Here is a 57,274-nt window from a genome sequence, read left to right as displayed (position 1 = left end):
CCTCGCCGGGAAGAACATCATCTGCAGCTGGCTCACGAGCAGGTTCGTGGCGAAGATGCAGAAGACGCTGAGCACCACGGAGGCGTTGACCGCGTTGGCCACACCGGTCGGGCCTCCCTTGGCCTCGAGGCCCCGCAGACTCGCGATGATCACCACGGTCGCCGCGAACAGCAGGGACTTGAGCACCGAGAACGCGAGATCGGTCGGGGTGGCGAAGGCGCCGAACGACTGCCAGAAGCTACCGGGCACGACGTCGTTGACGTTGGCCGAGATCAACAGGCCCGCAGCGGCACCGGCCGCGATGATGATGATGCACAGCATCGGTGCTATGAGGATCATCGCGATGAAGCGGGGCACGACGAGACGCTGAACCGGGTCGATACCCATCACGCGGATCGCCTCGATCTCCTCGCGGATGGAGCGGGCACCCAGGTCCGACGCGATGGCCGAGGCCGCGGCGCCACTCATCAGCAGGCCTGCCGCCATCGGCGCGCCCTGCCCCACGACACCGAGACCACTCGCGGCGCCCGCGAGCGAGTTCGCACCGACCTGGTTCATGATGCCGCCGACCTGGACGGACACCTCGGCACCGATCGGCACCGCCATCAGCAGTGCCGGCAGGGCGGTCACCTTGAGCAACTTCCACATCTGCTCGACGACCTCCCCCACCGGCAGACGACCGGTGACGGTATCGGTCACGCAGTACCGGATCACGTTGCCGGCGAGGCGAGCGGACCGCCCGATCGTGGCGAGGCTCTGCGCCGGCCTGACCCGGAGGTACGCGCTCAGCCAGGCGAGTACCGCCCCGGCCCGCTGCCGGACACCGCTCTGCCTCCGCGGCTCCTCCGGCACGGTGGCCGGGGCGGGTGACGTCAACTGGATACTCATCGGGCCACCACCTCCAGGCGTTGCGTGGGCATGTCGTCCTCGAGGTCGTCACGGATTGCGCGCTGTGCTCGAACTGGAAGGGTGTGCAGAATCCGCCGAACCCGCATCCGCCGCCGGGCTACCGCGCGACGCTCCGGCATACCCGGAGTCGCCCTCATCTGCGGCACGATTCCGTCCAGTCCGTCGACGCCGCCCGCGTGGTGACCGGCATCGACCAGCGCCTGCTCGTGCGCCATCTGCGCCTCGTCCTTCTCCTCGGACATCCCGATCGGACCGATCATCGCTCCGCCCAGGAACTGCTTGACCACCGGCTCGTCCGACGTCAGCAGCACCTCACGGGGTCCGAACATCACCAGCTCACGCCGGAACAGCATTCCGATGTTGTCCGGCACCGTCCGGGCCAGGTTGATGTTGTGCGAGACGATGAGGATCGTCGCGTCGATCTCGGCGTTGATATCGATCAATGTCTGCGAGATATAGGTCGTACGAACGGGATCGAGGCCCGAGTCGGGCTCGTCCACCAGAATGATCTGCGGCTCGAGGACCAGTGCCCGCGCCAGCCCGGCGCGCTTGCGCATGCCGCCGGAGATCTCACCGGGAAGCTTGTCCTCCGCCCCGAGGAGACCGACGAGTTCGAGCTTCTCCATCACGATCTTCCGGACCTCGGACTCGGACTTGCGCGTGTGCTCCCGCAACGGGAATGCCACGTTGTCGTACAGGTTCATCGATCCGAACAGCGCGCCGTCCTGGAACAGCACCCCGAACAACTTGCGAATCTCGTACAGTTCCTTGGCCGAACACGTCATGATGTCCACGCCGTCGATCACGATGGATCCCTGCTCCGGTCGGAGCAGGCCGATCAGCGACTTGAGGAAGACCGACTTTCCCGTGCCCGATGGTCCGAGGAGCGCACTCACCTCACCAGCGGGCAACGTCATCGTCACGTCTCGCCAGATCTGCTGGGAGCCGAATGACTTGGTCAGACCCTCCACAGCAACTTCGATACCCACTCAAAAGCTCCTTCCCACCCCGTCAACCCTTGTGCACAACACATTCGATTCATGTGGACATACGTGCACGCCAGCAGAGCCTCGAGCGAAACGGTCCCTGTGACATGCACCAGCACGGTCACGGACGCCGTCTCACGGCCTCTCCGTCACCGTTCGTCCCCCCGAGGACGTTGTCGGGCAACACGAAGTCGCCCCGTTCATCACGCGCGGCGCACTGGGGCGCCGGCAGCCTCAGCCGATCGGTGAAGCCTGTCGACCGAGAGCGATGTCGACCATCTCCGAGCGATCGACGGCCTTGAGGCGAGGGCGTCCCACCTTCCGTCCGGCTTTCCGCTCGTGGGAATCCAGACGCTTCCAGCCGGCGAGGTCCAGCCTCTCGGGTTGCCGTTGCTCCACCAGGTCGGCGAACTGTTCGGAAGTTCCTTCCGGCACAGCCAGTTTGCCGGATGCGAAGTCAGCCACGATCTGCACCGCGGTGGCTTCCGAGCAGGCGCGATTCGATCCGATCACACCACTCGGCCCACGCTTGAGCCAGCCGGCCGTGTACACCCCACGCACCTGTCCGCCGGAGTCGGGATCGACGACGGCTCCGTTGCGGTTGGACAGCACCCCACGAGCGTGGTCGAAGGGCAATCCCTCGACGGGCCTGCCCATGAATCCCACGGACCTGATCACCAGATCGGCGGGAACGGTCTCGCTGCGGCCGGACGCCGAGATCCCGCCCTCGGCGGTTCGTTCGTTGACATCGATGCGGAGGCCCTCCGTACGGATGTCGCCGAGAATCCCGGTCGGTGATCCGAAGAACTGCAAGTGAATCCGGCGGTTGCCTGGAGTCGGCTGTGCCGCCGCGTAGCGGTTCAGGACGGACGCGCGGATCCGGGTGAGCTCGTCGTTCGCGTGAGCGGACTCGAACGAGTGCGAGGCCGTGACATCGACCCCGGCGAGGTTGCCCAGGCCCAGCAACTCGGGAGTGCTGAAGGCCGCGTGCTCGGGACCTCGCCGGCCCAGCACGACCACTTCCCGGATCCGGCTCGCCGCAAGGGCCTCGAGGGCGTGGGCGGCGATGTCCGTGCCGATCAGCCTGGCCACGTCACCGGCGAGCACCCGTGCGACGTCCAGGGCGACGTTGCCGTTGCCCACCACCACCGCGCGCTCCCCGGACAGATCGAAGGTGGCATCGGCATGATCGGGATGGCCGTTGTACCAGAGAACGAAGTCGCGCGCGGAGACGCTGCCGGGAAGGCCTTCCCCGGGAACACCGAGCGGGCGATCTCCGTTCGCACCCGATGCGTACACAACGGCGTGATGATGACGCAGCACCTCGTCATGCGTGACATGCACGCCCACTTCGGTGTTCAGGTGCACGGTGCATCCGCGCTTGCCGAGGGTACGGCCGAACAACGTCGCGATGCTCTTGGTGGCGGCGTGGTCGGGTGCGACTCCGTAGCGGACGAGCCCTCCGGGCGCGGGCAACCGTTCGAGGATGGTGATCTCGACGTCGAGTCCTCGGATCGTGTTCAGCGCGTCCACGACATAGCAGGCCGACGGGCCGCTTCCCACGACGGCGACCCGGAGTGGGCCGCTCGTCGCGGCCACGGTCACGGGTTCGACGACATCCGGTGCGGCCGACCCGGGCCGATCCGAGTAGTAGGCCGCGTTGATCGCGACGAAGGGTTCGAGTGCGGGCGTGACGTCCTCGGGCGGCACGATCGCGTCCACGGGGCACTCGTCCACGCATGCGCCGCAGTCGATGCACGCGTCCGGGTCGATGAACAGCATCTCTGTCCGGACGAATGCACGCTCGCGCGGGGACGGATGGATGCAGTCGACGGGACATACCGCGACGCAACTCGCGTCGTTGCAGCACGGTTGGGTGATCACGTGCGCCATGGTCGCTCCTGACGTTGTTGCCCGGATCTCGTATTCGCCGGCTGAACGCCGCGGGGAGAACTCGGTGTGCACTCGGAGAATCTGGTGGACATGCGTGTCTTTGCGGAGCCGTTCACGGCCCCGAACCTGCCCCGACAACAGGTTTACAAATAACAATCTGTGTCATACGTTACGGCATGTGATGCGGGACACGCAACAAGCACATCGCCGGGCGCGCGGGTCGGCCCGGCCGACCGTCACGCGCCCGGTTCCGGCCCCCGAGGTGCCGGATCTGCCACGATCCCGGGGAGCAGCAGCTTGGCCAGCATGCGTCGATGGTCGGGGTCACTCGCGGCACCGAAATCCATGCGCCCCACCAGGATCAGTTCGACGACGACGATCCACTCGGTGATCTCGCGGTTGGTCAGGCCGGGACGGATCTCGCCTCGCTCACGGGCGGCATCGAGTACCGGCGCCCACATTTCGTGTGTCAGTTGCGCCGCCAGTCCCGAGCTGCCGGTCAACGCGGTGTCCCAGCCCAGTTGTTCCGGGCCGACGATCAGGCGGATGAGCGGGTCCCTGCGCCCGCGGTCGACGAGTTGGGCGAGCCCCTCGACGAGTTGCTCGGCGAGGCCGTCGCAGCCGGCGAGGAAGGCGTGCGTCTCCGCGAACAGGCGCCGGGACCGGGCCGCGATGAGCGCCGAGACGAGGGCGTCACGGTCACGAAAGTACCGATAGAGGGCGGGGCGGGAGACGCCCGCCTCATTGGCGATGTCGTCCATCGTCGACTTGACCAAGCCGTACCGCTCGAATGCCGCCTCGGCGGCATCGAGAATCCGTGTGCGCGCTTCGTCCGCGTCCGTGCCGAGGACGCTCACCGCCCGTCGTCGTGCCATCTCCGTCACCTCCGGTCGAGACGAGTCGTCACCGAAACGGCGACCGGCCGGAGCCGGGGAGCGGCGACCGATTCCACGGTGCCCTCAACCGCACACCGCAGCCGGGCCGGCACTCGTGCGTGCCGGCTCGCGGACGATCGCGGGCAGCAGGAACCGGGTGAGCATGCGCCGATGCTCCGGATCCTCACTGTCACCGAAGTCATTACGCCCCATCAGGATCAGCTGCACCATCGTGATCCAGTCGCAGATCTCCTCGTCCGTCGTTCCGGGTCGGATCTCGCCCCGGTCGCGGGCCTCGTCGATGAGCGGTGACCACATCTCGGTGTTCAGCCGGGTCGCGAGACCCGACGTGCCGAGGAGGGCGGTGGCGGTGTCCATGTGTTCGGGGGTGACCAGCAACCGCATGATCGGGTCGCGCCGGCCACGGTCCACGAGGTGCACGATTCCGTCCACGACCTGCTCGCCGAACGTCGGCCGCTCGCGGAGAAACGCACGCGCCGTGTCGAACAGCCGGCGCGACCGCGCCTCCACGATGGCCGAGATCAGCGTGTCCCGGTCCCGGAAGTAGCGGTAGACCGTCGGCCTCGACACGCCCACCTCCTTGGCGACGTCGCCCATCGTGGCCTTGACGATTCCGTAGCGCTGGAAGACGGACTCGGCCGCGGTGAAGATCTGGGCACGCGCATCGTCCACGCTCTCACCCAGGACGCCGACGCGCCTGCGCGCCATTCGACCCTCCACTTCACCGGTTCGACACTGCCATGCGGCTCTGGAAAGGGTACCAGGGACAACTGCACCCTCGGCGCCGTAGGAGGCACGGGCGCAGCGTATCTCGGCCGCATCCACCCCATAGGAGTGTCCCGGCGTGGCCGCCCCCTTGCGGCCGCACCGGGACACCCGGGTGGCGTCCGGCCCCCTCTGCCGACCCCTACCCTGCGATGCTGGTCTTCTCCTGCCGGGCAGGCTCGCTCACACCGCCGGTGTGAACTGGATCGGAAGGCGCGCGCAGCCACGCACCTGGCTGCCGTGCAGGATCGGCGGATCCGCCTCCACGAGGCGGTAGTCCGGGATCCGCCGGTGCAGTTCCTCGAGAGCGATGGACAGTTCGATCCGCGCGAGGTGCGATCCGAGGCAGCGGTGCGCGCCCGAGCCGAACGAGAGGTGCCGATTCGGATGCCGTTCCAGCTGAAGGTCGTTCGGGTCATCGAACTCGCCCTCGTCCCGATTGGCGGAGCACAGCATCAGGATGAGCTGGTCACCCGCCTTGATCTGGACGCCGCCGAGTTCGACGTCGCGGGTGGCACACCGCCCCGGCACGACCGCCGCCTCGATTCGGAGGATCTCCTCGACCGCACTCGCGATCAGATCGTCGTTCTCGATCAGCTCCGCGCGCTGCTCCGGGTTGTTGTAGAGATGGATGACGGCCCAGGCGAGAGAGCCCTGCACCGTGTGCAGCCCGGCAATGAGGAGCAGGAAGAACATCCGGTTGAGTTCCTCGTCGGTCAGCAGCCGCTTGCCGTCCTCGAGCTCGACCTCGGTGTGGATCAGCGCCGAGGTGACGTCGTCACCCGGATTCTTCCGCCGCTCGTCGACGATCTTCTGGAAGTAGCCCAGCATCTCGAATCCGGCCATGGCCCGAGCCCGCTGCGACTCTTCTTCGGTTCCACCGGGTTTGCCGACGAGGATGGTGTCCGTTGCCGCGGTGAACATCGGGGCGTCCTCGACCGGCCAGTCCATCAGCGCCAGGAACACCCGGGTGGGCAGCTCGTGCGCGAACTCGCTGATGAACTCCGCTTCACCCTTCGCGGCGAAGCCGTCGATCAGCTCGTTGACCAGATCCCGGATCTGCTCGGTCAGCGCCTTCATCCGGTTGGGGGAGAACAGCGGCTGCAGGGCGAGTCGGTAGCCGGTGTGCTCCGGCGGGTCGAGCTCGATCGGAATGAACTTGCCCATGCCGCCCGGCCCGGTGACGAGGTTGTTCGGGTAGCTCGAGAAGGTCTCCGGATCGCGCAGGACCTCGTGAATCTCCCTGTAGTGCGTGACGATCCAGTGCCCACCGTGAGCGGTGGAGTACACGACCGGGCCCTTGCCGGCAAGCTCGGCGACGCGATCCTGGATCGTGTCGACCGGCGCGGTCAGGGCCGGGTCGTAGATGTCGAAGTCGACGACGAGATCGCTGGGCGCGTCGTCCAGAGTGGTGGTGGTCATGTCGTTCCTTCCTCGGAACTGGTTCTGATCAGACGGATTCGACGGTGAGGGCGCGTTCCGGACACACCTGCACGGCGGCCCGGGCGGCGTCGATCTCGGCGGCGGTTTCGAGCGGATCGCGCAGAATCACGGGATCACCCTGATCGTCGCAATCGAGCACCTCGGGATACCCGCCGTAACACAGGCCGTGACCGGCGCAGGCGGAGCGATCGACGTTCAGGCGTAATCCTGTCCCGCTTTCGCTGCTGTGGCCGGACGAGGCGGCGGTCGTTGCGGTCATGCGCCGTGGCCGTCTGTCGAGGGTTCCAGATCCTCCGGGAACCACATGCCGACGCGGGACAGTGTTCCGCCGTCGGTGGTCGGCAGCACGACACCCGACATGTAGGCAGAGTCGTCCGACACCATGAACAGGGCTGCTCGGGCGTTGTCGTCGAGTGACGGCGGACGGCCCAGCTTGAGCGGGATCGGCGAGACTCCCGGATCCCAGGGGCCGGCGACCTCCTCGTAGGACTTCCCGACGACCGGAGTGCCCTCCGGCGCGAGGAAGTTCGGCGACATGCCGTGGGTGGGCGCGATGGCATTGACGCGAATGCCGTACTTGCCCAGGTCCAGGCTCAGCCCGCGAACGAGCCCGTTCACGCCGGCTTTCGTCGCCGAATACATCGCGATGCTGTGGTAGGCCACCAGGGACGCGGCCGACGAGGTCGCGAGGATGACGCCGCCACCCTGCTTGCGCATCGTGGGAACGACGGCCTTCGCGGTGTAGAAGACACCGGAGAGGTTCACGCCGACCACATCCTGCCAGTCGGCGTCGGTGAGGTCCTCGAAGTCGACCTGCTCTCCTCCGGCCACGGACGGCACTCCGCCGCGAGAAACGATGCCGGCGTTGGCAAATGCGATGTCGACGGTACCGAACGCGTCGACTGTCGTCGCGACGGCGTCGGCGACCTGCTTCTCGCTCCGGACGTCCGCCGTGATCGCGATCGCGGTACCGCCCTGTTCCTCGACGAGCGCGACCGTGCCCTTGGCCCGTTCGGCATCGATGTCGACGACGGCGATCGTGGCGCCCTCGGAGGCGAACAGCTGCGAAGACCGCCGTCCGAGCCCGGACCCCGCGCCGGTGATGAGAGCGACCTTGCCGTTGAGTTTCATACGAGCTCCTTGTGTGAAAGGGAGTGCATGGTGAGCCACAGCGGTCGTTGCCGTGGAGAGATGTCGCCCGACCCGGGCGACCTGAAGACTCTGACCGGAGGTGTTCTTCTCGCGGCCTGTGACTGACGTTACAGCGAATGACAGCTGACGTCAATCGATTTTTGTCAGCAGCTCTCGTGGGGACGCCGGAGACAGCACTGAGCTCCCCGGGTGTGCACCGCATCCCGGGGAGCTCCTCGCGCTGTGTCCGTGCCCTGCGAATACGGCAGTGGGGCGGACCGTGACGGTCCGCCCCACTGCTGTCCGCGCCCTTCGCCGATTCAGGCGGTCGGCTCACCGACCTCGAGGGGCAGCGACTCGTCGGACACCCACTCGTTCATCGACCCGTCGTAGACGGCGACGTCCTCGCGGCCGAGCCGGGCGAGCTGGAAGGCGAGGAAGGTCGCGGCGATGCCGCCACCGCAGTAGGTGACCACCGACTTGTCCTCGTCGAGCGCACCCGCCTCGGCGAACTGCGGCCGGACCAGCTCCAGCCCGCCGACCCTGCCGTCCTCGGTGACCAGGTCGCCGAAGAAGACGTTGACGCTGTCCGGGATCCGGCCCGGACGCCCGTACCCGTAGGTGTCCACCTCGCCCCGGAACGTCTGCGGCTCCAGCGAGTTCACCAGTACGCCGGCCGGGTCCCCGATCCCGGCGAGGATGCTCTCCTTCGTCGCGAGCAGTTCGGGCCGGCGCTCACCGGAGAAGGATTCTGCCGGGTAGCTGTTACTCCCGCCCTGCTCGATCTCGTGCCCTGCGGCCTTCCAGGCACCGAGACCGCCGTCGAGGACCGATACCCGGTCGAAGCCCTCCAGCCGCAGGTTCCACCACAGCCGGGTCGCCCACAGGTTCCCGCCCTGGTCGTAGAGAACGACGTGGGTGTCCGGTCCGATGCCGAGGGCACCGGCCCGCTGCGCGAAGGTGTCGTGGTCGAGGCTGGTGAAGGCATACGGCGACTGCGTGTCGGCGAGGTCGCCGAACACGTCGGCGTGCGCGGCGCCGGGGATGTGCTCCGCCTCGTACGTCTCCCGCCCGGACGTGGTGAACGGTTCGCCCGCCTCGGTCTTCCCGTGCGAGATGCTGACGTCGTAGATCCGGATGTTCTGATCCGAACGGTGGGCGACCAGCCAGTCGGCGTCGACGAGCAGGGGGACGGTGGACATCGGGGTGCTCCAATCCTGCGCCACGGCAGCACCGGCCGTCGCGCGTCGAATATCTAGTTCCTTTAGGCCAGAGTATCGTCCCGACCGAGAACGGCACGGGTTCCGATCCCCGCGATCGGAACCCGTGCCGTGACGTCCGGGTGCGGCTACACCGGCAGAGTCTCGACGTCTCCGCCCGCCTCGAGCGATTCCGATCGCGTCCGCGAGAGTGCCGCCGCGACCAAGCCGAGGATCGCGATGCCGCAGAGCAGCAGGCTCAGCCAGGCGGTGGTGTCGTGGAAGGCCAGTGGCACCGCGACCACCGGCACGATGGCCGCGCCGAGGGCGTTACCGGTCTCCCGGCCGAGACCGAGTCCGCTGTAGGCGTGCCGGGTCTCGAACAGTTCGGTGACGTAGGCGCCCATCGGGCCGAAGATCGACGCGACCCCGATGCCGTTGCCCAGAGCGAGTACGAGCCAGAACACGGTTGCGGAGCCGTGGTTCGAGAGCAGCCAGAACGCGGGCCACGCGAAGACGGCGCTGTAGACGAAGCCGAAGATGATCACCGGCCGTCGGCCCATCCGATCCGAGAGGCCACCGAACAGCGGGATCAGCAGTGCGTTGGCGACCTGGGCAAGAATCAGGCCGATGAGGATGTCGGTCTTGCCCAGCCCAAGCTGGTTGGCGCCGAAAGTGCCCATGAACACGATGAAGAAGTAGCCGATGCCCGTCATGCCGATGGCCATCACCATCACGGCGAGCAGTGCCCGCGGCTGCTGGCGAATCACGTCGCGGACCGGAGTCCGAGCCGTGTCATCCGCGTTCTCGATTCGCCGGAACTCCGGTGTCTCCGGCAGCGACCGCCGCAGCCACAGCCCGTAGGCGAGGATCAAACCACTGAGCAGGAACGGAATCCGCCACCCCCAGTCGAGAAAGTCCTCCTTCGACAGCAGGGTCGACACCAGCAGCAGTGCACTGGTACCCAGGACGCCACCGAGCGCCGAACCCATACCCGGGAGTGAACCGAGCAGTCCCCGCTTGCGTTCCGGCGCGAACTCCACCGCAACCAGCGTCGCACCGCCGTACTCGGCGCTCGCGCCGATGCCCTGGAGGATCCGGAGGAACACCAGCAGGACGGGTGCGAGCCATCCGATCTGGGCGTATCCCGGCAGCACGCCGACAAGCATGGTGGCCGCGCCCATCAGCACAAGGGTCAGCACGAGAATTCGCTTGCGCCCGATACGGTCTCCGAGACTTCCGAGGACCACCCCGCCGATCGGGCGCACCAGGAAGCCGACCGCAAACGTGCCGACCGCCTGCAGGGTCCCCAGGAACGGGCTCGATCCGGAGAAGAACACGCTCGCGAAGACCACCGAGGCCGCAGAAGCGTAGAGGCTGAAATCGTAGTACTCGAGCAGGGTTCCGACGAAGGCGGCGCGGCTGGCCCGGCGCGAGTCCGCGGCGGAGCGCGCCCGGCTCGAGTCCGTGAGGTTTTCGGTGACTTCGGTTCTGGTCTCGGTCATGCACACCTCGATGTGTGTAAGGCCGGGCGATCACCCGGAATGTCCTGTGATGCGCAACACATTAACCAATAGTCATTAGATTTGTCTACGGAAGATTCTTGCGCTCGACTTGGCGCCAAATACGTGCAGCCACCAACTATTTCGATCGGCAGCTGAACTCCATTCGACATCCCAGCGAGCCCAGGCCGGACTCTCGCTCGTGACGCACGACGTGCGGGCCTGGTCGCAGGCCCGCTTGTTCGGGTCGAATCGGAACTCCGGCCGCGCAGGTGACGGCGGCATGATCGCGCCCGCAGCGGGGAGGCATGGTTCGAAGTTCCGTCACCAGCACGTGAATGCCGTTGCAGGTCTGCCGGTTCCACAATACTGCGTCCATCCGGAAGCAAACTGCGACGACAGCACGTCACCCGAGATGACCTGCTGTCGTCGCAATTTCAAGGCGTTCCGGCCGGTGCTGTCCGGGCTAGCCGGTCGCCACCTCACGCACTAGGGCAGGGTCGGTCGCCGGGGGCTGCAACACCCCGGACCGCACCAGCGCATCGATCTCGGCGTCGTCCAGGCCGAGCAGTTCGGCGCAGATCTGCCGGGTCTGCTCGCCGGCCAGCGGAGCCTGACGGGTGGGCGGGTCGGCGATCTCGCCGAACACGGCGACCCGGGCGGTGGCGGACAGGGGCGTCGGCAGCAGCTCGTGCTCGATCGCCGTGTACGTGGCGCGAGCGGTCAGCTGCGGGTCGGTGAGCAGTTGCGGCAGCCGCAGCATCGCCCCCGCGGGGACTCCCGCGGCCTGCAGCACCGCCGTCGCCTCCCGGGGGTCCCGGTCCCGAAGCCAGGCCGCGATGATGCCGTCCACCTCGCCGCGGTTCGCGATCCGCTGCGGGTTGGTGGCGAACCGCCTGTCCCCCACCAGGTCCGGACGATCGACCACACCGCACAGCGCCGCCCACTCGTCGTCGTCGCGGACGGTGACCACGCACCACTCGTCGTCACCGGCGCACGCGTACACGCCACTCGGCGCGGCGTACGGATCGACGTTGCCGGGCGCGGTGATCGTCCCGGGCCGGAGTCCCTCGGCAACCAGCTGGGTGCCGAGCTGCACCAACGCCGTGTCCGCCTGGGCCACCTCGAGGTTCGTTCCCCGTCCCGTCCGACGCCGGTCGATCAACGCGGCGAGCACCGCGATGGCGGTGACGTGCGCGGCGATGTGGTCGGGGTACACGGTCTGCCCGTCGCAGAGCAGTTCCTCGTCGTCCGGGTACCGCCACAACGCCGACACCCCGCACGAAGCGCGCACGAGCGGGCCGTAGCCGAGCCGGGTGCTCCACGGTCCGGTGCTGCCGAACGCACTCGACTCGGACACCACGATGCGGGGGTTGATCTCGGCGAGGGTCTCGTACGAGAGGCCCATCGACGCCAGGGTGCCGGGTTTGAAGTTGGCCAGCACCACGTCCGCATCGGCGACCAGTCGCCGGAAGAGGTCGACGCCCTCGGGGCTGCGCAGGTCGATCCCGAGACTGCGCTTGTTGCGGTGCCCCCAGGCGACGGACGCGGCCAGCGCCGCGCCGCGCTTGGACTGGCGCAGCCCGTCGGGGAAGTTCGCGTTCTCGATCTTGATGACGTCGGCGCCGTAGTCGGCGAACTGCCGGCTCAACTCGGCGCCGAACACGATCACCCCGAGGTCGAGGACGCGCAGCCCGGCCAGCGGCGCGGCCGACGGGTCACCCGTACCGGCAATGATGTCCCGCGCCGCGAAGGTCAGGTCGTTGTGCTCGCCGAGTTGCGGTGCCCGCGTTCGGATCCCGGCGCGATCTCCCCCGACCCGGACATAGCCCGACGGCACGCGGGCCCGGAGCCCGGGCGCGATCTCCGCGTCGACGAGGGAACCGGACGCCGCGAAGTGCTCGGTGGTGAGCACCTCGCTGAGGGTGTGCACACCACCGACCGGCACGCCGCGGCGCGCCCCCTCCGCCACCAACTCCGCCTGGGTGTATGCGGAGAACAGCTGCTCGATCAGGGGGTGCAGGGTGTCCGCGGCGACGAATCGCGCGGGGATGGTGTCGTACTTCGGATCCGCGAACTCCTCTGGCTCACCAAGCCATTCGAACATGCCCCGCCACTGCCGTTTGGCGAGCAGGCAGATCCGGACGTGACCGTCCTTGCACGGGAACACCGGATAGAAGTTGGCGGCGTTCGGCCTGCCCCGCGGGAAATCCTCGGACCGCGCCGCGGCCGCGGACCCCTGGGTGCCGAATCCGGGGTCGAATCCGTGCACGATCGCCTCGAACGCCGATACGTCGACGGTTTCGCCGCGCCCGGTACCCAATCGGCGGTGGTACGCGAGCAGTGCGGCCCAGGCGGCGTGCGCGCCGACGGTCTCCTCGACCAGTCCGCCGGGGGGCAGCAGCGGTTCCGCGCCCGGGGCACCGGAGCGGGACAGGACTCCGGACAGCCCGTAGAGCACCTGCTCGGTCGCCACCCAGTCCCGGTACGGTCCGGTCTGGCCGAATCCGCTGACCGACACCCACACCAGTCCCGGTACGAGGGAACGAATCTCGTTCGCGCCGACACCGCACTCGGACAGCCGGCCCGGGCGCTGCGACTCGATCAGGATGTCCGCGCTCGTGGCGAGTTCCCGCAGTCGCCCCCGGCCGGCGTCGGTGTCCAGGTCGAGCGTGATCCCGAGCTTGTTGGCATTGCGCAGCGCGAACGGAATGCTCACGCCGTCGACGACGGGTTCGGCGGCACGCGAACGTGATCCGCCGGGCATCTCGATCCGGATCACCTCGGCACCGAGGTCGGCGAGGTAGCGGCCACAGGATTCGCCGAGACCGTCGGTGAGGTCCAGCACCCGGACGCCGTCCAGCGGAAGGGTCATCGTTGGCTCCGTTCGATCGGTGATTGCCTGTGGTTCAGCGGCTGCCGAAGTAGACGGACTTCGCGCTGTAGTACGGGGCGAGGCCCTCCGGGCCCAGTTCGCGGCCGAGGCCCGACGCCTTGACGCCGCCGAACGGGGCCGCCAGGTCCAGCGCGTAGTGGTTCACACCGACGGTGCCGCTGTGGATCCGGTCCGCGATCGCCAGACCGTGCTCCTCGTCGGTGGTCCACACCGTGCCGCCGAGACCGTATTCGGAGTCGTTGGCGATCGCGATCGCCTCCTCCTCGTCGCCGTACGGGGTGACGGTCAGGACGGGGCCGAAGATCTCCTCCTGCGCGATCCGCGCCGCGTTGTCCACGCCTTCGAAGACGGTCGGCTCGACGTACCACCCGACGGACTGGTCGGCGGGCGTTCCGCCACCGGCGGTGATGCGGTACCCGTCCGCGCGGCCGGCCTCGATGTAGCCGAGCACCCGGTCGCGCTGGGCGGCACTGACCAGGGGGCCGATCTGGGTCGCCTTGTCCAGCGGGTCGCCGATCCGCAACGCCCGCACGGTCTCGGTGACCGCGTCGACGACCTCGGAGTACCGGCCGCGCGGCGCGAGGATGCGGGTGCTGGCGTGGCAGGTCTGCCCGTTGTTGACCAGCGAGACCTCGAGCAGGTTCGCGGTGAACACGTCGAGGTCGGCGTCGGCCGTGACGATCGCGGCCGACTTGCCGCCGAGTTCCAGGGTCACCGGACGCAGGAGCCGACCACAGACCTCGCCGATGGCCCGTCCCGCGGGAGTCGAACCGGTGAACGCGACCTTGTCGACGCCCGGGTGCTCGACCAGGTACGCGCTGACCTCCCGGCCGGCGGGCACGACGTTCAGCACGCCGGCGGGCAGCCCGGCCTCCACGGCGGCGTCGGCGAAGGCGAAGGCGTCGAGCGCCGTCTCGGGTGCCGGCTTGAGCACCACGGTGCAGCCGGCGGCGAGGGCGGGGGCGATCTTCATCGCCGCGAGCGACTGCGGGTAGTTCCACGGGGTGATCGCCGCGACCACGCCGACCGGATCCCGGCGGACCACCGTGCGTCCCCCGAACGCGCTGGGGCGCACGTCCTCGGGTTCCGCGCGGCGGATCAGGTCCGCGTAGTAGCCGACCATCAGGCCCGGGGCATAACCGTTGGCACCGATCGACAGCGAGATCGGCATGCCGTTCTCGCGGCTGCTCAACACGGCAGTCTGCTTCGCCCTGCTCTTGAGCGCCGCGGCGAACCGGTCGAGGTGGTCGGCGCGCTGCTCGGCCGTCAGGGCCCGCCACGGCGTCAACGCCCGGCGGGCGGCCGCCACCGCCGCGTCGACGTCCTTGTTGTCGGCCAGGGCGGTGGTGCCGAGCACCTTCTCGGTGGCGGCCTCGATCACGTCGTAGGTCGAGTTCGAGTGCGGTGCGGCCCACTCGCCGTCGATGAAGAACGTGCGCCGGTCCAGGGTGGTGTCCATTGAGGATCCTCCGGTAGTGCGGTCGCGCCCGGGTCGGGCAGTATCTCGGTCAGAGGGTGTCTTCGTGGCCGAACAGCGTCGAGCTGACCAGCGGCGCCATCGGTCCGCCGATGAACAGTGAGGTGCGTGCTCCGGCAACGGGATTGGTCGAGGTGCCGCGAATCTGCCGGACGGCCTCGACGGCCAGGCCCATGCCGTTGACGAACGAGTCGGCGATGTTGCCGCCGCTGGTGTTGACCGGCAGCTTGCCGATCCCCGCGGTGAGGTTGTCCACGGTGAGCACCTCGCCGGCGGCGGGACCGGTCGGGGCCAGCCCGTGGTCGATCAGCGCAGCCACGGCGGGCCCGCTGAAGTTCTCGTACACCTGCACCACGTCGACGTCGTCGGGGCCGAGACCCGCTGCGGTCCACAGCCTCTCCGCGACCCCGGGTCGGCCCGGGCGGCCGGCGAATCCCGCACTCGTGTACAGATCGTCGTTGTCGATGATCGACGAGTAGCCGCCGGGTGCGCCCTGCGCACCGGCCAGCACGTAGGCGGCGTCGGGCCGCATGTGCTTCGCGCGCTCGCCCGAGACCAGTACCAGCGCCACCGCGCCGTCGCTTTCCCGGGAGCAGTCGAACAGGTGGAACGGTTCGGTGATCATCCGGGACGCGTCGTAGGTCGCCTCGTCGAGCGGCCGGCCGTATCCGGCAGCGGTGGGGTTGTTCTGGGCGTGCCGGTACGCGGCCAGAACCAGCGCCCGCATCGCCTCGCGGGGCACGCCGTCGTGTTCGAGCAGCCGCTGGGTGCGCAGCGCGCACACCTGGGCGGGCGAGCCGACACCGTGCGCGAGATAGTGCGGTCCGTAGAAGTACTTGGCGTACCCGAGGCGTCCGGTGTCCTCCTGCGCCATCGAGCGGTAGACGACCACGCACTCGGCCTGGCCCGCCGCGATGGCGACGGCGGCGTTGTTGACGGCGGCGGCGACGGTGCCGCCTCCCCCGCCCCACATCATGTTGGACCAGCGCACGTCGTCGACGCCGAGTGCGCCGCCGATGGTCGCGCCGTCGTACCCGCCGCCCGCGTAGGAGACGAAGCCGTCGAGTTCGCGTGGGGAGATGCCGGCGTCGGCGCAGGCCGCGACAATCGCCTCGAGCGTCATCCGCAGCTCGCCGTGCGGCGCCTCACCACGCTTGTAGTGCAGCTCGGACACGCCGACGACAGCCGCGGCTCCGCGCATCACGATCGCGGTCGAGCCGCGTGTTGCTGCCCCGCTCATGCCTGTGCTCCTTCACGTCGACGCCACCGCAGCAACGGCCAGGTCGCACCCTCGTCCAGTTCGATGTGTCCGACCACCGGGTCGCCGATCCGGACGTCGGTGTCGTCGCCCGTGAGAATGCCCAGGACCCTGCGGTTTCCGGCGCCGGGAAGTTCAACCAGGACCGTGACGTAGGGAACCCGGTCCGCGAGCTCGGTGATGAACGGGTAGTGGCTGCGCGCCCAGCTGTAGACGGTGCCGACCGGCTCGACCGTCTCCCAGCCGGGGTCGAAGGTGTGGCAGCGCCCGCAGATCCACTGCGGACCCCAGATCCACTCGGCACAGTTGCCGCAGCGCTGCAGTCGCAGTTCGCCCTCGCGCAGTCCGTCCCAGTAGGGCAGGTCGAGTCCGTCCGCGGCCGGGCCCCAGGGGAATTCGACTGCGATGTCACCGCTCATGCCGGGGCTCCGGGAACCGCGAAGTTCTCCAGCGCCGCGGCCTTCCACTGCCCGTCACGCAGCTCCCAGATCGACCGCAGCCCGATCACGCCGTCAGGGGTGTCGTAGACGGTCTCACCGATCTGCCGGTCGCCCTCGAGGCGCACGTCCTTGATCTCGAAGGCGTTGACTGCGCCGCGCGGAACGGAGACTCCGTCGAAGACGGCGGGGATGTTCTCCTGCACCATGTCGGCGATGGCCGCCTTCATGTTCCCGGACACGACGTAGCCCACGTGGCGCTCGTACAGCGTCCGAAAGTCCTCTGCCGACATTCGATTCTCCTTGATCCACGGGCGCCGTCGGCGCCGGCTCGGCGCAGCGCGCCGGTATGCATTTACCTTATGCCTTTAGGTATTGGCGCGTCAACGGTGGCGGGCACATCCGAGACGCCGGCCGGGCTCAGGCGAACCCGAACCCACCGTCCTCGGCGACGACGACGCCCGCCCCCGCCTCCTCGTCGGCCAGCAGACGTTCCAGCGCCGCGGCGTCCGTCGTGGACGCGAGCGTGCGGCCCCCGTCCGGGGTGCGGGCCGCGAGGAAGCCGCGCTCCGGCGCACCCGACCGGTCGTGCAGCACCGCCCACGACTCGGCCGTCGCCGGGCCCTCGTACGTGGGATGCGCCTTCGTCGTCGGCTCGCGGTCCACCGCCGCCTGCACGTCCTCGCGGCGGAACCCGTCGGCGGGCGGTTCGGTCCGGTACACCCCGAAGGCGTGCTTGGTGAGATACCCGCTGTTCGCGGTCACCAGCCCGTAGCTGCCCGGCGACTCCCGCAGCCGGGTGGCCAGGGTGGCGATCGCGTGGGTGCTGTAGTTGTTCCACGGCCCGCCGGCGAAGGTGAGCCCACCGGTGAGGGTCAGGGGTCGCCCCGGATCATCCAGCGGCAGCCCCAGTTCCCGCGCCGCGACCTGGACCGCGGACGGGAAGCAGGAGTACACGTCGACGTGCGCGACGCCGTCCACCCCGATGCCGGCGAGTTCCAGCGCCCGGGCACCGGCGATGCGGATCGCCGGCGAGCGGTCCAGCGCGCCGCGCTCGGCAATGTCGTAGGTGTCGTGCGACTCGGTGCCGGACTGCGGGAACACCCAGTTCTCGCGCGGGATCCCGAGCCGGGTCGCGACCTCCACCGAGCAGAGCAGCAGTGCGGCGCCCTGCTCGACCATGTTGTTGGAGTTGAGCAGCTTGGTGTAGGGCGAGACGATCCACCGGTTGTCCGCGGACGGGGTGACGATCTCGGCCGCGGTGTACTCGCGCTGCGTCCAGGCGTGCGGGTTGGTCGCCGCGATCTTGCTGAACCCGGACCACAGGGCGCCGATCGCGTCGCGGTGCTCGGCCACGGACCGGCCGGCGGTGATGCGGAGCGCCTGCTCGAACAGCGGGTAGATGTAGGCCGGGCGGTCCAGGCCGGCCCGCATCTCGGTGGCCGACTGCATCGGTACCTCGTCGACGACCAGCGGCGCCTTCGGCACCGAATCGTCCTGCACCGTCCAGCCGGGACGAATCCCCTGACCGCGCAGCTTCATCCGGGTGCGCCACGACTCGGCGCCACCGATGAGCACGACATCCGACCGGCCGGCGGCGATGTCCTCGGCGGCGGCGTTGACGAGCACCTGCGGCGTGCTGCCGCCGCTGCCGGTGTAGGCGGTGTTCCGGGGCGCGGCACCGACCCGCTCCCCGACCAGCGCGCCGGGGTCGCGGTACTTCCACGACAGCAGGCCGACGATCCGGACGGAGTCGACGAGTTCGAGCAGTCGCGTACTGCCGGCCTCCTCGGCGGCCCGGCGGGCGGCGTCGGCGATCAGGTCCACCGGCTCGCGGCCGCCGTCCCGGTCGTTGATCTGACCACCACCGACGAGGACAGGGGTTCGCGGGTCCAGCCCCTGTGCAGCGGCACTATCGGATTGCATCGAGAATCCTCTCCCTATTCTCCGGCCGTGGCCATCCCCCGAGGATCAGGGTGGTCAGACAGGTCTTCTTCCAACGCCTCTCGATGTCCTCGCAGATCTTGTCCGCGGGACCGACGAGGGCGACGTCCTCGACCATCGCCGTCGGCACCGCCTGCGCGGCCAGATCCGCTCTGCCGCTGAGGTACAGCTCCTGGATCTCGGCGCACGCGTCACCCCAGCCCATCCGCACGAACACGTCGTTGTGGAAGTTCGCGTCCTTGGCGCCCATGCCGCCCGCGTACAGCGCCACGACCGGCTTTAGCCGAGAGGCCGCCCGCTCGACGTCGTCGTCCTCGACCAGCCAGCACACGTTGGCCACCTCGAAGTCGTCCGCGGTGCGGCGGGCGCCCTCGCGGGCGAAACCCTCGGCGAGGGCGGCGCGGTAGAAGTCGTCGGTCTTCGGCGAGAACCAGAGCGGCGTCCATCCGTCTGCGATCTCGGCGGCGAGGGCCACGTTCTTCGGTCCCTCCGCGCCCATGTAGACCGGGATCTCGCGGCGCAGCGGGTGCACGATCGACTTCAGCGGCTTCCCCAGGCCGGTGCCGCCCTGATACGGCAGCTGGTAGTGCCTGCCCTCGAAGGTCACCGGCTCGTCCCGGGCCCACACCGCCCGCATGATCGCGATGTACTCGCGGGTCCGCTCGAGCGGTCGCGGGTACGGCTGTCCGTACCACCCCTCGACCACCTGCGGACCGGACGCGCCGATGCCGAGAATCACGCGACCACCGCTGAGGTGGTCGAGGGTCTGCGCCGCCATCGCCAGCGCGGTGGGGGTGCGCGCCGACATCTGGCACACCGAGGTGCCGAGCGCGATCGTCGAGGTGCGGGCGCCCCACCAGGCGAGCGGGGTCAACGCGTCGGACCCGTACGACTCGGCCGTCCAGAAGCTGTCGACGCCGAGGGCCTCGGCCTCCGCAACGATCTGTTCCATCCGCCGCGGCGGTCCCGAGCCCCAGTACCCGGCCATGACTCCGACCTTCACTTCGGCACCAACCCTTCGTCTCGTCTGTTCAAAGCTGTTGTCCTGTCGGAGGTTCCAACAGAGCTGTCAGTGATTTCGGTAGACCGGGGGCCGCTTCTCGAGGAACGAGTACACAGCCTCGCGGTGGTCCTTGGTCATGGCGGCGAGGATCTGTGTCCTGTTCTCCAGGTCGATCGCGGCGCGCAGGCTCGGGACCTCGAGGTTGGACCACATCACCTCCTTGGTCATCCACACCCCGAACGGGCTGTTGCGCGCGATGTTCTCTGCGGTGTCGAGTGCCGAGTCGAGCAGCAGTTCCGCCGGTTGGACCGAGGACACGATGCCGACGCGCTCGCACTCGGCGGCGTCGACCGGGCGTCCGGTGAGGAGAATCTCCGCCGCCCTGGCGAATCCGATCATCCGGGGCAGCAACCAGCTGACGCCGATGTCGCAGCTGGACTGCCCGCGGTTGATGAACGAGGCGTGCAGTGCGGCGGTGTCGGCCATGATCCGGACGTCGGCCATCAGCGCCAACGCCATCCCGCCGCCCGCGGCGGCTCCGTTGATCGCGGCGACGACGGGCGGCCGGGCCCCACGGAATGCCTCGACCAGTGACGCGATGTGCTGCTGCACCCGCATCCCGGCCTGCGCCCGTCCCTCGCCCTCACTCGCGCCGGGCGGGGTGCCGTAGCCACGCAGGTCGATCCCCGCGCAGAAGGCCCGCCCGTTCCCGGTCAGCACGATCGCGCGGGTCTCCGAGTCGTGGCGGACGTCGGCCAGCACCGCGTGCAGCTCCTCGACGAGTTGGGCATTCATCGCGTTCAGCGCGTCCGCGCGGTTGAGGCGGATCAGCAGAACGCCCGGCCGCGGCCGCTCGGTCAGGATCAGTTCGGACATGCGGGGCCTTCCCCTCGTGCGGTTGCGACGGCCTCGACTTCGCGCTGTGACCGTCGACATATCAAGCTAATGGCTTTAGGTTAATACCTCAAGATGCATCGTTCGTAGACAGGGGAAGGACTCGACACAATGGCGGAACTGCACGGCAAGGTCGCGGTGGTGACGGGAGGCGCGAGCGGCATCGGCGCCGCGACCTGCGCCCTTCTGGCGGAGCGGGGCGCCCGGGTGGTGGTGACCGACATCGACGACGCGCGTGGCGCGGCGGTCGCGGCCGCCCTCGGCGAGCACGGCGTCTACCTGCACACCGACGTGACCCGCGAGGACGACATCGCGGCAGCGGTCCGAGCCGCGACCGAGCGCTTCGGCCGGCTGGACGCGATGGTGAACAACGCCGGCCGGGTCGGCGCGTGGACCTACCTCGAGGACACCACCGTCGACGAGTGGGATGCCTCGTTCGCGGTGCTCGCGCGCAGCGCCTTCCTTGGCACCAAGCACGCCGCCCTGGTGATGCGCGAGCAGGGCTTCGGCGCCGTCGTCAACGTGTCGTCCGTCGCCGGCGTGCGCACCGGCTTCGGCCCGCACCCCTACGGCGCCGCAAAGGCCGCCGTGCTGCAGATGACCCGCAGTGCTGCCAGGGAACTCGCCGAGTTCCATGTCCGCGTCAACGCCGTCACCCCCGGCGGCGTTGCCACCCGCATCGTCGGCCACGGCGCCGGCCTGGACGGCGACGCACTCGACGCCAGTGTCGCCGGTGTCCGCAAGGGGCTGGCATCGTTCCAGCCCATCCCCCGCGCGGGCGAGGGCGAGGACATCGCCGGTGCGATCGCCTACCTGGTCTCGGACGACGCGACGTTCGTGACCGGGCAGAACATCGTCGTCGACGGCGGACTCACCCTCGGCAAGGCGTGGCCGGGCAACTACCGGGCCGAGGCCGACGCCGCCAGGCGCTGACGCGCCTGTGAGTCCTTTCGGCCCGCCTGGGGGCGAAAGGACTCACAGGCGGCGGAGCTGCTTTCAGATGCCTACCGGGCCGCCGAGCCAGACGCCGACCTCTTCGCCCGACACGTGCCTGCCGTCCTCGCTCACGAGGAAGGACACGGTCGACGCGATCGACTCGGCGGGGATCTTCGGCCACTGCGCGGCCAGGGTTTCCACCGCGTTCTCGCCACCGGAGGCGATGATGTCGGTCTCCACGAAGCCGGGCATGACGGTGTTGACGGTGATGCCGCGACGCGCTACCTCGAGAGCCATCGAACGGGTCATGCCGACGAGCCCCGCCTTCGCGGCGGAGTACGCGCTCATGCCCGGCGACGGCCGCCGCCCTCCCGACGGGCTGCTGACGAACACGACACGTCCCCAACCGCTCTCGTACATCGCGGGCAACGCGGCGTGGGTGCAGTAGAAGGCGCCGCTGAGGTTGACACCGATCACCCGGTCCCAGTCCGCAGGGGACTGCTTGCGCGCCGCCCCGGCGATGTTCATCCCGGCGTTGTTCACCAACACGGTCGGCGCCGACCCCAGATCGGCCGTCGCGGCGGCGATCAAATGCTCGGCCTGGGCGGCGTCGGACACGTCCGCACGGATCGCGGCGGCCCGACCGCCCGCGGCGACGATCTTCTCCACCACGTCATGCGCGTCCGCCGCGCTGGACGAGTAGTTGACGGCCACCGCGAACCCGTCGGCGGCCAGGCGCCGAGAGATCGCGGCCCCGATCCCGCGGCCACCGCCGGTCACCACCGCCACCCGCTGCTGCTCCGACACCACCGTCACCGGACCTTCGGGTAGGTCTGCGGCACATCGGAATAGGTGTCCCGCAGGTCTCGCTTGGAGATCTTGCCGCTGGCCATCCGGGGCAGCCCGCTGTCGACGAACACCACGTATCGCGGGACCTTGAAGTCGGCGAGGTTCCGGTTGCAGTGCTCGACGACGTCCGCCTCGGTCAGCCCCTCCACCTTTTTGACGATCGCGGCCGGCGTCTCGCCGAACTTCTCGTCGGGCACGCTGATCACCGCGACCTCCTCGACGCCGGGCATGCGGTTGATCACCTGCTCGATCTCGGCCGGCGAGATGTTCAGTCCACCGGAGATGATCATGTCCTTGAGCCGGTCCACGAAGGTGAGATAGCCGTTTTCGTCGAGCTTTCCGAGGTCGCCGGTGTGCAGCCAGCCGTCGATCAATGCGGCGCGGGTGGCGTCCTCGTTGCGCCAGTACCCCGGCATCATGCCCGGGCCCCTCAGCAGGATCTGACCCACTTCACCCGGGGCGCAGTCGTTCCCGTCCGCGTCGACGACGCGGATCTTGGTGAAGATGCCGCCGAAACCGCACTTGTCGGGATGGGCGGCCGCCTCGTTCCGGGGCATCGCGGTGGCCGAGCCGCCGATCTCGGTCTGCCCGTAGATCTGCCGCAGCTGCACGCCCCGGGCCAGCCAGACCCCGACCAGCGCGGAGGGCACCCGGGCGCCGCCGACGTGGGCGGTGGTGAGGTGGCTCAGGTCCGCGCCCTCGAAACCCGGCACCCGGGAGATCTGCTCGAACAGGATCGGCGGTCCGGTCAGCGTGGTGGCGCGGCTGTCCTTCATCACGCGCAGCGCCGCCTCGGGATCGAATCCCGGCTGCAGCAGCAGGGTGCCGCCGTGCAGCACGGTGCGCGAGATGCCCCAGATGATGCCTGCCGCGGTGAACAGCGGCAGCACCAGCAGCGGACGCAGGCCGTTCTGCTCGATCGGCTCCATCAGCGACCACTCGTGCATCTCGCCGGCGATGGTGGCGTGTGTGAACACGACACCCTTCGGCTTGCCGGTGGTGCCGCTGGTGAACACGATCGCGGTGGGATCGGACTGCTCCGTGACGGGGGTGCGGAACGGCGCGTGGGCCCTGCCGCGGAGCGGGCGCACGTCCGTCTCGAACTCCGCGATGGCGAAGGTGCCGCGCGCCGCGTGCACCTCGTCGAGTCGCGACCGCAGGTCCGCGTCGCAGTACACGACCGTGGGTTCACAGTCCTCGACCAGGGTGGTCAGTTCGCCGGCGAGCATCCGCTGGTTGAACGGTGCCGAGATGGCGCCCACCTTCATCGCGCCGAGTGCCGCGACGCACCATTCCAGGGAGTTCACGCCGAGGTAGCTGACCCGGTCCCCGGCCGTGACGCCTCGCGCCGCGAGGTCGTGGGCGACGCCGTCCGCCCAGGTGTCGAGTTCGCGGTAGGTCACGACGTCGCCGGCGAAGTCGATCGCCGGCTGGTCGGGGACGGTTCGCGCCCAGTAGGTCAGTGCGTCGATCACGGTTCCGCTCATAAAGGCCTCCCGAGGAGTCGTCGCGGCCGGATTCTCTTCGACCGCGCCGCGCAGGACAGGGGTACGTGGTACCTGTCGGGTGTCCCACGTCACACCAGTAAAACTAATGTCATTTGGTTCTTTGCACAAGGGCGACTTCGCGGCATCCGGCCGGCGGGCCGAGAGTTTGTACGCTGCATCTCATGTCGAACGAATTCCTGACGGCGGTCGGTGCGGAGCTGACCATGCCGGAGCGCAGCACGGTCGCCGCACACCCTGCGGGCTGGCTCGTACGGGCACCTGGCGGGGTGGACGTGTTCGACACGATGTTCGAGCAGGTGCTCTTCAGTGCGAGGTTCGAGGGGTGCGGCACGTCGACGGTCTCGGACTCCCTCGACTACGCCGCGGTCACACTTCAGGATCGGGCGCAGCTGCGTGGACGCGACGGAACGGTGGTCTGGGAGCACCTGCACGGCGGCTGGCCGCAGTGGGGAACGGGCTCCGCGTACTGGGATTCGGCGACGGAGACGTTCGCGTTCACGGAACCGGGCGACGACAGCGACCACTGGCTCCTCGTCCGCAACGGGAGAACGGAGGCGTCCGTCGAGCTCACCGACCTGACCGCGGGAGGATCACAAGTCTCGCGCAGCGCGACCGGCCTGCTCGGGCTCTCGATGGGCGCCGGGCAGGACGGCTGTGCGGTCTACTGGGTCGACCCGACGAGGCTCGGCGAACGGCTCGATCCGATCGTCTACGACGACGAGATCCTCCTCGATGTCGTCGGGCAGGACTCGGTGGTGACGCTGACGCACGAGACGGACGTCCTGCGGGTTCGGTCGACCGTGGACGCGGTCTCGTTCGTGTCGGCACGCTCGGACGGGATCGGCGACGGGATCGACGAGTGCGTGCCATTTCACTGGGTCGTCGCCGTCGGGGATCGCCTCGTGGCGTGCGCCGGCGACGAGGAGGAGCGGGTGTTCCTCTCCGCCGCAGACCTCGGATCCTGGATCGAACTCGACCGCCCCACCGGAGTGGATGACGGAACCGTTCTCGTGAGTGGACGGGACGGCCTGTGCGCGGGCTACGACTGGTCCTCGGGAGCGGTGCGGCTGTGGCAGGTGTCCGAGCTATCCCATCTCACCGACGGACCACGTCCACGTTGATTCCGGTGAGCTGGGACTGGTTGCTGAGCGGGTCGTAGCCCTCCACTCCGGTCGGCGCGAGCCGGTTGACGTTGACGCCGGGGTGTCGGCGGGCCACATCCAGCCCGCGAGCGGTGCCCTGGCCCCAGCCGTGAGTCATCGCCACCACGCCCGATCTGAGCGCGTCGTCGTACACCAGCACCGCGTCGACGGACCCGTGCCGATTACGCACGGTGACGTCGTCGCCCTCGACCAGGCCCCGGCACCGCGCGTCGTCCGGGTGCATCCACAGCGGATTGCTCTGGTGGACACCCTGTTTGAACACCGGGAGGTTGTGCAACCAGCTGTTGACCATGTAGTTGGTCCGGCGCGTGATCAGCTTGAGCTGGTCGGCAGGCTCCCCGGCGAGCTCCTCGAAGATGCGTTCTGCGGTGTCGTAGGCCCGCGCGAAGAGGGAGGGACAGCAATCGATCAACCCGTCGTCGTGCTGGACCGCGATGTCGAAGACGTCGGACGGAACGGCCTCCGGCAGCACTGCGGTCTGGCACGGCATCGCCTGCAGGGTCTCGATACTCAGTCCCGACTCCGCCAGCGCCGCATCGACGGCGGCGAACGGGTTCGGCTCCGGATCGTCGAGCAGGGTCGGAACCCCCATCTCCTGCTGGATACGTGACAGGATCCACCAGTCGTCCCTGCGCTCGCCCTTGGCCGGCACGACCGCCGGCGTGTACTGCACGTAGGGCTCCATCGCGACGCCCATCGTGTTCAGGAAGTTCACGTCCTCCCGTTCGAGCCAGTCCGTCGCCGGCAGAACGTAATCCGCCATCTCACCCGTGACGGTGCGGTACAGGTCGACGGTGACGATCAGCTCGAGCTGCTCGAGAGCTCGACGCAGTCGTCCGTCGCCGCCCACCGACAGCAGCGGATTACCCGATACGACGATCAGTGCGCGGATCGGATCGTCCGGGCTCTCGATGAACTCCGGGAGCAACGCCGCGGGGAGATCGCCGCCGACCGTGCGCATCTCCCCGAACGGACCCTCGAAGAACGGGTCCTCCCGTTTGCGCTTCGAGTGTTGCACCGTGTCCGCGACGCCGCGGGAGTAGATGTTGCCGCCGCGCCTGCCGAGGTTGCCGGAGAACAGGCTCACCATCGTCAGCATCCAGTACGCCAGCGCGCCCTGGCGGCCCTGGTTGACGCCGGTCGCCATGTAGATGCTCGCGCTCGGCGCCGCGCAGAAGTCGGCCGCGACCCGCCGGATCGCCTCGGCCGGGACACCGACGACCGACGCAACACGCTCGGCGGGATACCGCCGGACGAAGTCGAGCAGGCCGTCGACATTCCGGCCGTGACGTTCCACCTCGGCCCGGTCGTACCCGATCCGGAAGACGATCTCGTGCAGCAACGCGGCGAGGAAGTAGAAGTCGGTGTCCGGCTTGATCTGCAGGACGTCACCGGTCTCCGGTGACGACGACTCGATCCTGCGGGGATTCACGAAGAGCACCGTGCCGCCCCGCTGCTTGACGGCCCGGATCTTCGCCATGGGGTCAGAGATGTGGATCAGCGTCATGTGCGAGACCTGCGGATTGCTGCCGAGGCACAGGAAGTGGTCGGTGTGCAGCAGGTCGGGGATCGGGTGCGCCATCGACGCTCCGTAGATCGCCTCGCTGGCGGCGTACTTGGCGGAGGTGTCCTGGGTGCCCGCGCTGAAGCGCATGCGGGTGTCGAAGCCACGCGCGATCGTCGCGGCGTTCGCGTAGTAGGCGCCGTTGAAGGCCGACGGGTTGCCCTGATAGACCGCGAGCGCGTTCCGTCCGTGCCGCCGCCGGATGTCCTGCAGCCGTTCAGCGATGTCCCGGGCGGCGTCGTCCCAGCCGACCGGTTCGAAGACGCCGCGTTCCTCGCTGCGCGGGTTCGTCCGTCGGAGCGGCCGGTCGAGCCGATCCGGATCGCGGTGGACCTGCAGGTAGTGCACGCCCTTGTGGCAGGAGAATCCGCGGTGCACCGGGTGATCCCGGTCGGGTTGCAGCCGGGTGACCTCACCGCCGTCGACCTCCGCGAGCAGGCCGCACCCCGGCTCGCAGATTCGGCAGAAGGTGTGGACGGTGCGTGTCATCGAGGACCTCGGGCGGCAGTCGCGACGGACACCGCGGTGTCTGCGTCCACGATCTTGATGCGGGGACGGCCCGCCTCCCGGCCGCGCTCTCGCTCGTGGCGGTCTATCGCACGCCAGTCCGCACCACTGAGCGCATCGGGGCGGCGGGTGCGGACGAGCGTCGTCAGTTCGCCTGCCGTGGACTTCGGTGTCGCGAGCTGCCCGTCGCGGTGATCGGCGAGCAGCGACTCGACCGTCTCCGCAGCGCAGTAGCGGTTGGTGCCGATCACCCCGGTCGCGCCGCGCTTGATCCAGCCGGCCACGTACTGACCCGCGACGGGGATTCCGGTCTCCGGTTCCACCACGCGGCCCGCGACATTGGCGACCGTGCCGGTGGCATCGTCGAACGGGAGACCCGGGATCGGCAGCCCCCGGTAGCCGACCGCCCGCAACACCAGCCCGCACTCGATCCTGTCGTCTGCCCCCGACTCGGTGTCCGCCACCAGCAGTGCCTCGACGCGGTTCACGCCGAACGCCTCCTTCGGTGTGCTCCCGAACCGCAGCACGATCCGCCGGTTGCCCGGCGTCGGCGTGCGCCGGGAGTAGTCCGCGAGGATCTGCAGCTTCGTCGGTGCATCCGGGCCCGCGTCCACCGGCCCGTCGACGAGCACGTCGATCCCCGGCAGCGATCCGAGCGCGAGCAGCTCGGGGGTGGTGCAGGCCGCGTGCTCGGGTCCGCGGCGGCCCAGCACCACCACCTCCTCGATCCGGCTTTCCGCCAGCGCGGACAGGGCGTGATCGGCGATGTCGGTGCGGCGCAACGTCTCCACGTCGGACACGAGGATGCGAGCCACGTCCAGTGCGACGTTGCCGTTGCCGACCACGACGGCGCGCGAACCAGTCAGGTCGAAGGAGCGAGCGGCGTGGTCGGGGTGACCGTTGTACCAGGCCACGAACTCCCTGGCGGCGTGGCTGCCCGGCAGCTCCTCGCCGGGGACTCCGAGGCGCCGATCGCCTGATGCACCGGACGCGTGGATCACCGCGTGGTGGTGGGCCAGCACCTCCTCGACTGTCACGTCGCGCCCGACCTCGATACCGAGGTGGAACGCGAAGCCGGTGCGGCGTGCCGTGCGGTCGAACACGCGGTCCACCGTCTTGGTGTGCCAGTGATCCGGTGCCACACCGAAACGCACCAGTCCCCCTGCGACAGGGAGCCGTTCGAACATGGTGACCTCGGCGGCGATGTCGCGGCGGGCGAGGAGTTCCTCGGCGGCGTAGAACGCTGACGGCCCGGATCCCACGATCGCCACCCGCAGCGGCGGCGGGTCGACCACACCCGCGGTCGCGATGGCGAGTGGCAGCGGCTGGACGTGCGCACCCGGGGTAGCGGTGCGCGGATTCCGTTGGAAGTACTCGGCATTGATGTCGCGATAGCGGTCGATGTCCGGTACGACTGCGTCACCGGGGACGATCGCGTCCACCGGGCAGACGTCGGAGCAGGCGCCGCAGTCGATGCAGGTGCCCGGATCGATGTACAGCATCTCGGTGCGCGTGTACTCGCGCTCGGCGGGGGTCGGGTGGATGCAGTCGACCGGGCACACCGCGACACAGGTCGCATCGTTGCAGCAGTTCTGGGTGACCACGTACGCCATCAGGAGTGCTCCTCGCTCGTGCGCGTCACCGTGACCGGGACGCCGTTGAAGATCGGGGACGCGGTCAGCGCCTCCAGTGCCGTGTCGTCGTCCACCAGCGCGTTGTAATTGCTGCCGGGAGCCGAGGCCGACCGGGGTGTGCGCAGTCCCGGACCGTCGTGGCCCCACCCGTGCGGCATGCTCGCCACCCCGGGCCGCAGCGCATCGTCGATCCTCAGTTCCGCGGCCACGGTGGTGACGCGGGACGTCACCGCGACCCGGTCGCCGTCGACGAGGCCTCGTTCGGCGGCGTCGTGCGGGCTCATCAGCAGTGCGCACTGGCCGCCGTCGGGCTGGGGCAGCGCGTTGTGCAGCCACGAGTTCATGCCCCGGCGCTGGCGCCGGTTGATCAGCACCAGTTCCGGGGCGGGCCGGGTCATGCTCGCGCGCAGGCGTGGCAGATCACGGGCGATCATCTCGGGCACGAGGTCGATCCGCCCGTCCGGGGTGCGCAGCACCTCCGGCAGGCGAGGGGTCAGCGGTCCGTAGTCGATGCCGTCGAGGTTGTCCTCGAGCGCCGCGAGGGTCAGTCCGCCGGGGTCGAGGCCGAACCGGTCACCGTAGGGTCCGCTGCGCAGTCGCAGGTCGAGCAGCCGTTGCGGTCCGCTGCGACCGGCGGTCGCCTCGCCGACCCGCTCCGGTTCGCAGCCGGCGAGTTTCGCGGCCCGCCGCGCAGCGACCGCCGCGACCTCGTCGTCCATCTCGTCGACGGGACGGTGCGGGGTGCCCTTCGCGATCGCGGCCAGCCGCAGCAGGATCTGCCATTCCGCCATCTCTCCGTCCGCGAGGTCCAGCAGCGGCGGGGTGTAGCGGGCCACGTTCCGGACCTGGAAGTGCGACAACGTCACGTCGTGGTGGCCACGGGTCGTCACCGGCGGCGGGGGCAGGATGACGTCCGCGTGGCGGGTGGTCTCGTTGAGGTAGCAGTCCACCGACACCATGAACTCGAGCGCGTCGAGCGCCTCCTCGATCGCACCGCTGTTCGGGAGGGACCGCGCGGGGTTGCCGGCGAGGGTGATCAGTGCGCGGGTGCGGCCGGGTCCGGGGGTGAGGATCTCCTCCGCGAAGCACACGGCGGGCAGCTCCCCCATCGCCTCCGGCAGCCCCCGAACCCGGGACCGCCAGCGATCGAACATCAGCTTCGGCGGCTTCGTGACCGGCCAGGTGTTCTGACCGCCGGCCGGGGGCAGCGAGAACATCGCACCGCCGGGGCGGTCCAGATTCCCGGTGACGATCGTGAGCACCTCGACGAGCCAGTTCGCGAGCGTGCCGAATTCCTGCATGCAGGTGCCGATCCGCGAATGCGCCACCGCCGCAGTCGCTCCCGCGAACCCGCGGGCGACTGTCCGAATCAGCGCGACGTCGACCCCACAAGCCTCGGCGACCGAATCCGGGGTGTACTCGCGTGCCAGCGCGAGCGCCTCGTCCAGACCGTCGACGACGTCCGGCACGCGGCCCGGTCGGGCCAGGCCCTCCGCCGCGATCACCGAGAGCACCCCGAGCAGGAACAGCGCGTCGGTGCCGGGCCGGATCGGTACGTGCAGGTCCGCGACCTCGGCGGTGCGGGTGCGCACCGGGTCCACCACGACGAGGGTGCCGCCCCGCTCGCGCAACGCCTGCAAGCGGTGGTGCATGCCGGGCGCGGTGACGGTGCTGCCGTTGGACACCATCGGGTTCGAGCCGAGGATGAGCAGATAGTCGGTGCGGTCGATGTCGGGCAGGCTCATGCCCAGCCCCGTGCCGTACAGGAGCATGTGCGCGAGGTTCTTCGGCCACGTGTCGACGCTGGCCGGCGAGTAGACGTTCCGGGTGCCGAGCGCACCGATCAGCTCGCCGAGATAGAACGTCGAATCCAGGTGGTGGGCGGCCGGATTGCCGTGGTAAAGCGCGCAGCTACCCGGATCCTCGGTGACGAACTCCGGTAGCCGGCGCGCGATCTCGCCGAAGGCCTCGTCCCAGGTGGCCTCCCGGAACCCGCCGCCGGTGGTGCGCAGCAGCGGTGTCCGGATCCGGTCGGGGTCGCCCTCGATGCGGCCGAGCCCGAGACCCTTCGCGCAGCTGTGTCCCGCGCTCATCAGGTCCGCGGGGTTCGGGGCGACCCGGGTGATGGCACGGCCCTCGAGTTCGACCAGCAGCCCGCAGGTCGACTCGCACAGCGGGCAGATGCGATGCCCGGTGCGTGCTTCGGTGGTGGTCATCACGAATCGTCCTCTTCGCTCGTCGTGGGCTCGACCGCGACGGGGACGGCGGTCATCGTCGGCATCGCGTTGATCGCCTGCACACCGTCCCGGGTTCCGGTGAGCACGTTGACGTTCACCCCGAGGTCCTCCCGCCGGTCGACACTGCCGAAGCAGTGGGTCATCGTCACGGTGCCCCGGGACAGGGAACGATCCGCCCGTGCGGTCGCGCGCAGCCGTCCCGACGCCGAGCGCACGGTCACCCGCTGACCATCGGCGACACCGAGGGCGGCGAGGTCGTCGGGGTGCATGCTCGCCGGGTTGGTTCCGCCCGGTACGAGCCCGGGCACGCGGGTTCCGGTGGAATTCACGGTCTCGCGGATCCGGCGGACCGTGAGTAGCAGCGGAAACCTTTCGGTGACAGCCATGTCCGTCAGCGCTGCGCGCAGTTCGGCGCGCACGTCGTCGGGCATCAGGTGCAGGCGGTGGCCGGCTCCCTCCGCGGTCGCGGGGCCCACGACGGCGCCGCTGTCGCCGGCGAGGTGACCGTGCGGGGCGGCGACCAGGTCGGCGAACGGGACGCGTCCCCGTTCGGCCATCATCGCCAGCATCTGCTCGGAGGTCGGCGGCGCGGCGGGATCGAGGATGCGCCCGGCGAACTTGAGCGGCTGCCCCGAGGCGGCCGCGAGGTCGAGGAAGAACCGCCAGTCGTCGACGACATCGGGAGGCGGCGTCACGACGGCGGGCGTGAACTGCGCGAACGGGCGCGGGAAGAACGGCTCCATGATCGCGGTGTGGTCGGCACGTTCGTACATGGTGGTCGGCGCGATCACGTAGTGCGCGAGCCGGGCTGTGTCCGACATGCGGGGATCGATGCACACCAGCAGGTCGAGGGAGCGCAACGCGCGCAACGCCTTCCCCCGGTCCGGCAGGGCCGCGGCCGGATTGCCTCCGGAGACGATCAGCGCCCGCACCCGGTCGGGTCCGGGCGCGAGGATCTCGTCGGCGAGGAGGCCGGACGGGAGCTCGCCGCGCATCGCGCGCACCCCACCGATGCGGCTGGGATAGCCGCGTTCGTACGCCCGGGACGGCGGGGCGACCTCCGCGCGGGCGGGCACGTGCCGGGTCAGGACGGCGCGGTCGTCGGCTCGCTCCCCCTCGCGCAGGTACCGTCCGCACACCACGTTCAGGGCGGCGACGAGGTGCTCCGCGAGGTTCGAGTGCGGGCCCATGCACAGCCCCGTCCCGCTGGTCGCCATCCCCCGACTGCCGGCTGCGAACATCCGCGCCGCGGTACGGACCCGGTCGGCGGGGACGCCGCAGATCCGCTGCACGACAGCGGGAGTCACATCGGACACGGCGTCGGCGAGAGCCCCCGAATCGGCGGTGTACCGGCGACAGAAGTCGGCGTCGTGAAGACGCTCGGCAATGATGACGTGGAGCAGGCCCGCGAACAGCACCGCGTCCGTCCCCGGGCGCGGGGCAAGGTGCACGTCGGCCAGCGCCGCGGTCTCGGTGCGGCGCGGGTCGACGACGATCAGCCGCAGCCCACGCTCGCGGGCCGCGCGCAAGGTGACGGACGGGTTCTGCACGACCGCTCCGTCCCCGTCGCCCCCGTTGCCGGAGACGACCGGGTTGGTGCCCGCCAGGAGCCACACGTCAGCGTCCTCGAATCGCTGCCTTCCCCCGAGATAGGTTCCCATTCGTTCGGCGACAACCCATTTCGCGGACTGGTCGATGGTCATGGTGGAGAACAGCTTGTGTGATCCGGTGCCCTTGAACCACGCCCGGGCCATCGGCGGTGTGAGAGCGGCGAAGTTCTGTTGGGTGCCCATGAACAGCGCGACCGCATCCGGCCCGTGGCGGTCCACGATGGCGCGCAGACGATCCGCGATCTCGGCGACGGCCCGCGCCACCGGCACCGGTTCGTGTGATCCGGCGGAGGTGCGCCGCATCGAGGTGGTCAACCGGTCCGGCCCGTGGACGAGATCGCCGCCACGGCGCCCCTTCGGGCAGGTGTACCCGCCGGAGATCGGGTGCCGGGCGTCCCCGAGCACCCGTGCGATCCGCCCGTCCTCGATGTCGAGCAGCACCCCGCACGAGGAGGCGCACAGCCGGCAGAACGACGTGTGCCGGGACGTGGCGGATCGCATGACCTCAGTCCACGTCCGCGGTGATCGGCGCCAGCACCGCGGATCCGGTTGCGGCGCGTCCGCGCAGCCGGTCCCGCACGAACAGCACCCCGAGCGTGACGACCGCGAGCGCTGTGGGCACCACCATGAGCAGGAAGATCGTGCGGGCATCCATCCCGGCCGCGATCAACGCCGCGCCGACGGTGGGCCCGACGATCGATCCGATGCGGCCGATGCCCATGGCCCAGCCGATACCGGTCGAACGGGCGGCGACCGGGTAGATCGACGCCGCGATCGCGATGATTCCGGCGGAGCTGCCCGAGATGCCGAATCCGACGACGCAGATTGTGATCAGCAGCAGCGTCGGATTCGAGAGGGACATCGCGACCGCCCCGATGAACAGGGCCCCGAGCGTGTAGCCCCCCATCACGACCGCGTACGCGGCGCGGGATCCACCGGACTGTCCCCACGCGGCAGCGACCCGGTCGGTGATGTGGCCCACGGACAGGGCACCGGCCATACCGCCGAGGTTGAACAACGCGGCCGCCAGGATCGCGGTGGACGCGCTCTGCCCGGCCTGGCTGAACAGCGACGGCATCCACCCGAACAGGAAGTAGATCACCAGGAAGTTGATGACGAACACCACCCACAGCAGGACGGTGTCGAGGGCGCGTCCGTTCGCGAAGAGCTCGCGGACCGGGGACTTCGTCACGACGACCGTGTCCTGGGTGAAGTGGACCGCGCCGGACAGATCGGCTCCCGGAGCGATCGCCGACAGGATCTTCGCGGCGCCGGCGTGATCGCCACGGGCCGCGAGGAACTTGCCGGACTCCGGAAGACCGGCCCAGGCCAGCGCCGCGACGACGAGCGGGAGGACGCCGCCGGCTAAGAAGATCGACTCCCAGCCGTACGCCGGAATCAGTTGGGCGGCAGCAAGTCCGCCGAGGAATCCGCCCAGGGACATGCCGGCAACGACGATGGTGACCAGAGTGGAGCGGTTACGCGCGGGACTGTACTCGCTGGTCAGCGCGATCAGGTTCGGCGTGACGCCGCCGAGCCCGATGCCGGCGAGGACACGGAGCACGATGAGCACACCCATCGACGGCGCGAATGCCGACGCGAGCGTGAACACCGAGAACAGGACGGTGCACAGCAGAATGACCCGACGTCGGCCCCACCGGTCGGCGACGGGACCGAACACCAGGCTGCCCACCACCATCGCGCCGCTGCTGAGGGCCAGCAGCAGCCCGAACGAGGCCTTGGACAGCCCCCAGTCCTCGGACAGTGCGGGGATCGCGAATCCGATCAGCTGGGCGTCCATGCCGTCGAGGATGGCGAGCGCCAGACACAGTGCGATGGCGCGTTTCTGGAGCACCGAGACCGGGGCGGTGTCGATGAGTTGGGAGATGTTGACTTCACGAGCTCGGGCCACGACGTGCATTCCTCTCGGAGACGGGGAACTGCAGGAGATGAAGCCGGGTGTGTCACCAGCTCCCTCGCCGATGCACCGGGCGGTGGGGTTCCGGGAGCATCCGCGAGTGGTACGGAGTCAGGTGTTCATTCAGGCCGGCGCGGAGGAGCCCTCAACGGCCACGGCGTGCGCGGGCACCTCTGGGAAGCGCTGTCGCAGAGACGGCTTGGCGAGCTTGCCGGAGAAGGTCCGCGGCAGCGGTTCGCCGAGCGCCACCGCATGCTTGGGGCGCTTGAACTTCGCGAGGTTCTCGCCGGCGACGGTGGCGATGTCGGCAACGATGTCCGCGGCGGGACGGTCGCTGTGGAAGATCACCATCGGCACCTCCCCCCACCGCTCGTCCTTGACACCGATGACGGCGAGGTCGACCAGGCCCTCGATGCCGTGCAGCGCCTTTTCGATCTCGGCGGGGTACACGTTCAGGCCGCCGGAGATCAGCATGTCCTTGCTGCGATCGACGATCTTGAGGAACCCGCCCTCGTCCTGCATCCCCAGGTCGCCGGTGCGGAGCCACCCCTCGACCAGGGTCGCCGCGGTGGCCTCGGGCTTGTTCCAGTACTCCCGGAGCACGTGCTCGCCGCGGACCAGGATCTCGCCGACCTCGCCGGCCGGGGTGTCGTCGCCCGGGTCACCGATCCGGACGTGGGTGCCGACCAGCGGCAGACCGGCGAAGCCGGGACGCGAGACGGCGTCCTCGTACGCCAGCGTCGACACCATGCCGGACGCCTCGGTCAGGCCGTAGCACTGGGTGAGCGGGATGCCGTGCGAGCGGTAGAAGTCGAGCAGGTCGAGGCTGACCGGCGCGCCGCCCGTGCCCGCGAAGGTGAACTTCGCGAGCTTGCGAGTGCCGAAGTCGGGCAGCATCGTCATCCGCTCCCAGATCACCGGGACGGTGGTGGTGGCGGTGATCTGCTCGCGCTCGAAGGTGTCGAGCGCGATCTCCGGGTCGTACTCGCGCAGCAACACCATCGTCGCGCCGGGCACGACGACGAGCTGCATGAAGATCGACAGGACCGAGCCGGTGTACACCAGCGGGGCGGAGCAGAGCACCCGGTCCCGCGAGGAGAAGCCGAACGTGAGGGATTGGGAGATTCCGGGGGTCATCGCGTTGCGGTGGGTGATCAGGGCACCCTTCTGCACGCCGGTGGTCCCGGAGGTGTAGCAGATGAAGCCGGGATCGTCGGCGTCGATGGCGACCACGGGCGCGGTCCCGGGATCGATCAGTCGCTCGTACGGCGGGTGCGCACTGCCGCCGATGGAGTAGGTCTCGAACTCCACCTGTTCGGCGGCGACCTCGAGGAGCGGCGCGAAGTCGTCCTCGACGATCACGACACGGGGTGCGGAGTCGACCACCATCGGGGCCAGTTCCTTGGCGGTGAGCCGGAAGTTGAGGGGGACGCTGATCGCGCCGAGCTTGAGGGTCGCGAGGATGACGTGGGCGAGCTCGGGGCGGTTGAGCATCATCACCGCGACGCGGTCGCCCTTGCGGACACCGCGCGCCGCCAGACCACGGGCGAGTGCGTCGGTGATCGCGTCGACCTCGGCCCAGGTCTGCGCCGTGTCCCCGAACACGATCGCCTGCTGCTGCGACCGGGTCTTGCCCCAGAACCGGGTCAGGTCCGCGAGATTCATCTGTGCTCCTCGTTTCACGTGCCGGCTCGCCGGCGTGTTTCGCGTGCCGGCTCGCCGGCGTGTGTCGTGCGCCGACTCGCCGGAGCGTCGTCAGCCGGCCACGTCGACAGGGTGTGATCACCCTCACTTCGTGCCCGCAAACCTAACAGCTGTAGGCAGAGTGCGCAATGCCCGATTCGAGACTTTCGGCCCACCTCACCACTCCCGGTTTCGGACACGAAAACGACACCCACACAGTTGTTTTCGTGTGGGTGTCGCATCTCGGGAGTGCGCCCGTCAGCCGGCGCGCGGCGCCTCGTGTCGGGGAGTTGTCGGGTCGGTCGCCGCGGCGATCCGCGCGTCGTCGTACCCCGCCACCGATCGCAGCACGTCGGCGGTGTCGGCGCCGACGCGCGGGGGCAGCGCGGGTGCGAACTTCTCACCGGCCACCCGCACCGGACTGACCACGAACTCGAGCTCACCCACCTCCGGATGGTCCACCCGGTAGGTGTTCTCGCGCGCCCGGAAGTGCGGGTCGGCGAGCATGTCGGCCACCGTGTTGACCGGGCCGCCCGCAATTCCGTGCTCGAGGAACAACTCCACCCACTCGGCGCGGGTGCCCTGCGCGAAGATCTCCGTCAGCGCCCGCCACACCAGGTCCGCGCGGGCGGGAGCACCGTCGTCGGTGCTGGTGAGGTCGACTCCGATCAGATCCTCCCGACCGACCGCGACGAGGAAGTTGTGCCAGAACTTCTCCACGTGCGACCCGAACAGGATCGCCTCGCCGTCGCTGGTGCGGTAGGCCTCGAGCCGCGGCCAGTCGGGCAGCCGCCCGTCCGGCAACCAGGTCGGACGCGGAATCGACCGGCCCTTGTTCAGCTCCGCATCGACCAGGTCCGGCATCCACGCGGCCGCGACGTCGATGCCCGCCACCTCGACGTGACTCCCCTCGCCGGTGGCCCCGGCCCTGTGCAGCGCGGCGAGCAGTCCCATCGCCCCGTACGCGCCGAGGGCGTACATCGCGATCGGCGGGGTGGTGGAGCCCGCCATGCCCTCGGTCGGCGGTTCGGCGGGGGTGCTCACCTCACGGAGCCCGGCGTAGGCGTCGAACACCGGTCCGCCGGTACCGAGCCCGCGGTACGGGCCGTCGGTGCCCATGCCGGAGACGGTGCACAGCACGATCTTCGGATTCACCTGTCGCAGTTGCTCGTAGCCGATGCCGAGCCAGTCCAGGTAGCCGCCCCGCATGCCCTCGATGACGGCATCGCAGGAGCGGGCGAGGTCGAGGAAGGCCTGCTTTCCTTCGGGACTGCGCAGGTCGAGGGCGACCGACTTCTTGCCGCGGTTCCACCGCAGGTGCATGAACGCCGGTCCGTCCGCATCGCCGATCGCCCGGCTGCCGCCGACGCGAACCGGGTCGCCGAGCGGCCCCGACTCGACCTTGATCACCTCGGCGCCGAGGTCCGCGAGGTGCCCGCCCAGCGAGGCCGGGGCCAGCTGGGCGACCTCGAGGACCCGCACGCCGTCCAGCAGCGAGAGCCCGCTCATCGTTCGCTTCCTTCCAGGTCTTTCGAGATGTTGTGAGTCTGTTCGGGCTTGAGTTCCACCCACAGCCCGTCGACGTCGGCGACGAGGACGTCGCCGTGGTGCAGCGTCCCGCGCAGGAAGCGCTTGCGCCCCTCCTGACCGACGAGTTCCGCCGTCACGGTCAGTTCGGTGTGCAGCGGTGCGGGCGCGCGGAAGTTCACGTTGAGGTAGGCGGTGCGCCCCCATGGACGACCGGCGCTGTTCGCCAGCCGGGCGAGGAGCTCGTCGAAGATCAGTGGCGTCACCCCGCCGTTCATCGCGTACCGGCCGGAGTGGAACCGCCCGACCGTCACGCGACCCGTCGCGGCGGTGTCGGTGACAGCGTCGATGTGCAGGGCGGGCGCGAGAGCATGACCCTTCCCCGGTATCTCCCAACGCTTTCCGGCGATCTGAGTATCCTCGTCGACCTCGAACGCCTGCATTCGCCGCGCGACCGCCCGCAGCGCGGTTGCGGCCTCCCTGGCCGCCTCCGGGGTCGGGCGACTCCGGGTCACCGCCTCCTGCACCTCGCGCAGGGCCTCCACCAGATCGGCGTACTCGTCGTCGGGATCGACCGTGGGGCGAAACGGATCCGGCCAGCCCGGGTTCCAGATGTCCAGGGTCGGTGCGACGTCGGTCATGCCGTCCTCCTTCACGTTCGGCTGCCCGGCCGGGAGAAGAACCCGGAGAACAGGTCGGCGATCGGGCGGGGACGCAGGGTGGTGCGTGCGACGGTGTTCTCCCGGTCGTAGCGGGCCCGCAGGTCCCGGCCAGACCCGTCGAGCAGCAGGGCCTTGATCTCGCGCAGCCCCTCCGGCGGTTGCCCGGCGAGCTGGACGGCGGCATCGAGCGCAACACCTGCCACGTCCCCGTCCCGGGCGTAGCGGCTGAGCAGCCCGATCCGGTACGCCTCGTCGCCGTCGACGGTGCGCGAGGTCATCAGCAGGTCCCGCGCCTGGCCGGCGCCGACCAAACCGTCCAGCAGCCACGTCAGGTTCGCGCCGCCGTAGCGCGCGGCGGTCACGGTGAACCGGGTCGCCGGACCCCCGACCCGCAGGTCGGAGCAGGCCGCCAGGATGGTGCCCGCGCCGTGCGCGGCGCCGCCGACGGCGGCCACGATCGGCTTCGGGAACGTGAGGTACCGCCACAGCAGCTCCTCCCGTTCGAGCATCCCCTCGGTGGCCTCCTCCGGCGACATCGCCGCGAGTTCCGCGAGGTCGTAGCCCGCCGAGAAGGCGTCCGGGCCGGCGCCAGCGACGATCACCGCGCGCACCTCGTCGTCGCGCGCGGCCGCGGCGAGTACGCCGTCCAGCTCGCGTTGCTGCGACAGCGAGATCGCGTTGCGCACCTGCGGGCGGTTCAGCGTCAGCCGGAGCACCCCCGGTGCGGGGTGGTCGCGGAGCAGGACTCCGGACGGGTCGTCCACGTTCATCGGGCGTTACCGCGCCGCCGCGAGCCCGGCCGCACGCTCGCGTTCGAGTGCGGCGACGTCGCCCGCCACCATGTTGTGGAACAGCTGTCCGGGCAGCTCGTTTCGTCCGTAGATCAGTTCCTCGACCTGACCGTGGGCGGCGTTGTCGGTGATGGTCTTGGTGACGAACCAGTCCTCGGCGTGCAGGGTCTCCATCAGCAACTCCCAGTTCTTCTCCAGGATCCGCTCCTCGCGCGGGGTCTCCGGCTTCTTCGGGGAGAGCAGCCGGATGGTGCAGTAGCTGACGTTCGGGTCGTCCTTGTCGGGGACGATGGTCCAGATCTCGAAGTGGTTCGGCTCGGTGACGAGCATCGTGCCCGGGTAGATCGTGTAGTTCGCGAGCGAGTAGTCGCGGACGTCGAAGCTGTCCGGATCGGCGTCGCGGACCTCGGTGATCGCCTTGCGCGCCACCACGAGTCGCCAGGATCGGTCCACCACGTCCAGCGCGGTGATGTTGCCCTCGAGGTAGTTGCACACGGTCTTGGTGTGCAACTGGCACAGGTGGTAGGAGTCCTGCACGCCGTCGACGGCGATCTTCCAGTTCATGTCCAGCTTCCAGGTCTCCTTGCGCACCTGGAAGGAGCCGGCCATGCCGGTGTCGGTGACCTCGGCGTCGTGCTTGGCGCCGAGCACCGCGGCGATGTCGAGGTCGGCGCCGACGGTGGGCACCACCCAGACCAGCCCGTGCCGGACCTCGCAGGGAAACTCCACCAGGCCGTACTCCCCACGATCCATGCCGTCGAAGCCCTCGGCGTGCGGAAGCCCGCGCAGCGCACCGTCTTTGCCGTAGGACCAGTTGTGGTACGGGCAGGCGAAGACCCGCTTGCAGCCCGACTCGCCGAACTCGACCTTGGCCCCGCGGTGCCGGCACACGTTGGAGAAGGCCTTGACGCTGCCGTCGTTCTGCTTGACCACGAGCAGCGGGGTGCCGATCAGTTCCGTGGTCAGGAAGTCGCCGGACTTCTGCAGTTCGTCGACGTGCGCGACGATGTGCGGGAACCGGCGTACGACGTCCCGCTCCTTCGCCGCCAGCTCGGGGTCGTTGAACACCGAGAAGGGCACGCGGAGCAGGTCGTCCGCGTAGTCGGTGGTGTCGTTGTCCACGTGGGCGATGAGCCGCTGCGTGAGCCTGATCTTCTCGTCGCGCTCCATGGATCGAGGGTGACACACGAGACAATCAATGTCTAGCGTCTTATCTAATCACTTTCGGTTGAGGGTGGAGTTGGTACGGTTCTCGCGTGGCAGCACGCACCGACACAGACACCCGGACCGACGTCCGCTCGGCGATCCTGGCGGCGGCCGAAGCGTGTTTCGAGCGGTTCGGGATCGCGAAGACCACGATGGAGGACGTCGCGAAGGCGGCATCGATGTCACGGGCGACGGTGTACCGCTACTTCGCGGACCGGGAGTCCCTCATCGCCGAATCGGTGGTCCGGCGCGCCCGGGCGAACATGGACCGGGCCCGCGCGCGCATCACCCGCTGGCCGACCGTCGAGGAACGCATCGTCGAGGGCATCTGCCAGGACATCCGCATGGGCCACCTGGACCCGATGGTGAACCGGCTGGTCTCCCCCGAGTCGATGGCCCTCTCGATGCAGTTGCTGGGCGAGTCCGGTCGCGCGGTCGAGCTGACCCACGAACTGTGGGAACCGGTCCTCGCCGACGAGCAGGCCGCGGGGAACATCCGCGCGGACCTGGACCTGCGACTGCTCTCCGAATGGATCTCCGAACTCGAGATCATGTACATCAGCCAGTACGGCACCGACGACAACGCCCTCGACCGGGTCAGGGAGAAACTGCGCGCCTTCGTCGTTCCGGCACTGCTCCCCCGGTGAACCACCCTCCCGACATGTGACGCCCGGGAAGCTCAGGGCGTCGCCATGCGGAGCGGTCAGCCCATCGGGTCGTCGACGACGTCGACGGCGGGCGCCCGGAAGGGCGGCAGAAGCGCACCCCACCGCATGACCGACCAGCCCCCGCCCGGGGTGGGAGCCAGTTCGATGGTCTGCGTGTTGTCCAGGTGGGTGTCCGCGGAGAACGTGCCGTCGACCCCGGACAGATACCCGGCGACCAGGCGGATCGCGGCGCCGTGACTGACCACCAGGACGTCGCCGTCCTCGTCCCCGGTCTCGAGGTACTGCGAGCGCAGCGAGTCGACCACGGGCAGGTACCGCTCGAGGACGTCCTCGCCCGACTCGCCGCCCGGCATTCTCGCCCCGAGTTCGCCTGCGTGCCAGGAGTGGAACACCGACGCGTAGGTCTCGTGCGAGGTGCGATCCGAACGGTCCTCCAGGTCGCCGGCCTGCGCCTCGTGGAGACCCTCGCGAACCTGCACCACGATCCCGGATGCCCGCTCGATGAATCCGGCGGTCTGCCTGGCACGCAACGCCTCCGACGCGACCACCGCCTTCGGGAGCGGACCGGTGAGCGACGACCCGAACGCGTGCGCCTGCCCCTCTCCCATCTCGGTGAGCCGGGCTCCGGGCAACCGGGTGTCCAGCCGCCGGGCGACGTTCGCCTCGGTCTGTCCGTGCCGGACCAGAATCAGCTTGCCCGCCACGTCAGTTCGTTCCTTCCGTCTCGCCGCCACGGATCCGCGCGAGCCACTCGCCGGCCTCCCCGTCGGACGGGGGGCGACGCCCGCCGGGCGTCGCCGTCGGCCACGAACCGAGGAACCGTACGGTGTGCTTGCGGTGCAACGACTTGAGCGCCTCGGCGACCGCGGTGTCGTCGACGTGGCCACTGCAATCCAGGTAGAACAGGTAGGTCCCGAACTCGACCCGGGTGGGACGCGACTCGATCCGCGTCAGGTCGATTCCGCGGGTGGAGAACTCGGCCATCGCGCCGACCAGCGACCCCGGCTCGTGGTTGAGCTGCAGCACCACCGACGTCCGGTCGGATCCGGTCGCGGCGGGCACCGGGCACGGACGCGTGATGAGCACGAATCGCGTTCGGGCTCCGGAGAAGTCGGCCACCCCGTCGGCGAGGACGTCCAGACCGAGCCGCTGACCCGCGAGTGCGGTGGAAACGCCGGCATCGGCGCGTCCGGCGGCCACGTCCTCGGCGGCACCGGCGTTGGACGACGCCGACTCCACCACCGCGTCCGGCAGGTTCGCCTCGATCCACATCCGCACCTGCGCCTCCGCCACCGGATACGCCCGAATCGTGCGGACGTCGGCGAGTGTCGTGCCCGCGCGACCCACGATCGTGAAGGCCACGTCCAGTTCGGTTTCGGCGATGATCTGCAGTCGCTCCCCGGCAGCCAGGGCGTCCAGGGTCGGCCGTACCGGACCCTCGACGGAACTCTCGATCGGCACCACCGCCGCGTCGGCGGAACCGTCCTGGACCGCGGCGAGCGCGGCCGGCGGGCTGCCGACGGAGACCCGCTCCACGGGCCCGTCGAAGGCACCCGACGACTCGAACTGGTCGAGCGCCATCTCGGTGAAGGTTCCGGAGGGTCCGAAGTACGCGATGCGAGGCACGCGTCCAGGTTACGCATCCAGACCGGCGCCCCGACCGCGCCCGCTCAACCGCCCCCGGACCGTCCGGACAATTCCGACTGAACGGAACATCCAGTCGATCTGATCGACTGAACGCTTCCGTTCACTCGGTCCGGAGGGGACGAGTTCAGCGGTTACCGAGGTCGGCGGTGATGCCGTGGGCCCGCAGGTGCGCCTCGACCGCGGCGGCGTCGGGCACGGCGATCGCCAGCAGCACCTCCCGGACCGCCTCCGCGGCCGGGGTGCTGAGCGCAGCGAGCGGGGCGGGGTCCGCGGCCAGGTAGGCGGCAGGGATGTCGTCGCCGCGCAGTGCCGCGACGGTGGCGGCGAGGATCGCGATCACCTCGCTGCCGTCGGCGGCGTACGCGACGAAGCCGGCGTCGGAGTGGGCGAGAACGGCGAGGAAGTCGGCGACGTCCTCCGCCGCGGATCCGGCGGGCAGCACCGGGTGGGCACCGGCGGCCGCGATCCGTTCGGCGGACTCGGCGGCCCAACCCCGTCCGGCGGCACCGGGCTCGACACGCACCGCGACCGGGGCGGGCAGCCGCACCGGGTCACCCTTGGCCAGGGCGAGCGCGTCGTCGAGGTGCTCGAGCGGGCAGTCGACCTCGATCCGGGCCAGGTCGGGGGCGGACGCGGGCAGTGCGTCGGGGGCGATGTCGAGTCGCAGCCACAGCGGACCGTCACCCGCCTCCACACCATCCAAGCCGCTGGCGGTCAGCACCGGCGGGCCGAACAGTGTGCCGCGAGCCCGGCCTCGGAGAGCGGCGCCGTCGGGGCAGAGCTCGGAGAGCAGGCCCGCGAACGGGGGCTGCGATTCGCGCGGGGCGGGCGGTTGCAGGTTGAGCAGGGTGGCCACGGCTCCACGGTATCCCCGGGCCGAACTCTTGCGCGGTCCGGCATGCCTGATCTAACTTAGGCATGGCTAACCTACTGTGACCGTCGCCGCATCCGCGTGTACCGCACCCGCAGGGGATCGAAAAGGAGCACCGCATGACCGCCGCCACCACCCTCGGCCCGTCCACCGCCGAACGTGTCCGCACCGCGTGCGCCCGCGCCAAGCAGGCGGTGCTCGCCGTCGACGGCAGCGAACCGGTCACCGTCGCGGTCCACCACCTCCGCTCCGGGGGCGACGTCGTCCTCGCCGTTCCGGACGGTGTCGCGGTCACCGCGCTGACCTGGCAGGCCGGCCGCGCCGGACTGCCCGCCGTCCTCGAACTCACCGACCACGCGCCGCTCGCGCTCCGCGAACCGGTCCGCTCCCTGGTGTGGCTGCGCGGCACACTGCACGCCGTTCCCGCCGAGGCCACCCGCGCGCTCGCCGCCGCCGTCGCCGCCGACAACCCCAACCCGGACCTGCTCGACGTCGGACACACCACGACGTTGCTGCGACTGGTGCTCGACTCGGCCGTCGTCGCCGACAGCCACGGCGCCGAACCGGTCCCGCTCGCCGACCTGCTCACCGCCACCCCCGACCCGTTCTGGTCGGTCGAGGACTGCTGGCTCGAGCACCTCGAATCCGACCACGGTGACCTCGTTCACCAACTGGCGCAACGCCTTCCGTCGAGCATGCGCAGTGGACGGGTGCGGCCGCTCGGCCTGGACCGCTACGGGATCCGGCTCCGCGTCGAATCCCCCGCCGGCGACAACGACGTGCGGCTGTCGTTCCCGGAACCCGTCGACGACCCCGCCGGACTGAACCGCGCGCTCCGCATCCTGGTCGGCTGCCCGTTCATGAACGGACTCCGCGCCCGGAAGTAGGCGCTGCGCGCTCGTGCGCGTTTTGCGGGTCCAGGGACGCCGAATCCACTCACGGGCGGCGAAGCCGCCTAATCTCAGACCGTGACCCGGCTCGACGACTGGCTCCGGCCCTCCCCGCCCCGACAGACCGAACCCCCGCTGGACGCCAAGGAGCGTCGCGCGCTCTGGTTCGAGGTCACGATCGTCCTGCTCGTCACCTTCGGCCTCAGCGGACTGTCCGGCGTCCTGTCGCTCGTCGAGACCGCGATGGCCCCCGGGCAACTGTCCGACCAGACCGTCGCGCTGAACACCTCCCGCTCGACCGTCGGCTGGATCGACCTCGGCCGGCAACTGGTCGGCATCGCCCGGCTGTGCGCCTGGGCGGCGCTCGGGCTGTACCTGCTCTGGCGCAGCGGCCTCGGACCCGAACGGATCGGCCTCGGACCGCACCCACGGTGGCGCCGCGACCTGCTGCCCGGCGTCGGGCTCGCCGCGCTGATCGGGCTACCCGGGCTTGCCCTGTACCTGGCCGCGACCGCGATCGGGGCGAACCTCACCGTGGTGCCGAGCACCGTCGACGACCACTGGTGGCGACTGCCCGCGCTGGTGCTGTGGGCGCTGGCCAACTCCGCCGCCGAAGAAGTCCTGGTCGTGGCCTACCTGATCTCCCGGCTGCGCCGGCTCGGCTGGGGCGAGAACGCCGCACTCGCCGCGTCCGCGCTGCTGCGCGGCAGCTATCACCTCTACCAGGGCATCGGCGGGGGCCTCGGCAACGTGGTGATGGGCCTGGTGTTCGGCCGATATTGGCAGCGGACCGGCAAACTCTGGCCGCTGGTCGTCGCGCACTGGCTGATCGACGCGGTCGCGTTCGTCGGCTACACGCTGCTCCGCGGCCACCTGTCCTGGCTGCCCTGACCAGTACAGTTTCCGGTGTGAACGGCGACAGTCCCCGCAATCGCGACCCCCGAGACCCCGCAGCGGGTCGCGGCGGCGACCCACGCCGGTCGCAGTCCTGGGGTCCGGGACCGACGCCGCCGCCCCGTCCCGCCGGGGGGCCGCCCCCGCCGCGGAACGGCAAGGTGCCGCCGCCGCAGTACCCGCCCCGCCGACCCTCCCCTCCCGCTCGGGACCCACGGCAGGACCGCTACCGCGACCTGCCGCAGGAGCCGACCCGGGCGATGCCGCCGCGAGACAACCGGGCTGCACCGCCGCGCGACAACCGGGCGGCACCGGCGCGCGACAACCGGGCGGCACCGCCGCCGGAGGGCACGCAGGTGATCCGCCGCGACGGCCGTCCGGCCGCGCCGGCCCGCGCGTGGTCGCAGGACCCGGACGCCCGGCCCCTCGCGCCGCGGTCGTCGCAGCAACCCCGCCCGCGGTCGGCGTCCGGCTACGCGCCGACGCAGACCCCGCAGCCGTACACCGAGGGCGCACGCCCACGGTCGGGCACACCGGTGCCGCCGCCCCCGCGCCCAGGTCGCCCGGCGACCACGCCGCCCGCGGAGCCGCCGAGGCCCCGCCGCCGGCCGCACTGGGGACGCCGGATCGGGGTGACCGCCCTGGTGCTGCTGCTGGTGATGATCGGGTCGGTGGTGTACCTGGACCGTTCGCTCAATCGGATCGACGCACTCGCCGACTATCCCGGGCGGATCGCGGACACCCCCGGCACCAACTGGCTGCTGGTCGGGTCGGACAGCCGAACCGGACTGACCCCCGAGCAGGAACAGGAGCTGGCGACGGGCGGCGAGCTGGATTCGAAGCGCACCGACACGATCATCGTCGTGCACGTCCCGAAGAGCGGCGGCGCGACGATGGTGTCCATTCCGCGCGACTCGTACGTGAACATCCCCGGCTGGGGCAAGGACAAGATCAACGCCTCCTTCGCCATCGACGGCGGCGGCCCGCAGCTTCTCGTGCAGACCGTCGAGGAGGCGACGGGCCTGAGGATGGACCACTACGCGGAGATCGGGTTCGGCGGATTCGCCGGCATCGTCGACGCGATCGGCGGCGTCCACCTGTGCGTGCCGTACGCGATCGACGACCCGCTCGCCGGGATCAACCTGCAGCCGGGCTGCCAGGACCTGACCGGGGCGCAGGCCCTCGGGTTCGTGCGCAGTCGCGCGACGCCGCTCGCCGACCTGGACCGGATGAACAACCAGCGCCTGTTCATGTCGGCGCTGCTGGACCAGGCCACCAGCATCGGAACGCTGATCAACCCGTTCCGGCTGTGGCCGCTGGTCACCAAGACCGCGGGCACGCTGCAGGTCGACAACGGCGACCACCTCTGGAACCTGGGCGGTCTGGCGTGGGCGATGCGCGGCGACCTGGTGACCACCACCGTCCCGGTCGGCGGGTTCGAGGACGTCGCCGGCTCCGGAAACGTCCTGCTGTGGGATCGGGAGAAGGCGTCCCGGTTCTTCGAGGCCCTCGCCAACGACGAGCCGGTGCCCACGGACCTCCTGACGACGAACTGATCGGACGGCAGCTGCGGCGAGTGCGCCGAATCCGTGTGCCGGGCATGCGATCCGGGGCAGTCCACGGATCCCATGACCCGGGCTCGCCGGCCGGTCCCGGCCCGTGCGACGGTACGCTCGACCGCATGTCCGAGATCAGTGAGCGCAGCGGGTTCCACGCCCTCCTGCATGCGCAGATCCGCAACGAGTTCACCGCCTCACAGCAGTACATCGCGGTCGCGGTGTACTTCGACAGCCACGACCTACCGCAGCTCGCGCAGCGCTTCTACTCACAGGCAAACGAGGAACGCAACCACGCGATGATGATGATCCAGTACCTCGTCGACAACGACTTGGACGTGACCGTCCCCGGCATCGACGACGTCGTCACCGAGTTCTCGTCGGTTCGCGAACCCGTGGAACTGGCCCTGCGGCAGGAACAGACGGTCACCGACCAGATCACCACCCTCGCACGCACCGCCCGCGACACCGGCGACTACCTCGGCGAGCAGTTCATGCAGTGGTTCCTCAAGGAACAGGTCGAGGAGGTCGCCTCGATGACGACGCTGCTGGCGATCGTGGACCGCGCCGACGGGAATCTGTTCAACATCGAGGAATTCGTCGCCCGCGAAATGAACTCGACGTCGACCCCGGACCCGGCGGCGCCGCGGCCGGCGGGCGGCGGCATCTGACGGAAAATGGGCATTTCACCGCGATTCGGGAAAGTCAGGCACCCGGAAAACCTGGTCTTACTGCGCACGAAAATAGGGTGAACTCAGTTAGGAAACACTGCCCTCAATAAGGATGCGCTTGGATGCGTAGTGCTCTGACCAGCGCTATTGTCCCTCTCATGCCCACTCCGGATGACGCGAACCAGACCAAGTTTCACGCCCTCCTCCACGATCAGATCCGCAACGAATTCAACGCCTCGCACCAGTACATCGCGATCGCGGTGTACTTCGACAACGCCGACCTCCCGCAGCTGGCGCGGCACTTCTACGCGCAGGCCGTCGAGGAACGCAACCACGCGATGATGATCGTGCAGTACTTCCTCGACCGCGACATCGAGGTCGAGCTGAGCGGCATCGATCCCGCGCGTTCGCACTTCGAGAGCCCGCGCGAGCCCATCGCCCTGGCACTGAAGCAGGAGAAGGCGGTCACCGAGCAGATCGTCCAGCTCGCCAGTACCGCCCGCGACGAGGGCGACTACCTCGGCGAGCAGTTCATGCAGTGGTTCCTCAAGGAACAGGTCGAGGAGGTCGCCTCGATGAACACGCTGCTCACCGTCGCCGACCGCGCCGGCACCAACCTGTTCGACCTCGAGGCGTTCGTTGCCCGCGAGATGAACGGTGCGGCAGGCGAATCCGTCGGCGCCCCCATCGCGGCAGGCGGAGCACTGTAGGTAGAGGCGTTCCGCCACACCAGTTTCCGCCCACCGGCGGCCTCGGGTTCATTACCGCCCTGCGGTATCGACGCCGTCGTTGCCCACTCGCATCTCGACCACAATTTCGAGTCCCCAGGGTTCGCAGTCGAATTCGGCGCTCCACTGATCGATCACTGTCGGCGGCCCGCAATGGGCAGCTCCGCTGCCCGGGCGCACCGTTGGTGACACCAGATACCAAGCGTGCACCCGGGCGCTACGTGCCCATGCCCTCGTAGTAGCCGCGGATGTGGTCGAGGATCCGGCGCTCGGCCAGCTGTGGATCGCCCGCCTCGACGGCCTCGACCAGGCCCCTGTGCTCGTGCCGCAGCCGGGTACAGGTGGTCGGCCACTCCGTCGCGTCCACGCCGCCGACGACGTAGGACTCGATCGACTCGCGCAGGCCCGTCATCATCGCCGCGATCACCTGGTTCCCCGCCGCGTCGGCCAGTGCGACGTGGAACTGGGAGTCGAGGATCAGGAACTCGGTCGCGGACAGCGTATCGGCGTCCATCGAGTCGAGCAGTTCCACTGCGGGCGTGAGATCCGGCGCCGGACGCCGCGCGGCCAGCGTCCGCATCACCTCCGACTCGAGGACGAGGCGGGTCTGCACCACATCGGACACCGGAAATCCTTGCGCGGCAACCTGCATCCGCATCAGCATCGACATACCGCCGGTGGGACGGGAGACGATCATCGCGCCCGCGTTCGGGCCGGAGCCAGTCTGCGCGCGCAGCAGACCCAACGCCTCCATCACACGCAGCGCCTCCCGAACCGACGAGCGTCCGACGCCGAGGTCCGCGGCCAGTACCCGCTCGCCGGGCAGGCGCTGACCGGGGCGCACCTCCCCGGCGACGAGCATGTGCTCGAGCCGCGCCAGCACCTGCTCCCAGGCGCGGGGGCTGGCTTCGGGTGACGGCTGTGCGGACATGAGACGTCAGCCTAGGGCGTGTCGCCCGATCCCTCTCGGATGCACCTGGCGAAACGATCGTCGTCCGGCAAGGCGGAGGAGAAGCCGATACCGGGGTTGTATCGGCGCCGACGACAACGCAGCGGGGCGGCGATTGGGCGCCAGGAGCGCCGAAACGGGGATTGGGAGACACGCCCTGTCCTCACGGCAGCATCCAACCCAGCACCGGGGTGGACTGCAGGTACACGAGCGTGCACAGGATCAGCAGCATGCCGAGGCTGTACCCGATCACCTTGCGCAGGAGCACCGGTTCGCTGCCCGCCTGCCCGACCGCGGTCGCCGCGATGGTCAGGTTCTGCGGGCTGACCAGCTTGCCGACGACGCCACCGGAGGTGTTCGCCGCGACCAGCAGCGTCGGGTCGATGCCGGCGTGCTGGCCTGCGGTCTGCTGCAGCTTCGCGAACAGGGCGTTCGCCGAGGTGTCGGAGCCGGTGACGGCGGTCCCGAGCCAGCCGAGGATCGGCGAGAAGAACGCGAAGACGGCGCCCGTCCCCGCGAGCCAGGTGCCGATGGCGACGGTCTGCCCGGACTGGTTCATCACGTAGCTGAGGCCGAGCACGGTCGCGACGGTGGCGATGGACAGCCGCATCTTCACCAGGGTGTGACCGAACGTGGTCGCCGCGGCGCCGAACGTCATCGGGAACCGGCCGCCGCTGTCGACCAGGGTGTACACGGCGGTCACGACGAGGCCGCAGAGCAGCAGTAGGGTGCCCGGGTTCGACAGCCAGGAGAACGTGTAGACCGCGCTGGACGCGGGATCGCCGCTGCCGGTGAGCAGGTTGCCGTACAGGCCGGGCCAGTGCACCTTGCGGTCGGTGCCGGTCAGCCAGTTCGGCAGATCGAACCCGACGGTCCACAGCTTGGCGACACCGAACACGACGACCACCAGCAGGTACGGCATCAGCGCGAGCAGCACCCGCGACGGGCCGAGCGGTTCGGGTTCGACGTGCGAGCGTTGGTCGTCGGGGGTGGCGGGCGCCCAGAAGCGCAGCATGAGCACCGCGGCCCCGAGGCCCGCGAGCGAGGCGACGACGTCGGTGAGCTCGTAGGAGAAGTGGCTCGAGCACCAGAACTGGGCGAACGCGAACACCGCACCGGTGACCAGGGCGATCGGCCAGACCTGCCGCATACCGCGACGCCCGTCGACCAGGAACAGCAGCAGCAGCGGCACGAACAGCGCAAGCAGCGGGGTCTGGCGGCCGACGACGGCGGCGATGTCGGTGGCCGGGATGCCGGTCAGGTTGCCGGCGGTGGTGATCGGAATCGCCATGGCCCCGAACGCAACCGGCGCGGTGTTGGCGACCAGGACGGTCACGGCCGCCCGGATCGGCGGCATCCCGAGCGCGATCAGCATCGCGCCGGTGATCGCGACCGGGGCACCGAAGCCGGCGAGCGCCTCGAGCATGCCGCCGAAGCAGAACGCGATGAGCATCGCCTGCACGCGCATGTCGCCGCGACCGATGGAGTTGAACACCCGGCGCAGATCCTCGAACCGGCCGCTGACGACGGTCAGTTCGTAGAACCAGATCGCGGTGACCACGATCCACATGACCGGGAAGAGGCCGAAGGCGATGCCCTGCAGCGCCGACAACGCGGTCAGCGAGACCGGCATCGAGAACCCGACGATCGCGACCACCGCCGCCACCGCGAGCGCGCCGAGGCCGGAGTACCAGGCCTTGAGCTTGAAGCCGGCGAGCAGCACGAAGAACGTCAGCAGCGGGGTCAGGCCGACGAGAGCCGACGCGGTCAGGTTGTGCGCGACGGCGTCGGTGGCCGGGGTGAAGGTCACCGCCAGGTGGTCGGTAGCCACATGTAACTCCTGTGATGGTGCCGCAGGTCGCGGCGGATTTCGACGTCGACTGTGTGGTCAGACCACAGCAAGGTACACCATGACCCCGGTCACAATCGAGACCTGAGCCGGGTTCGGAGCGAATCTTGCGAAATCGCGCTGACCGTGGGTTACTGTGGTCAGACCACATCGACGATTGCGGAGATCCACATGCGAATCGCGCTGTTCGCGACCTGCATCGGGGACACGATGTTCCCGAACGCGGCCAAGGCCACCGCCCTGCTCCTGACCCGGCTCGGGCACGACGTGGTGTTCCCGCCCGGCCAGACCTGCTGCGGGCAGATGCACGTCAACACCGGCTACCAGCCGGACGCACTGCCGCTGGTGACGAACTACGCCGACGAGTTCGGGGACGCGTCCTTCGACGCGGTCGTCGCCCCGTCGGGGTCCTGCGTCGGCTCGGTTCGGCACCAGCACGAGATCGTCGCCGCCCGCTACGGCTCGACCGCGCTGCGCGAGCGGGTGGAAACGGTCAAGACCAAGACCTACGAGCTGTCCGAACTGCTGGTCGACGTCCTCGGCGTGACCGACGTCGGCGCCTGGTTCCCGCACCGGGTCACCTACCACCCCACCTGCCACTCACTGCGGATGCTGCGGGTCGGCGACAAGCCGCTCCGGCTGCTGCGCGCGGTGCGCGACATCGACCTCGTCGAACTGCCGGACGCCGACTCCTGCTGTGGATTCGGCGGCACCTTCGCGATCAAGAACGCCGAGACCTCCACCGCAATGCTCGCCGACAAGATCCGCAACGTCGCGGCCACGGGCGCCGAATCCCTGTGCGCCGGTGACTCGTCCTGCCTGATGCACATCGGCGGCGGCATGTCGCGGCTGCAGATGGGCACCCGCACCATCCATCTCGCCGAGATCCTGGCGTCCGTCGAACCGAAGGAGGTGACCCCGGCATGAGCACCACGGCCAACCTCGGGGACTCGGGCCGACGCGTCGGACTCGGACTGCCCGCCGTCCCACCCCGCGCCCCGCAGGGCGTCGGGTTCCTGCGTGGCACCGAGTCGTTCCCGAAGGCCGCACACCACGAACTCGCCGATGCGCAACTGCGCCGAAACATCGGCAAGGCCACCCACACCATCCGGGCCAAGCGGCTGAAGGTCACCGGCGAGCTTCCGGACTGGGAGGCATTGCGCGACAGCGGCTCCGCGATCAAGACCGAGGTGATGAACCGGCTGCCGGAGCTGCTCGAGCAGCTCGAGGCCGCGGTCGTGGCGCGCGGCGGCGTCGTGCACTGGGCCGCGGACGCGGTCGAGGCGAACGCCATCGTCACCGACCTGATCCGTGCGACCGGCTCGACCGAGGTCATCAAGGTCAAGTCGATGGCCACCCAGGAGATCGAGCTCAACGAACACCTCGAGACGCAGGGCATCACCGCCTACGAGACCGATCTCGCGGAGCTGATCGTCCAGCTCGGCCACGACAAGCCCTCGCACATCCTGGTGCCCGCCATCCACCGCAACAGGTCGGAGATCCGCGAGATCTTCCTGCGCGAGATGGCCGACGTCGACCCCGACCTCGATTCCGAGCCCGCGCATCTCGCGGCCGCGGCACGGAAGTTCCTGCGGCACAAGTTCATGACGGTTCCCGTCGCGGTGTCGGGTGCAAACTTCGGGATCGCCGAGACCGGCACCCTCGGCGTCGTCGAATCCGAGGGCAACGGGCGCATGTGCCTGACCGTGCCGCAGACGCTGATCACCGTGATGGGCATCGAGAAGGTACTCCCCCGGTTCGCCGACCTGGAGGTGTTCCTGCAACTGCTGCCCCGCTCGTCGACCGGTGAGCGGATGAACCCGTACACGTCGATGTGGACGGGCGTCACCCCCGGTGACGGACCGCAGTCGTTCCACCTGGTGCTGCTCGACAACGGCCGCACCGCCGCCCTGGCCGACGAGATCGGCAGGCAGGCACTGCACTGCATCCGCTGCTCGGCCTGCCTGAACGTGTGCCCCGTGTACGAACGCACCGGCGGGCACGCCTACGGCTCCACCTATCCCGGGCCTATCGGCGCGGTGCTCACCCCGCAGCTGGCCGGGATGGACGCCCCCGACGACCCGAACGCCACGCTGCCGTTCGCGTCGAGCCTGTGCGGCGCCTGCTTCGATGCGTGCCCGGTCAAGATCGACATCCCGTCGCTGCTTGTCGAGCTTCGGCACCAGAAGGTGGAGAAGTCCGGCATGACGGCGGAGCGGGCCGCGATGAAGGCGGCGTCGGTCGCGATGAGCTCGGCCCGTCGATTCACGTTGGCGCAGAAGGCCGCCGGACTCGGCCGGTTGGCCGCCGGTAAGAAGGGCAGGATCTCGACACTGCCGCCGCCACTGAACGGATGGACCGCGGCCCGTGACATCCCGGCACCGCCGAAGCAAACCTTCCGGCAGTGGTGGGAGTCCGAGGAGGGCCGCGCCGCGATCGCCGACGCGAGCCCGAACGCACGACCGGGGGCGGACCGATGAGCGCGCGGGAGACCATCCTGGCTCGGATCCGGGATGCGCAGACGCTGGCTCCGCCTGCGCCACAGCAGGTTCCGCGCGAGTATCGGACCGGCCGCACGATGCCCGACGCCGAGCGAATCGACCTGCTGGTGGACCGGCTCGTCGACTACAAGGCGCACGTGCACCGCTGCACCCCGGCCGAGCTGCCCGGCACAGTCGCGCACGTACTGGACGGGATCGGTGCGCGCCGCGTCGGAGTACCTGCCGGACTGGACGATTCGTGGCTCACGGGATTCTCGGGCGAGGTGGTCGTGGACTCCTCGGACGTCCCGGCTCCGCAGCTGTCGGGCCTGGACGCCGTCCTGACGGCGTCCACCGTCACCTGCGCGGAGACCGGCACGATCTTCCTCGACGGCAGCGCCGACCAGGGCCGGCGCGCGCTGACCCTGGTGCCGGACGTGCACGTGTGCGTGGTCCCGGCGGACAGCGTCGAAGTCGGGGTGCCGGAGGCGCTGGCCCGGCTGGTGCCCGAGCGGCCGACGACGATGATCAGCGGACCGTCCGCCACCTCCGACATCGAGCTCGAACGGGTCGAGGGCGTGCACGGCCCCCGCAACCTGCACGTCGTGATCGTCGAATAGGCGCTGCGCGCCCGTGAGTCCTTTTGGCCCCCATAGGGACCAAAGGACTCACGGGCGGCGGAGCCGCCTATCGCAGCGTGACCTGGCGGCCGCGCAGGCCGTCGCGCGCGCGGCGCTCGTCGGAGTTCAGGGGCGCGTCGACGGCGAGGGCCTGGGCCAGGCGGTCACCGAGCTCCGCGGTCGCGGCCGCCCACTCCTGGGCATGCTTCTCGGGATCGAGGTCGAACACCGGCACCAGCAGGCCGTGCGTGCGGAACGAGCCGGCGTAGCGGGACCCCTCACCGAGGTGCAGGCCACCGGCGGCGTGCACGCGGGCCAGCGCCAGCATCAACTGGTCCTCGTCCTCGGGCCGCACCCACCGCAGGTGCGCCTTCTCGCCGGCGTCCACCCACCACGCGGCGACGACGCCGTCCGCCTCCAAGCGCGCCGACGGCATGATCACCGAGTTCGCCTGCTCGACGGTCGCCGCGACCTCCGGCGCCGGGGTGACACCCTCCGGGATCCACCAGTTGAAGTCCTGGTGGACGGTGATGTCCAGCGCCGCGGCCGGGTCGATCACGTCGGCCAGGCGCGGCCCGTCCGGCTGCGGGTTCGCCGCGGTCAGCGACTCACCCGGCGTCGCCGTCGACGCCCACGCGGCGGCCGTGCCCAGGTCGGCCGCCAGGTCCGGGGACTGCACCTGCACCTGCAGGCCGACGAAGCCGGTTGCGGCGTTCTCCTCGTCGCGAACGAGGGCCGCGACCGCACCGGGCAGCACCGTCGCGACGACGACCGGGCGCTCGCCCGACGACATCGGCAGCGGCGCGGTCGCGGACGGGACGAACTCGCGCAGCGCGATCAGGTCGCACTCGGCCGCGAGGCCCTCGAACGGACGCGGCACCGCGGTCGACGCGGTGGCCTCCTGCGCGGCACGCCGCTCGGCGAGCTTGGCGGCGCGGTTGCTTCCCGGCTTCGGACCACTGTTTCTTTTGCTCTTACCCACGTCGGGAAACCTACACGCACCGGGCGCGTCCACGAGTCGACCTGCGTTTCCCGGGGACCGGTGATCAGCCCGCCAGCCAGGCCTTGGTGCGCCCCGGGTGGTTCGTCGCGACCCACCCGACGCCGAGGTCGCGGCACAGTTCGACGTCGTCGCGCTCGTCCACCGTCCAGCAATACGTGGCACGGCCCGCCGCGGCGGCCCGGTCGACGATCTCGGGGTGCTCGCGCAGCGTCCGGATCGACGGGCCCACCGCAGTTGCGCCGACGGTGGTCGCGGCGCCACCGCCGAGGTACCGGGACGACTCCCCGAGCAGCACCGTCGGCAGCAGCGGCGCCGCCCGCCTGATCCGCCACACCGCGGCCGCCGAGAACGACATGACCACCGCCCGGGAATGGTCCGCGGAGGCGGGGGCGGACAGCCCGAAACGGGAGAGTTCGGCGAGCACCTTGCTCTCGACGAGACCGCCGTAGCGGACGGGATGTTTGGTCTCGATGAACAGTTTGGTCGGCGCGGGGTGGTCGAGGACGAGGGTGATCAGTTCCGCGAGGGTGAGCACCTGCTCCCCGTTGCCGCCGAACTCCAGAGTCGACAGGTGCTGGAGGGTCATCTCACTGACCACGCCCGACCCCGACGAGGTGCGGTCGACGGTGCGGTCGTGCACGCACACCAGGTGCCCGTCCCGGGTCAGCCGGACATCGCACTCGAGCCCGTCCGCGCCCTGCGCCAGCGCGAGTTCGTAGGCGGCGAGGGTGTGTTCGGGTCGGGCGGCGGACGCTCCGCGGTGCGCGACGACGAGTGGTCCCCTCCGGTCCGGGCTCATGCCGCCACCCACCGGGTCCCGGTTCGCGGCCGACCCCCGAGGTCGAGACCGTCGATGCGCCGCGTCACCAGCAGCGTCAGGACCGCGACCGCGGCCGCCACCAGATTCACAAGCACCGCCAGCAGGACGCCGTTCGCCCGGGCCTGCAGCGAGTCGTGGGAGCGCCACGCGACGCTGACGATCAACAGGACGCCGCCGAGCGCCCACGTCGCCCACCACACCCGCACCAGCGACCGGATCCGGGTTTCCGCGGAGGCGAGCTCGGTCAGGAACACCCCCGGCCACACCAGGTTCACCACCGGCACCAGGCAGCCGAACGCGATCGCCGAGGGCGAGCGCGGATCGGTGCGTCCGAGCCGTCCCCAGGCGGACCGGCGGGCACCGAGCAGCCAGGCGACCGCGGCCGCCGCGGCGGCGAACGCCACCAGCGGCGCCATCACACCGGCCGTGAAGACGAGACCGTCGGAGATCGCGAGCAGCGTGGGCGAGATCAGCGTGGTCCGGTTGCGCAGCAACAGGACATAGCGCAGCAGTTCCACCGCCGCCCCGGCCAGGAACAGCACGGCGGCGGCAACGAGCAGGGTCGGGGCGAGTTCGGCGAGCCGCTCGGTGCGGGTGGGCGCCGTCTCGCTCACTGCCGGCTCCGGGTCCAGCAGACCCCACCTCGGCACCTGCTGGTAGGACGGCGTGCGGTCGGTGACCGTCGCGCGGTCCGAGGCCGGTGGCCGGGCGCCCTCGGGTCGGCGGGCCACCCACCGGAAGTTGCGGCGCGAGGGCGGTTCCGGTCGTCCGGGCCGCGTCGGCGAGAGCAGCACGCCGCGGCATCCCGGGCACCACTGGGCGGGCGCGCCCACGACGGGCCAGCGGGCGGCGCAGCGGACACAGACCTGGACGGCGCTCATCTAGTAGATCTTCGCCGCCCTGTCGTCGTCCGCGACCAGCGGTCGACCGGACTTCTGCCAGGCCACCATTCCGCCGGTGACGCTGAACGCGTCGAACCCGGCGTCGTTGAGGTACTCGACGACGGCGACCGACCGGCCACCGGACCGGCACACCACGTAGACCTCGGCGTCGATGTCGATCTCGTCCCGCCGGGCGGGCACGTCGACCATCGGAATGTGCAGGGCGTCCGGCGCGTGACCGTCCGCCCACTCGTCGTCCTCCCGGATGTCGAGCAGCACCGATCCGGCGTCCGGCACCGGCACCTCCGAGACGGGGATC

50 protein-coding genes (2 of these 50 running past the window's edge) are annotated in these 57,274 nt (G+C 69.8%); 11 read left to right on the top strand and 39 right to left on the bottom strand.

What is annotated here, in order from left to right:
- The 18 genes from ACWDUM_RS10810 to ACWDUM_RS10725 form a co-directional block, all read right to left on the bottom strand.
- Positions 1-888: the 5' portion of an ABC transporter permease gene (locus ACWDUM_RS10810; protein WP_450133963.1), read on the bottom strand. The gene continues 9 nt to the left of window position 1, outside the view; 888 of the gene's 897 nt are visible here — the first part of the coding sequence; its start codon is at positions 886-888; the stop codon falls past the left edge of the window.
- A complete protein-coding gene (locus ACWDUM_RS10805) occupies positions 885-1,898 on the bottom strand; it encodes an ABC transporter ATP-binding protein (protein ID WP_450133962.1) in 1,014 nt (337 codons plus the stop codon). Before ACWDUM_RS10805 ends, ACWDUM_RS10810 begins: the two co-directional genes overlap by 4 nt.
- A gap of 231 nt (positions 1,899-2,129) precedes the next feature.
- The gene (locus ACWDUM_RS10800) at positions 2,130-3,788 is read right to left on the bottom strand and encodes an FAD-dependent oxidoreductase (protein ID WP_450133961.1); all 1,659 of its coding nucleotides are present in this window, start codon (positions 3,786-3,788) and stop codon (positions 2,130-2,132) included.
- Between the two features lie 236 nt (positions 3,789-4,024).
- Positions 4,025-4,663 carry a TetR/AcrR family transcriptional regulator gene (locus tag ACWDUM_RS10795; protein ID WP_450133960.1) on the bottom strand — a complete coding sequence of 213 codons (639 nt, stop codon included), beginning with the start codon at positions 4,661-4,663 and terminating at the stop codon, positions 4,025-4,027.
- An 84-nt stretch (positions 4,664-4,747) separates the two neighbouring features.
- Positions 4,748-5,392 (bottom strand): TetR/AcrR family transcriptional regulator, encoded by a 645-nt coding sequence (locus ACWDUM_RS10790; protein ID WP_450133959.1) that lies wholly within the window; start codon positions 5,390-5,392, stop codon positions 4,748-4,750.
- 240 nt (positions 5,393-5,632) lie between these two features.
- Complete coding sequence (locus ACWDUM_RS10785) at positions 5,633-6,871, bottom strand: cytochrome P450 (RefSeq protein WP_450133958.1); 1,239 nt, start codon at positions 6,869-6,871, stop codon at positions 5,633-5,635.
- Positions 6,872-6,899: 28 nt separating this feature from the next.
- Positions 6,900-7,151: a ferredoxin gene (locus ACWDUM_RS10780; protein ID WP_450133957.1), complete on the bottom strand. Its 252-nt coding sequence runs from the start codon at positions 7,149-7,151 to the stop codon at positions 6,900-6,902.
- A complete protein-coding gene (locus tag ACWDUM_RS10775; protein WP_450112574.1) occupies positions 7,148-8,023 on the bottom strand; it encodes an SDR family NAD(P)-dependent oxidoreductase in 876 nt (291 codons plus the stop codon). Before ACWDUM_RS10775 ends, ACWDUM_RS10780 begins: the two co-directional genes overlap by 4 nt.
- A 320-nt stretch (positions 8,024-8,343) precedes the next feature.
- Positions 8,344-9,225 carry a sulfurtransferase gene (locus tag ACWDUM_RS10770; protein ID WP_450133956.1) on the bottom strand — a complete coding sequence of 294 codons (882 nt, stop codon included), beginning with the start codon at positions 9,223-9,225 and terminating at the stop codon, positions 8,344-8,346.
- Positions 9,226-9,371: 146 nt separating this feature from the next.
- Positions 9,372-10,727 (bottom strand): MFS transporter, encoded by a 1,356-nt coding sequence (locus ACWDUM_RS10765; protein WP_450133955.1) that lies wholly within the window; start codon positions 10,725-10,727, stop codon positions 9,372-9,374.
- Positions 10,728-11,190: 463 nt separating this feature from the next.
- Complete coding sequence (locus ACWDUM_RS10760; RefSeq protein ID WP_450133954.1) at positions 11,191-13,599, bottom strand: CaiB/BaiF CoA transferase family protein; 2,409 nt, start codon at positions 13,597-13,599, stop codon at positions 11,191-11,193.
- Between the two features lie 34 nt (positions 13,600-13,633).
- Complete coding sequence (locus tag ACWDUM_RS10755) at positions 13,634-15,079, bottom strand: aldehyde dehydrogenase (RefSeq protein ID WP_450133953.1); 1,446 nt, start codon at positions 15,077-15,079, stop codon at positions 13,634-13,636.
- Between the two features lie 49 nt (positions 15,080-15,128).
- Positions 15,129-16,337, bottom strand: coding sequence for a thiolase C-terminal domain-containing protein (locus ACWDUM_RS10750; RefSeq protein ID WP_450133952.1), 1,209 nt, complete (start codon positions 16,335-16,337; stop codon positions 15,129-15,131).
- Positions 16,334-16,774, bottom strand: coding sequence for a Zn-ribbon domain-containing OB-fold protein (locus tag ACWDUM_RS10745; RefSeq protein ID WP_450112568.1), 441 nt, complete (start codon positions 16,772-16,774; stop codon positions 16,334-16,336). Before ACWDUM_RS10745 ends, ACWDUM_RS10750 begins: the two co-directional genes overlap by 4 nt.
- Positions 16,771-17,085, bottom strand: coding sequence for a hypothetical protein (locus ACWDUM_RS10740; RefSeq protein WP_450112567.1), 315 nt, complete (start codon positions 17,083-17,085; stop codon positions 16,771-16,773). The genes ACWDUM_RS10745 and ACWDUM_RS10740 overlap by 4 nt, the downstream gene beginning before the upstream one ends.
- A gap of 127 nt (positions 17,086-17,212) precedes the next feature.
- Positions 17,213-18,718, bottom strand: a complete 1,506-nt coding sequence (locus ACWDUM_RS10735; protein WP_450133951.1) for an acetyl-CoA acetyltransferase — start codon at positions 18,716-18,718, stop codon at positions 17,213-17,215.
- On the bottom strand, positions 18,705-19,739 hold the full coding sequence (locus ACWDUM_RS10730; protein WP_450133950.1) for an LLM class F420-dependent oxidoreductase: 1,035 nt from the start codon (positions 19,737-19,739) through the stop codon (positions 18,705-18,707). The genes ACWDUM_RS10735 and ACWDUM_RS10730 overlap by 14 nt, the downstream gene beginning before the upstream one ends.
- Before the next feature lie 66 nt (positions 19,740-19,805).
- A complete protein-coding gene (locus ACWDUM_RS10725; RefSeq protein ID WP_450133949.1) occupies positions 19,806-20,615 on the bottom strand; it encodes an enoyl-CoA hydratase/isomerase family protein in 810 nt (269 codons plus the stop codon).
- Positions 20,616-20,744: 129 nt separating this feature from the next.
- Here ACWDUM_RS10725 and ACWDUM_RS10720 point away from each other — a divergent pair, with 129 nt between their 5' ends.
- Positions 20,745-21,566, top strand: a complete 822-nt coding sequence (locus ACWDUM_RS10720) for a glucose 1-dehydrogenase (protein ID WP_450133948.1) — start codon at positions 20,745-20,747, stop codon at positions 21,564-21,566.
- A gap of 63 nt (positions 21,567-21,629) precedes the next feature.
- On the opposite strand, the gene ACWDUM_RS10715 is transcribed toward ACWDUM_RS10720, so the two are convergent.
- Complete coding sequence (locus ACWDUM_RS10715) at positions 21,630-22,385, bottom strand: SDR family oxidoreductase (RefSeq protein ID WP_450133947.1); 756 nt, start codon at positions 22,383-22,385, stop codon at positions 21,630-21,632.
- Positions 22,382-23,905, bottom strand: a complete 1,524-nt coding sequence (locus ACWDUM_RS10710) for a class I adenylate-forming enzyme family protein (RefSeq protein WP_450133946.1) — start codon at positions 23,903-23,905, stop codon at positions 22,382-22,384. The genes ACWDUM_RS10715 and ACWDUM_RS10710 overlap by 4 nt, the downstream gene beginning before the upstream one ends.
- Positions 23,906-24,087: 182 nt before the next feature.
- Between ACWDUM_RS10710 and ACWDUM_RS10705 the strand changes: the two genes are divergently transcribed.
- A complete protein-coding gene (locus ACWDUM_RS10705) occupies positions 24,088-25,047 on the top strand; it encodes a hypothetical protein (protein WP_450133945.1) in 960 nt (319 codons plus the stop codon).
- On the opposite strand, the gene ACWDUM_RS10700 is transcribed toward ACWDUM_RS10705, so the two are convergent.
- The 10 genes from ACWDUM_RS10700 to ACWDUM_RS10655 all read right to left on the bottom strand — a co-directional run bounded on the left by ACWDUM_RS10700 (position 25,022) and on the right by ACWDUM_RS10655 (position 40,392).
- Positions 25,022-27,142 carry a molybdopterin-containing oxidoreductase family protein gene (locus tag ACWDUM_RS10700; RefSeq protein WP_450133944.1) on the bottom strand — a complete coding sequence of 707 codons (2,121 nt, stop codon included), beginning with the start codon at positions 27,140-27,142 and terminating at the stop codon, positions 25,022-25,024. The two genes, ACWDUM_RS10705 and ACWDUM_RS10700, sit on opposite strands and share 26 nt — an antisense overlap.
- On the bottom strand, positions 27,139-28,773 hold the full coding sequence (locus tag ACWDUM_RS10695) for an FAD-dependent oxidoreductase (RefSeq protein WP_450133943.1): 1,635 nt from the start codon (positions 28,771-28,773) through the stop codon (positions 27,139-27,141). Before ACWDUM_RS10695 ends, ACWDUM_RS10700 begins: the two co-directional genes overlap by 4 nt.
- Complete coding sequence (locus ACWDUM_RS10690; RefSeq protein ID WP_450133942.1) at positions 28,773-31,010, bottom strand: molybdopterin-dependent oxidoreductase; 2,238 nt, start codon at positions 31,008-31,010, stop codon at positions 28,773-28,775. The genes ACWDUM_RS10695 and ACWDUM_RS10690 overlap by 1 nt, the downstream gene beginning before the upstream one ends.
- Positions 31,010-33,142, bottom strand: a complete 2,133-nt coding sequence (locus ACWDUM_RS10685; RefSeq protein ID WP_450133941.1) for a molybdopterin-containing oxidoreductase family protein — start codon at positions 33,140-33,142, stop codon at positions 31,010-31,012. The genes ACWDUM_RS10690 and ACWDUM_RS10685 overlap by 1 nt, the downstream gene beginning before the upstream one ends.
- A 4-nt stretch (positions 33,143-33,146) precedes the next feature.
- Positions 33,147-34,553, bottom strand: a complete 1,407-nt coding sequence (locus ACWDUM_RS10680) for an MFS transporter (protein WP_450133940.1) — start codon at positions 34,551-34,553, stop codon at positions 33,147-33,149.
- 129 nt (positions 34,554-34,682) lie between these two features.
- The gene (locus ACWDUM_RS10675) at positions 34,683-36,224 is read right to left on the bottom strand and encodes a class I adenylate-forming enzyme family protein (protein WP_450133939.1); all 1,542 of its coding nucleotides are present in this window, start codon (positions 36,222-36,224) and stop codon (positions 34,683-34,685) included.
- Between the two features lie 276 nt (positions 36,225-36,500).
- The gene (locus ACWDUM_RS10670; RefSeq protein ID WP_450133938.1) at positions 36,501-37,751 is read right to left on the bottom strand and encodes a CaiB/BaiF CoA transferase family protein; all 1,251 of its coding nucleotides are present in this window, start codon (positions 37,749-37,751) and stop codon (positions 36,501-36,503) included.
- Positions 37,748-38,410: a PaaI family thioesterase gene (locus ACWDUM_RS10665; protein WP_450133937.1), complete on the bottom strand. Its 663-nt coding sequence runs from the start codon at positions 38,408-38,410 to the stop codon at positions 37,748-37,750. The genes ACWDUM_RS10670 and ACWDUM_RS10665 overlap by 4 nt, the downstream gene beginning before the upstream one ends.
- 11 nt (positions 38,411-38,421) lie before the next feature.
- Positions 38,422-39,201 (bottom strand): enoyl-CoA hydratase/isomerase family protein, encoded by a 780-nt coding sequence (locus tag ACWDUM_RS10660; RefSeq protein WP_450133936.1) that lies wholly within the window; start codon positions 39,199-39,201, stop codon positions 38,422-38,424.
- Between the two features lie 6 nt (positions 39,202-39,207).
- Complete coding sequence (locus ACWDUM_RS10655; RefSeq protein ID WP_450133935.1) at positions 39,208-40,392, bottom strand: aromatic ring-hydroxylating oxygenase subunit alpha; 1,185 nt, start codon at positions 40,390-40,392, stop codon at positions 39,208-39,210.
- Positions 40,393-40,478: 86 nt separating this feature from the next.
- Here ACWDUM_RS10655 and ACWDUM_RS10650 point away from each other — a divergent pair, with 86 nt between their 5' ends.
- Positions 40,479-41,075: a TetR/AcrR family transcriptional regulator gene (locus ACWDUM_RS10650; protein ID WP_450133934.1), complete on the top strand. Its 597-nt coding sequence runs from the start codon at positions 40,479-40,481 to the stop codon at positions 41,073-41,075.
- 56 nt (positions 41,076-41,131) lie between these two features.
- Here ACWDUM_RS10650 and ACWDUM_RS10645 read toward each other — a convergent pair whose 3' ends face one another.
- The 3 genes from ACWDUM_RS10645 to ACWDUM_RS10635 all read right to left on the bottom strand — a co-directional run bounded on the left by ACWDUM_RS10645 (position 41,132) and on the right by ACWDUM_RS10635 (position 43,599).
- Positions 41,132-41,800: a histidine phosphatase family protein gene (locus tag ACWDUM_RS10645; protein ID WP_450133933.1), complete on the bottom strand. Its 669-nt coding sequence runs from the start codon at positions 41,798-41,800 to the stop codon at positions 41,132-41,134.
- A 1-nt stretch (position 41,801) separates the two neighbouring features.
- Positions 41,802-42,722 carry a prephenate dehydratase gene (pheA, locus tag ACWDUM_RS10640; RefSeq protein WP_450133932.1) on the bottom strand — a complete coding sequence of 307 codons (921 nt, stop codon included), beginning with the start codon at positions 42,720-42,722 and terminating at the stop codon, positions 41,802-41,804.
- 145 nt (positions 42,723-42,867) lie between these two features.
- A complete protein-coding gene (locus tag ACWDUM_RS10635; RefSeq protein ID WP_450133931.1) occupies positions 42,868-43,599 on the bottom strand; it encodes a hypothetical protein in 732 nt (243 codons plus the stop codon).
- A 134-nt stretch (positions 43,600-43,733) separates the two neighbouring features.
- On the opposite strand from ACWDUM_RS10635, the gene ACWDUM_RS10630 reads away from it, so the two are divergent.
- The 5 genes from ACWDUM_RS10630 (at position 43,734) to ACWDUM_RS10610 (ending at position 48,335) form a co-directional block, all read left to right on the top strand.
- Positions 43,734-44,501, top strand: coding sequence for a DUF2470 domain-containing protein (locus ACWDUM_RS10630; RefSeq protein WP_450133930.1), 768 nt, complete (start codon positions 43,734-43,736; stop codon positions 44,499-44,501).
- Positions 44,502-44,582: 81 nt separating this feature from the next.
- Positions 44,583-45,395 (top strand): CPBP family intramembrane glutamic endopeptidase, encoded by an 813-nt coding sequence (locus ACWDUM_RS10625; RefSeq protein ID WP_450133929.1) that lies wholly within the window; start codon positions 44,583-44,585, stop codon positions 45,393-45,395.
- Between the two features lie 359 nt (positions 45,396-45,754).
- Positions 45,755-46,954 (top strand): LCP family glycopolymer transferase, encoded by a 1,200-nt coding sequence (locus ACWDUM_RS10620; RefSeq protein WP_450134197.1) that lies wholly within the window; start codon positions 45,755-45,757, stop codon positions 46,952-46,954.
- A gap of 125 nt (positions 46,955-47,079) precedes the next feature.
- Positions 47,080-47,625, top strand: a complete 546-nt coding sequence (locus ACWDUM_RS10615) for a ferritin (protein ID WP_450133928.1) — start codon at positions 47,080-47,082, stop codon at positions 47,623-47,625.
- A gap of 158 nt (positions 47,626-47,783) precedes the next feature.
- On the top strand, positions 47,784-48,335 hold the full coding sequence (locus tag ACWDUM_RS10610; RefSeq protein WP_450112532.1) for a ferritin: 552 nt from the start codon (positions 47,784-47,786) through the stop codon (positions 48,333-48,335).
- 235 nt (positions 48,336-48,570) lie between these two features.
- Here ACWDUM_RS10610 and ACWDUM_RS10605 read toward each other — a convergent pair whose 3' ends face one another.
- Positions 48,571-49,284 (bottom strand): FadR/GntR family transcriptional regulator, encoded by a 714-nt coding sequence (locus ACWDUM_RS10605; protein WP_450133927.1) that lies wholly within the window; start codon positions 49,282-49,284, stop codon positions 48,571-48,573.
- A 181-nt stretch (positions 49,285-49,465) separates the two neighbouring features.
- A complete protein-coding gene (locus ACWDUM_RS10600; RefSeq protein WP_450133926.1) occupies positions 49,466-51,133 on the bottom strand; it encodes an L-lactate permease in 1,668 nt (555 codons plus the stop codon).
- Between the two features lie 189 nt (positions 51,134-51,322).
- Between ACWDUM_RS10600 and ACWDUM_RS10595 the strand changes: the two genes are divergently transcribed.
- The 3 genes from ACWDUM_RS10595 to ACWDUM_RS10585 are packed head-to-tail and all read left to right on the top strand — an operon-like array spanning position 51,323 to position 54,251.
- The gene (locus ACWDUM_RS10595) at positions 51,323-52,078 is read left to right on the top strand and encodes a (Fe-S)-binding protein (protein ID WP_450133925.1); all 756 of its coding nucleotides are present in this window, start codon (positions 51,323-51,325) and stop codon (positions 52,076-52,078) included.
- A complete protein-coding gene (locus ACWDUM_RS10590; protein ID WP_450133924.1) occupies positions 52,075-53,631 on the top strand; it encodes a LutB/LldF family L-lactate oxidation iron-sulfur protein in 1,557 nt (518 codons plus the stop codon). The genes ACWDUM_RS10595 and ACWDUM_RS10590 overlap by 4 nt, the downstream gene beginning before the upstream one ends.
- Positions 53,628-54,251, top strand: a complete 624-nt coding sequence (locus ACWDUM_RS10585; RefSeq protein ID WP_450133923.1) for a LutC/YkgG family protein — start codon at positions 53,628-53,630, stop codon at positions 54,249-54,251. Before ACWDUM_RS10590 ends, ACWDUM_RS10585 begins: the two co-directional genes overlap by 4 nt.
- Positions 54,252-54,318: 67 nt before the next feature.
- Here ACWDUM_RS10585 and ACWDUM_RS10580 read toward each other — a convergent pair whose 3' ends face one another.
- From ACWDUM_RS10580 to ACWDUM_RS10565, 4 genes are all read right to left on the bottom strand, one after another.
- Complete coding sequence (locus ACWDUM_RS10580) at positions 54,319-55,233, bottom strand: DUF5926 family protein (protein ID WP_450133922.1); 915 nt, start codon at positions 55,231-55,233, stop codon at positions 54,319-54,321.
- A gap of 64 nt (positions 55,234-55,297) precedes the next feature.
- Positions 55,298-56,053 (bottom strand): glycerophosphodiester phosphodiesterase, encoded by a 756-nt coding sequence (locus tag ACWDUM_RS10575; protein WP_450112522.1) that lies wholly within the window; start codon positions 56,051-56,053, stop codon positions 55,298-55,300.
- Positions 56,050-56,955 carry a DUF4328 domain-containing protein gene (locus ACWDUM_RS10570; protein ID WP_450133921.1) on the bottom strand — a complete coding sequence of 302 codons (906 nt, stop codon included), beginning with the start codon at positions 56,953-56,955 and terminating at the stop codon, positions 56,050-56,052. The genes ACWDUM_RS10575 and ACWDUM_RS10570 overlap by 4 nt, the downstream gene beginning before the upstream one ends.
- Positions 56,956-57,274, bottom strand: partial view of a rhodanese-like domain-containing protein gene (locus ACWDUM_RS10565; protein ID WP_450112520.1) — the 3' portion only. It continues 23 nt past the right edge of the window; the window shows 319 of its 342 coding nt (coding positions 24-342); its start codon lies beyond the right edge, outside the window — the gene reads right to left on this strand; its stop codon occupies positions 56,956-56,958. It abuts the gene before it with no gap.

The organism is Rhodococcus sp. NPDC003322, assembly GCF_053589555.1.
Note: the sequence above shows the minus strand (reverse complement) of the source record. Positions and strands in the feature narration are given on the sequence as shown.

Coding starts and splice junctions, on each gene's coding strand:
- ACWDUM_RS10670 (WP_450133938.1), bottom strand. CDS start 37,751: ATGAGCGGGCTCTCGCTGCTGGACGGCGTGCGGGTCCTCGAGGTCGCC.
- ACWDUM_RS10585 (WP_450133923.1), top strand. CDS start 53,628: ATGAGCGCGCGGGAGACCATCCTGGCTCGGATCCGGGATGCGCAGACG.
- ACWDUM_RS10795 (WP_450133960.1), bottom strand. CDS start 4,663: ATGGCACGACGACGGGCGGTGAGCGTCCTCGGCACGGACGCGGACGAA.
- ACWDUM_RS10765 (WP_450133955.1), bottom strand. CDS start 10,727: ATGACCGAGACCAGAACCGAAGTCACCGAAAACCTCACGGACTCGAGC.
- ACWDUM_RS10630 (WP_450133930.1), top strand. CDS start 43,734: ATGACCGCCGCCACCACCCTCGGCCCGTCCACCGCCGAACGTGTCCGC.
- ACWDUM_RS10610 (WP_450112532.1), top strand. CDS start 47,784: ATGCCCACTCCGGATGACGCGAACCAGACCAAGTTTCACGCCCTCCTC.
- ACWDUM_RS10570 (WP_450133921.1), bottom strand. CDS start 56,955: ATGAGCGCCGTCCAGGTCTGTGTCCGCTGCGCCGCCCGCTGGCCCGTC.
- ACWDUM_RS10785 (WP_450133958.1), bottom strand. CDS start 6,871: ATGACCACCACCACTCTGGACGACGCGCCCAGCGATCTCGTCGTCGAC.
- ACWDUM_RS10590 (WP_450133924.1), top strand. CDS start 52,075: ATGAGCACCACGGCCAACCTCGGGGACTCGGGCCGACGCGTCGGACTC.
- ACWDUM_RS10725 (WP_450133949.1), bottom strand. CDS start 20,615: ATGTCCGAACTGATCCTGACCGAGCGGCCGCGGCCGGGCGTTCTGCTG.
- ACWDUM_RS10760 (WP_450133954.1), bottom strand. CDS start 13,599: ATGACCCTTCCGCTGGACGGCGTCCGGGTGCTGGACCTCACCGACGGT.
- ACWDUM_RS10740 (WP_450112567.1), bottom strand. CDS start 17,085: ATGTCGGCAGAGGACTTTCGGACGCTGTACGAGCGCCACGTGGGCTAC.
- ACWDUM_RS10700 (WP_450133944.1), bottom strand. CDS start 27,142: ATGACACGCACCGTCCACACCTTCTGCCGAATCTGCGAGCCGGGGTGC.
- ACWDUM_RS10685 (WP_450133941.1), bottom strand. CDS start 33,142: ATGCGATCCGCCACGTCCCGGCACACGTCGTTCTGCCGGCTGTGCGCC.
- ACWDUM_RS10675 (WP_450133939.1), bottom strand. CDS start 36,224: ATGAATCTCGCGGACCTGACCCGGTTCTGGGGCAAGACCCGGTCGCAG.
- ACWDUM_RS10655 (WP_450133935.1), bottom strand. CDS start 40,392: ATGGAGCGCGACGAGAAGATCAGGCTCACGCAGCGGCTCATCGCCCAC.
- ACWDUM_RS10615 (WP_450133928.1), top strand. CDS start 47,080: ATGTCCGAGATCAGTGAGCGCAGCGGGTTCCACGCCCTCCTGCATGCG.
- ACWDUM_RS10770 (WP_450133956.1), bottom strand. CDS start 9,225: ATGTCCACCGTCCCCCTGCTCGTCGACGCCGACTGGCTGGTCGCCCAC.
- ACWDUM_RS10690 (WP_450133942.1), bottom strand. CDS start 31,010: ATGACCACCACCGAAGCACGCACCGGGCATCGCATCTGCCCGCTGTGC.
- ACWDUM_RS10575 (WP_450112522.1), bottom strand. CDS start 56,053: ATGAGCCCGGACCGGAGGGGACCACTCGTCGTCGCGCACCGCGGAGCG.
- ACWDUM_RS10660 (WP_450133936.1), bottom strand. CDS start 39,201: ATGAACGTGGACGACCCGTCCGGAGTCCTGCTCCGCGACCACCCCGCA.
- ACWDUM_RS10705 (WP_450133945.1), top strand. CDS start 24,088: ATGTCGAACGAATTCCTGACGGCGGTCGGTGCGGAGCTGACCATGCCG.
- ACWDUM_RS10695 (WP_450133943.1), bottom strand. CDS start 28,773: ATGGCGTACGTGGTCACCCAGAACTGCTGCAACGATGCGACCTGTGTC.
- ACWDUM_RS10710 (WP_450133946.1), bottom strand. CDS start 23,905: ATGAGCGGAACCGTGATCGACGCACTGACCTACTGGGCGCGAACCGTC.
- ACWDUM_RS10750 (WP_450133952.1), bottom strand. CDS start 16,337: ATGAGCGGGGCAGCAACACGCGGCTCGACCGCGATCGTGATGCGCGGA.
- ACWDUM_RS10665 (WP_450133937.1), bottom strand. CDS start 38,410: ATGACCGACGTCGCACCGACCCTGGACATCTGGAACCCGGGCTGGCCG.
- ACWDUM_RS10720 (WP_450133948.1), top strand. CDS start 20,745: ATGGCGGAACTGCACGGCAAGGTCGCGGTGGTGACGGGAGGCGCGAGC.
- ACWDUM_RS10780 (WP_450133957.1), bottom strand. CDS start 7,151: ATGACCGCAACGACCGCCGCCTCGTCCGGCCACAGCAGCGAAAGCGGG.
- ACWDUM_RS10775 (WP_450112574.1), bottom strand. CDS start 8,023: ATGAAACTCAACGGCAAGGTCGCTCTCATCACCGGCGCGGGGTCCGGG.
- ACWDUM_RS10755 (WP_450133953.1), bottom strand. CDS start 15,079: ATGGACACCACCCTGGACCGGCGCACGTTCTTCATCGACGGCGAGTGG.
- ACWDUM_RS10595 (WP_450133925.1), top strand. CDS start 51,323: ATGCGAATCGCGCTGTTCGCGACCTGCATCGGGGACACGATGTTCCCG.
- ACWDUM_RS10800 (WP_450133961.1), bottom strand. CDS start 3,788: ATGGCGCACGTGATCACCCAACCGTGCTGCAACGACGCGAGTTGCGTC.
- ACWDUM_RS10745 (WP_450112568.1), bottom strand. CDS start 16,774: ATGAGCGGTGACATCGCAGTCGAATTCCCCTGGGGCCCGGCCGCGGAC.
- ACWDUM_RS10735 (WP_450133951.1), bottom strand. CDS start 18,718: ATGCAATCCGATAGTGCCGCTGCACAGGGGCTGGACCCGCGAACCCCT.
- ACWDUM_RS10790 (WP_450133959.1), bottom strand. CDS start 5,392: ATGGCGCGCAGGCGCGTCGGCGTCCTGGGTGAGAGCGTGGACGATGCG.
- ACWDUM_RS10605 (WP_450133927.1), bottom strand. CDS start 49,284: ATGTCCGCACAGCCGTCACCCGAAGCCAGCCCCCGCGCCTGGGAGCAG.